This window comes from Pseudomonas sp. IT-P74, from assembly GCF_949768175.1.
Taxonomy (GTDB): domain Bacteria; phylum Pseudomonadota; class Gammaproteobacteria; order Pseudomonadales; family Pseudomonadaceae; genus Aquipseudomonas.
In genome coordinates, this window is sequence record NZ_CATKQD010000010.1 from 1 (window position 1) to 57,671 (window position 57,671).

At 58.6% G+C, this 57,671-nt stretch carries 43 protein-coding genes and 3 pseudogenes (1 of these 46 running past the window's edge); 19 read left to right on the forward strand and 27 right to left on the reverse strand.

Going from position 1 to position 57,671, the window contains the following annotated elements; genetic code table 11:
• The first annotated feature begins 152 nt into the window (after nucleotides 1–152).
• Entirely contained in the window at nucleotides 153–2,045 is a 1,893-nt protein-coding gene (gene mrdA / locus ACM6J5_RS08295; protein ID WP_414928160.1) for a penicillin-binding protein 2, read from the forward strand.
• Between the two features lie 2 nt (nucleotides 2,046–2,047).
• Here mrdA and ACM6J5_RS08300 read toward each other — a convergent pair.
• The 9 genes and pseudogenes from ACM6J5_RS08300 to ACM6J5_RS08340 form a co-directional block, all read right to left on the reverse strand.
• Nucleotides 2,048–2,167 (reverse strand): annotated as a pseudogene (locus ACM6J5_RS08300) (LysR family transcriptional regulator); the annotation flags it as partial.
• 29 nt (nucleotides 2,168–2,196) lie between these two features.
• Complete coding sequence (locus ACM6J5_RS08305; RefSeq protein ID WP_095942492.1) at nucleotides 2,197–3,327, reverse strand: glycosyltransferase family 4 protein; 1,131 nt, start codon at nucleotides 3,325–3,327, stop codon at nucleotides 2,197–2,199.
• Entirely contained in the window at nucleotides 3,328–4,458 is a 1,131-nt protein-coding gene (locus tag ACM6J5_RS08310; protein WP_095942493.1) for a glycosyltransferase family 4 protein, read from the reverse strand. It lies immediately after the preceding gene.
• Complete coding sequence (locus ACM6J5_RS08315; protein ID WP_414928161.1) at nucleotides 4,442–5,809, reverse strand: glycosyltransferase family 4 protein; 1,368 nt, start codon at nucleotides 5,807–5,809, stop codon at nucleotides 4,442–4,444. The genes ACM6J5_RS08310 and ACM6J5_RS08315 overlap by 17 nt, the downstream gene beginning before the upstream one ends.
• Nucleotides 5,806–7,059, reverse strand: a complete 1,254-nt coding sequence (locus tag ACM6J5_RS08320) for an ABC transporter ATP-binding protein (RefSeq protein ID WP_095942494.1) — start codon at nucleotides 7,057–7,059, stop codon at nucleotides 5,806–5,808. Before ACM6J5_RS08320 ends, ACM6J5_RS08315 begins: the two co-directional genes overlap by 4 nt.
• The gene (locus ACM6J5_RS08325) at nucleotides 7,059–7,856 is read right to left on the reverse strand and encodes an ABC transporter permease (RefSeq protein WP_095942495.1); all 798 of its coding nucleotides are present in this window, start codon (nucleotides 7,854–7,856) and stop codon (nucleotides 7,059–7,061) included. The genes ACM6J5_RS08320 and ACM6J5_RS08325 overlap by 1 nt, the downstream gene beginning before the upstream one ends.
• Entirely contained in the window at nucleotides 7,857–9,299 is a 1,443-nt protein-coding gene (locus tag ACM6J5_RS08330) for a mannose-1-phosphate guanylyltransferase/mannose-6-phosphate isomerase (protein WP_414928162.1), read from the reverse strand.
• 3 nt (nucleotides 9,300–9,302) lie between these two features.
• Nucleotides 9,303–10,274 carry a GDP-mannose 4,6-dehydratase gene (gene gmd, locus ACM6J5_RS08335; protein WP_414928163.1) on the reverse strand — a complete coding sequence of 324 codons (972 nt, stop codon included), beginning with the start codon at nucleotides 10,272–10,274 and terminating at the stop codon, nucleotides 9,303–9,305.
• A 90-nt stretch (nucleotides 10,275–10,364) separates the two neighbouring features.
• Nucleotides 10,365–10,709, reverse strand: a pseudogene (locus ACM6J5_RS08340) (NAD-dependent epimerase/dehydratase family protein); the annotation flags it as partial.
• A 424-nt stretch (nucleotides 10,710–11,133) separates the two neighbouring features.
• On the opposite strand from ACM6J5_RS08340, the gene ACM6J5_RS08345 reads away from it, so the two are divergent.
• From ACM6J5_RS08345 to ACM6J5_RS08365, 5 genes are read left to right on the forward strand one after another with little or no spacing between them, the layout of a single operon-like run.
• Nucleotides 11,134–12,711 (forward strand): glycosyltransferase, encoded by a 1,578-nt coding sequence (locus tag ACM6J5_RS08345; protein ID WP_414928164.1) that lies wholly within the window; start codon nucleotides 11,134–11,136, stop codon nucleotides 12,709–12,711.
• Nucleotides 12,705–14,000 carry a glycosyltransferase gene (locus tag ACM6J5_RS08350; protein WP_414928165.1) on the forward strand — a complete coding sequence of 432 codons (1,296 nt, stop codon included), beginning with the start codon at nucleotides 12,705–12,707 and terminating at the stop codon, nucleotides 13,998–14,000. Before ACM6J5_RS08345 ends, ACM6J5_RS08350 begins: the two co-directional genes overlap by 7 nt.
• The gene (locus ACM6J5_RS08355) at nucleotides 13,997–14,881 is read left to right on the forward strand and encodes a class I SAM-dependent methyltransferase (RefSeq protein WP_150674042.1); all 885 of its coding nucleotides are present in this window, start codon (nucleotides 13,997–13,999) and stop codon (nucleotides 14,879–14,881) included. The genes ACM6J5_RS08350 and ACM6J5_RS08355 overlap by 4 nt, the downstream gene beginning before the upstream one ends.
• A complete protein-coding gene (locus ACM6J5_RS08360; protein WP_095942500.1) occupies nucleotides 14,878–16,035 on the forward strand; it encodes an acyltransferase family protein in 1,158 nt (385 codons plus the stop codon). The genes ACM6J5_RS08355 and ACM6J5_RS08360 overlap by 4 nt, the downstream gene beginning before the upstream one ends.
• Complete coding sequence (locus ACM6J5_RS08365; RefSeq protein ID WP_095942501.1) at nucleotides 16,029–16,862, forward strand: class I SAM-dependent methyltransferase; 834 nt, start codon at nucleotides 16,029–16,031, stop codon at nucleotides 16,860–16,862. The genes ACM6J5_RS08360 and ACM6J5_RS08365 overlap by 7 nt, the downstream gene beginning before the upstream one ends.
• 24 nt (nucleotides 16,863–16,886) lie before the next feature.
• Here ACM6J5_RS08365 and ACM6J5_RS08370 read toward each other — a convergent pair whose 3' ends face one another.
• From ACM6J5_RS08370 to ACM6J5_RS08390, 5 genes are all read right to left on the reverse strand, one after another.
• Nucleotides 16,887–18,434 (reverse strand): amino acid ABC transporter permease/ATP-binding protein, encoded by a 1,548-nt coding sequence (locus tag ACM6J5_RS08370; RefSeq protein ID WP_414928166.1) that lies wholly within the window; start codon nucleotides 18,432–18,434, stop codon nucleotides 16,887–16,889.
• Nucleotides 18,435–18,498: 64 nt separating this feature from the next.
• On the reverse strand, nucleotides 18,499–19,293 hold the full coding sequence (locus ACM6J5_RS08375; RefSeq protein ID WP_414928167.1) for an ABC transporter substrate-binding protein: 795 nt from the start codon (nucleotides 19,291–19,293) through the stop codon (nucleotides 18,499–18,501).
• Between the two features lie 46 nt (nucleotides 19,294–19,339).
• Nucleotides 19,340–20,410, reverse strand: a complete 1,071-nt coding sequence (locus ACM6J5_RS08380) for an isopenicillin N synthase family dioxygenase (RefSeq protein WP_414928168.1) — start codon at nucleotides 20,408–20,410, stop codon at nucleotides 19,340–19,342.
• A 14-nt stretch (nucleotides 20,411–20,424) separates the two neighbouring features.
• Nucleotides 20,425–21,276, reverse strand: coding sequence for a sugar phosphate isomerase/epimerase family protein (locus tag ACM6J5_RS08385; protein ID WP_414928169.1), 852 nt, complete (start codon nucleotides 21,274–21,276; stop codon nucleotides 20,425–20,427).
• 294 nt (nucleotides 21,277–21,570) lie between these two features.
• On the reverse strand, nucleotides 21,571–21,840 hold the full coding sequence (locus tag ACM6J5_RS08390) for a hypothetical protein (RefSeq protein ID WP_095942506.1): 270 nt from the start codon (nucleotides 21,838–21,840) through the stop codon (nucleotides 21,571–21,573).
• Between the two features lie 180 nt (nucleotides 21,841–22,020).
• Here ACM6J5_RS08390 and ACM6J5_RS08395 point away from each other — a divergent pair, with 180 nt between their 5' ends.
• The 5 genes from ACM6J5_RS08395 (at nucleotide 22,021) to ACM6J5_RS08415 (ending at nucleotide 28,778) form a co-directional block, all read left to right on the forward strand.
• Nucleotides 22,021–22,794, forward strand: a complete 774-nt coding sequence (locus tag ACM6J5_RS08395) for a ParA family protein (RefSeq protein WP_095942507.1) — start codon at nucleotides 22,021–22,023, stop codon at nucleotides 22,792–22,794.
• A 402-nt stretch (nucleotides 22,795–23,196) separates the two neighbouring features.
• The gene (locus ACM6J5_RS08400) at nucleotides 23,197–25,101 is read left to right on the forward strand and encodes a sigma-54-dependent Fis family transcriptional regulator (RefSeq protein WP_095942509.1); all 1,905 of its coding nucleotides are present in this window, start codon (nucleotides 23,197–23,199) and stop codon (nucleotides 25,099–25,101) included.
• Nucleotides 25,101–26,819, forward strand: a complete 1,719-nt coding sequence (locus ACM6J5_RS08405; RefSeq protein WP_414928170.1) for an ABC transporter ATP-binding protein — start codon at nucleotides 25,101–25,103, stop codon at nucleotides 26,817–26,819. Before ACM6J5_RS08400 ends, ACM6J5_RS08405 begins: the two co-directional genes overlap by 1 nt.
• Complete coding sequence (locus tag ACM6J5_RS08410) at nucleotides 26,809–27,486, forward strand: S8 family serine peptidase (RefSeq protein ID WP_414928171.1); 678 nt, start codon at nucleotides 26,809–26,811, stop codon at nucleotides 27,484–27,486. The genes ACM6J5_RS08405 and ACM6J5_RS08410 overlap by 11 nt, the downstream gene beginning before the upstream one ends.
• Complete coding sequence (locus ACM6J5_RS08415; protein WP_414928172.1) at nucleotides 27,483–28,778, forward strand: NAD(P)/FAD-dependent oxidoreductase; 1,296 nt, start codon at nucleotides 27,483–27,485, stop codon at nucleotides 28,776–28,778. The genes ACM6J5_RS08410 and ACM6J5_RS08415 overlap by 4 nt, the downstream gene beginning before the upstream one ends.
• A 124-nt stretch (nucleotides 28,779–28,902) precedes the next feature.
• Here the strand turns inward: ACM6J5_RS08415 and ACM6J5_RS08420 are convergent, their stop codons facing one another.
• Nucleotides 28,903–30,393, reverse strand: coding sequence for an aldehyde dehydrogenase family protein (locus ACM6J5_RS08420; RefSeq protein WP_150674035.1), 1,491 nt, complete (start codon nucleotides 30,391–30,393; stop codon nucleotides 28,903–28,905).
• Nucleotides 30,394–30,918: 525 nt separating this feature from the next.
• Between ACM6J5_RS08420 and peaA the strand changes: the two genes are divergently transcribed.
• The 4 genes from peaA (at nucleotide 30,919) to peaD (ending at nucleotide 35,476) form a co-directional block, all read left to right on the forward strand.
• On the forward strand, nucleotides 30,919–32,499 hold the full coding sequence (peaA, locus tag ACM6J5_RS08425; protein ID WP_414928173.1) for a quinohemoprotein amine dehydrogenase subunit alpha: 1,581 nt from the start codon (nucleotides 30,919–30,921) through the stop codon (nucleotides 32,497–32,499).
• Nucleotides 32,500–32,580: 81 nt separating this feature from the next.
• Nucleotides 32,581–34,011, forward strand: a complete 1,431-nt coding sequence (gene peaB / locus ACM6J5_RS08430) for a quinohemoprotein amine dehydrogenase maturation protein (RefSeq protein WP_008056152.1) — start codon at nucleotides 32,581–32,583, stop codon at nucleotides 34,009–34,011.
• Nucleotide 34,012: 1 nt separating this feature from the next.
• On the forward strand, nucleotides 34,013–34,336 hold the full coding sequence (gene qhpC / locus ACM6J5_RS08435) for a quinohemoprotein amine dehydrogenase subunit gamma (protein WP_008016081.1): 324 nt from the start codon (nucleotides 34,013–34,015) through the stop codon (nucleotides 34,334–34,336).
• 21 nt (nucleotides 34,337–34,357) lie between these two features.
• Nucleotides 34,358–35,476: a quinohemoprotein amine dehydrogenase subunit beta gene (gene peaD, locus ACM6J5_RS08440; RefSeq protein ID WP_150674033.1), complete on the forward strand. Its 1,119-nt coding sequence runs from the start codon at nucleotides 34,358–34,360 to the stop codon at nucleotides 35,474–35,476.
• Between the two features lie 131 nt (nucleotides 35,477–35,607).
• Here peaD and ACM6J5_RS08445 read toward each other — a convergent pair whose 3' ends face one another.
• Nucleotides 35,608–36,009, reverse strand: coding sequence for a lysozyme inhibitor LprI family protein (locus ACM6J5_RS08445; protein WP_414928174.1), 402 nt, complete (start codon nucleotides 36,007–36,009; stop codon nucleotides 35,608–35,610).
• 278 nt (nucleotides 36,010–36,287) lie between these two features.
• On the opposite strand from ACM6J5_RS08445, the gene ACM6J5_RS08450 reads away from it, so the two are divergent.
• A complete protein-coding gene (locus ACM6J5_RS08450) occupies nucleotides 36,288–36,776 on the forward strand; it encodes an SRPBCC family protein (RefSeq protein WP_095942517.1) in 489 nt (162 codons plus the stop codon).
• Between the two features lie 285 nt (nucleotides 36,777–37,061).
• Here the strand turns inward: ACM6J5_RS08450 and inhA are convergent, their stop codons facing one another.
• On the reverse strand, nucleotides 37,062–37,748 hold the full coding sequence (inhA, locus tag ACM6J5_RS08455; RefSeq protein WP_150674031.1) for an isonitrile hydratase: 687 nt from the start codon (nucleotides 37,746–37,748) through the stop codon (nucleotides 37,062–37,064).
• 89 nt (nucleotides 37,749–37,837) lie between these two features.
• Between inhA and ACM6J5_RS08460 the strand changes: the two genes are divergently transcribed.
• Nucleotides 37,838–38,821, forward strand: a complete 984-nt coding sequence (locus ACM6J5_RS08460) for a GlxA family transcriptional regulator (protein WP_414928175.1) — start codon at nucleotides 37,838–37,840, stop codon at nucleotides 38,819–38,821.
• Here ACM6J5_RS08460 and ACM6J5_RS08465 read toward each other — a convergent pair.
• The 10 genes and pseudogenes from ACM6J5_RS08465 to ACM6J5_RS08510 form a co-directional block, all read right to left on the reverse strand.
• Nucleotides 38,790–39,692 carry an alpha/beta fold hydrolase gene (locus ACM6J5_RS08465; protein ID WP_414928176.1) on the reverse strand — a complete coding sequence of 301 codons (903 nt, stop codon included), beginning with the start codon at nucleotides 39,690–39,692 and terminating at the stop codon, nucleotides 38,790–38,792. The two genes, ACM6J5_RS08460 and ACM6J5_RS08465, sit on opposite strands and share 32 nt — an antisense overlap.
• 24 nt (nucleotides 39,693–39,716) lie before the next feature.
• Nucleotides 39,717–40,349, reverse strand: a complete 633-nt coding sequence (locus ACM6J5_RS08470) for a BRCT domain-containing protein (RefSeq protein WP_414928177.1) — start codon at nucleotides 40,347–40,349, stop codon at nucleotides 39,717–39,719.
• Between the two features lie 2 nt (nucleotides 40,350–40,351).
• On the reverse strand, nucleotides 40,352–40,750 hold the full coding sequence (locus ACM6J5_RS08475) for a hypothetical protein (protein ID WP_414928178.1): 399 nt from the start codon (nucleotides 40,748–40,750) through the stop codon (nucleotides 40,352–40,354).
• A 256-nt stretch (nucleotides 40,751–41,006) separates the two neighbouring features.
• On the reverse strand, nucleotides 41,007–42,728 hold the full coding sequence (locus ACM6J5_RS08480) for an ATP-binding cassette domain-containing protein (protein ID WP_414928179.1): 1,722 nt from the start codon (nucleotides 42,726–42,728) through the stop codon (nucleotides 41,007–41,009).
• Nucleotides 42,728–43,198: a GNAT family N-acetyltransferase gene (locus tag ACM6J5_RS08485; protein WP_414928180.1), complete on the reverse strand. Its 471-nt coding sequence runs from the start codon at nucleotides 43,196–43,198 to the stop codon at nucleotides 42,728–42,730. Before ACM6J5_RS08485 ends, ACM6J5_RS08480 begins: the two co-directional genes overlap by 1 nt.
• A pseudogene (locus tag ACM6J5_RS08490) lies at nucleotides 43,186–43,968 on the reverse strand (phosphotransferase family protein); the annotation flags it as partial. The pseudogene ACM6J5_RS08490 and the gene ACM6J5_RS08485, both read right to left, overlap by 13 nt.
• 180 nt (nucleotides 43,969–44,148) lie before the next feature.
• A complete protein-coding gene (locus ACM6J5_RS08495) occupies nucleotides 44,149–45,459 on the reverse strand; it encodes an asparagine synthase-related protein (RefSeq protein WP_414928181.1) in 1,311 nt (436 codons plus the stop codon).
• Nucleotides 45,460–45,812: 353 nt separating this feature from the next.
• The gene (locus ACM6J5_RS08500; protein WP_414928182.1) at nucleotides 45,813–45,956 is read right to left on the reverse strand and encodes a hypothetical protein; all 144 of its coding nucleotides are present in this window, start codon (nucleotides 45,954–45,956) and stop codon (nucleotides 45,813–45,815) included.
• Nucleotides 45,957–46,101: 145 nt separating this feature from the next.
• On the reverse strand, nucleotides 46,102–46,983 hold the full coding sequence (locus tag ACM6J5_RS08505; protein ID WP_414928183.1) for a LysR family transcriptional regulator: 882 nt from the start codon (nucleotides 46,981–46,983) through the stop codon (nucleotides 46,102–46,104).
• Between the two features lie 237 nt (nucleotides 46,984–47,220).
• Nucleotides 47,221–49,044, reverse strand: a complete 1,824-nt coding sequence (locus tag ACM6J5_RS08510) for a glycoside hydrolase family 15 protein (protein ID WP_414928184.1) — start codon at nucleotides 49,042–49,044, stop codon at nucleotides 47,221–47,223.
• Between the two features lie 304 nt (nucleotides 49,045–49,348).
• On the opposite strand from ACM6J5_RS08510, the gene ACM6J5_RS08515 reads away from it, so the two are divergent.
• Nucleotides 49,349–50,083, forward strand: coding sequence for a thioesterase II family protein (locus tag ACM6J5_RS08515; RefSeq protein WP_095942523.1), 735 nt, complete (start codon nucleotides 49,349–49,351; stop codon nucleotides 50,081–50,083).
• A gap of 242 nt (nucleotides 50,084–50,325) precedes the next feature.
• Nucleotides 50,326–57,671, forward strand: partial view of an amino acid adenylation domain-containing protein gene (locus tag ACM6J5_RS08520; protein WP_414928185.1) — the 5' portion only. Its footprint extends 1,891 nt past the window's final position; the window shows 7,346 of its 9,237 coding nt (coding positions 1–7,346); it begins with the start codon at nucleotides 50,326–50,328; the stop codon falls past the right edge of the window.

Sequence of the window (57,671 nt, forward strand, 5' to 3'; positions counted from 1 at the left end):
GCGCTCGAAAAACAAGGCCGGCCCACCTAAGGTCAATTATAAAAAAAATCACACAAACCAGGTTCCACGCTTTTGGTATGGTGCAGCTCATTTTTAATGGACTGAATTTGCGCCCACGGATCGGCATTCTTTTTCAAAGAGTTGCTGCATAAGTGCCCGAACCGATACCGATCAAGGACCACGAAAAAGAGACATGCCTGGTCAACAAGAGACTCATGGCCTGCGCCTTGTTCGTTGCGGCTGTCACCTGTGCACTGGTAGTGCGCATGTATGTCCTGCAGGTAGTCGAGTTCGACTATCACTCGACCATCTCCGAAAACAATCGCGTACATGTCCTGCCGATTACACCGCCCCGCGGGTTGATCTATGACCGCAACGGCGTACTCCTCGCAGACAACCGCCCCAGCTTCAACCTGACCATCACCCGCGAACGTGCATCCAATGTCAACGAAGAGCTGGACGAGGTCGTCAATCTCCTGCACTTGCCCGCTGAAGATCGCACGCTGTTCGACAAGGCGATGAAGCAGGCACGTCACCCCTTCGTACCCGTGACACTGTTCTATGAGCTGAGCGAAGAACAGATTGCCGTACTCGCCGTCAACGAGTTCCGTCTGCCGGGCCTCGATGTCGAGCCGCAGTTCGTTCGGCACTATCCATTGGGCGAGCACTTCGCCCATTCAGTCGGCTACGTCGGACGTATCAACGAGAAAGAGTCAAAGGCTTTGGATAACGTCGAGTACCGAGGTACCCAATCCATCGGCAAGACCGGGATCGAAAAATTCTACGAGTCGCAACTGCACGGCCATGTCGGTTATGAGGAAGTCGAAACCAATGCCCAGGGTCGCGTGCTGCGGGTGCTCAAGCACACTGACCCGGTGCCCGGCGAAAACATTGTCCTGAGCCTCGACATCAAGCTTCAGGAAGCCGCCGAACAAGCCCTGGGGGATCGCCGTGGTTCGGTGGTCGCGCTGGATCCGTCGACCGGTGAAGTGCTGGCCATGGTCAGCAACCCGAGTTTCGATCCGAACCTGTTCGTCACCGGTATCAGCTCCAGGGAATACTCCACACTCCGGGACTCCATCGACCGACCGCTGTTCAACCGTGTGCTGCGCGGTCTCTATGCGCCGGGTTCGACCATCAAGCCGGAAGTGGCAATCGCCGGCCTCGATGCCGGTGTCGTCACACCACAGACCCGTGTGTTCGACCCCGGTTATTACCAACTGCCGGATTTCGATCACAAGTACCGCAACTGGAACCACAGCGGCGACGGCTGGGTGGATATGGATGCGGCGATCATGCGTTCCAACGACACCTATTTCTACGACCTTGCTCACAAACTGGGGATTGATCGTCTGCACGATTACATGGCGATGTTCGGACTGGGTGAGAAAGTCTCCCTGGACATGAATGAAGAGTCTCCCGGCCTGATGCCATCCCAAGCCTGGAAACGCGCCACCCGTCGTCAGGCCTGGTTCCCGGGCGAGACGGTGATTCTCGGTATCGGCCAGGGCTATATGCAGGTCACGCCACTGCAGTTGGCCCAGGCCACCGCGCTGATTGCCAACAAAGGCGTGTGGAATCGCCCGCACCTGGCCAAAACCGTGGACGGTGTCGCGCCGGTGGATGAGCATCCGATGCCGAATATTCTGCTCAAGGATCCACGCGGCTGGGAGCAGGTCAACCATGGCATGCAGATGGTGATGCATGATGCCCGCGGGATTGCCCGGGCCGCAGCGGCGGGCGCGCAGTACCGTATTGCCGGTAAGAGCGGTACCGCACAGGTGGTGGCAATCAAGCAGGGCGAGCGTTACAACCGGGAGAAAACCCGCGAGCGTAACCGCGACAATGCCTTGTTCGTCGGTTTCGCCCCGGCCGAGCACCCGAAGATCGTGATTTCGGTGATGATCGAAAACGGCGAGGCCGGTGGTCGCGTTGCCGGTCCCGTGGTGCGGGAGATCATGGACGCCTGGCTACTCGACCAGGATGGCCATCTCAAGCCGCAGTACGTAGCGCCGAGCAAGGCTGCGGGCGATCCTCACGTCTGAATTTAGTCTGTCAGCCGTTGTTGCAGGCTTTCGAGAAAGATCGTCTCGGCACGGCTCATGCGCTGTTCGCGGTTCCACAGCCAATGAATGTCCACATCGGCAATCCCTTCGTGGGGCAGCAGCAGGGGGAACTCGGATCTGCAGGAAGGCCTCACGCGTAGGCGAGGGTTTTTTCTTCCAGCAACTCCTCATACAAATTTGCCCATTTGCGACCCATTTCGTCCGCCGTGAACAGATTTTGATAACGGGCCTGTGCCTTCTCGCCCATTTGCGCCGCCAGCACCGGGTTTTCCCAAAGCGTGCGCATCGCCTCGCGAAACGCCAATGGATTACTCGGTGGCACCACCAGCCCGGTCTCGTTATGGATGTTGATGTAACTGGTGCCAGTGCCAATCTCACTGGAGATCATCGGTTTGCCATACATCGCGCCTTCCAGCAGTGAAATGCCAAAGGCTTCGGAGCGCAGGTGCGACGGGAACACGATGGCATAGCTCAGTTGCAGCAACGCTACCTTGTCCTCGTCTCCCAGACGCCCGAGGAAGTGAATATTGCGTAAACCCAAGGCGGCCGCCTGGGCATGCAGCTCTTGTTCCAGCGGGCCGGCACCGACAATTACTGTCGGGTAATCCAGGTCCTTCAGGGCGTCGAGCAGGATGTGCAACCCTTTGTAGTAGCGCATCACACCCACAAACAGAAAGAACTTATCGCCAAGCTTTTGCCGCCAGTGAGCCGTTCGATCGCTGTCCGGCTGTGGGTAACCCGTCTTGTTCAATCCATAGGGGATCACTCGGGTCTTGTGCTGAAACTGTTGCAACACATCACTGGTGTGCAGGTAATTAGGCGATGCAACGATGATCCGGTCGGCGCTGTGCAGAAAGCGATTCATCAGCGGTCGGTAAAGTTTGAGCAGCTGTTTCTGGCGGATAATGTCCGAGTGGTACGTCACCACGCTGGGTTTGTTCAGACTGCTTGCGAAATGCACCAGGTCCATGAACGGCCATGGAAAGTGGTAATTGACTACGTCGGCCTCCGCTGCCAGCTCGCAAAACTGTTTGAAGACGCTCCAGGAAAAACCCGTGGAGGCGAACTGAATGTCGAGCCGGGCTCGATGGACTTCATGATGCGCGACCTGCATCACCGGCGGTGTCGGATCGGCACTGAGTGTCAGCACCTTGCCTTCAACGCCGTGCAGGGCGCCGCTTTCGCACAACTGGAAAATCACTTGTTCGATCCCGCCGACCGAGTCAGGCAGGTACGTCTTGAAAAAATGAAGAACTCGCATTCAACCTCCCAGAGCCTGGCGGTAAGCGCTGGCCGTGACTTGCGCGCAGCGCTCCCAGGTAAAAAGCCTTGCCTGTAGCAATCCGGCTTCTCGGCATGCCTGCCAATGCGCTAGATCCTCGATCAGACGACTCATTGCATCGCGCAAGCCGTCGGTTTCATCCGGTTCAACATAGTTACCCGCAGAGCCTGCGACTTCGGGCATGGCCGAACGTCGGGTCAGAATGACCGGCGTTCCGCAAGCCATGGCTTCCAGCACCGGCAGGCCAAAACCTTCGTAAAGCGACGGAAAAATCAATGCCCGGGCGCCGGCCAACAGCTGCGCAACGTGCTCGTCAGGCAGATAGCCCAGCAAACAGACACAACCGCGGGCCAGGGCCTGGTGCAATTCTTCGCTGAACTGCTCGCGCTGCCAGCCGGCCATGCCGACGATCAGCAATGGAAAACGCTGACGGACCGATTCCGGCAATCGGGCGTGGGCGCGCAGGGCGAGGGACAGATTCTTGCGCGGCTCCAGGGTACCGACACAGAGGAAGTATTCCCGCGCTTCAACGCCATGGTTCTTGAGTACAGCGTCGATAGCCTCGGGGGATCGCGGGTGAAAACGCGTGGCTACACCCAGCGGTGCGACGACAAATCGCTCGACCGGTAACCCGAAATGCGCCTGGGCTTCGTCAGCAATGAACTGCGAGTCGGTAAGAATCAGGCTTGCCTGTCGCACGCCATCGGTCACGCGCCGTTCGATTTCTCGCAAGCGCGCCGGTGGCTGCGTTTCGGGATAGTGCAGGTGAGTCAGGTCATGCAGGGTGATGACTGTCGGGCCGTCGAATGACAGCGGCCACAAACTCGGTTCGTGGTAGAGGTCGATGGCTTGCGCGCGGCCTTGATCGAAGCGTTTCTGCTCCAGCCACCGCCGGGCTTGATAGGCCCCCGGAATCTGCCGCAGCAATGGCGTCAGTCGGGAATAGCCGGGCATGGCCGCCTCAGGCAGCACATCACTCCAGCCCCAGCCATGAAACAGCGCCAGTTCAATATCCGGTTCACACGCCAGGGCGTTCGCCAGTTCGACGACGTAGTGGCCGATGCCGGTGCGCGGCGCCTGGAGAATCCGGGCGTTAAGGGCAATGCGCATGTTGCCTCTCTTGTGCGAGCGGCACGTCCGAGAGATTGCGCAGAGTGCGTTCGGCCAATTGCGCACTGGCTTCACGCCAACCGATCCAGCGCCAGTGCGCGACATCACGAGTGGCCGGGAATTGACCGCTGCTCTCGAAACGAATGACCAGGTCAGCCAGGCTTTGTGGTTCGGCCAGATCGAAGTACGCCATGAACTCGCCACCGATTTCGCGAAAAACCGCAATGTCGCTGCCCATGGCCGGCAGTCCACGCTGCATGGCTTCTACCAGTGGCAGGCCGAAGCCTTCCACAAAAGACGGAAACACCAGTGAGCTGGCGTGGGTGTAGGCATGTTCGAGGCTGGTGTCGTTCAGGTCGTTGAACATGAACAGTCGTTGGTTCAACTGCGGGTGATTACGGACCCGGGCCAGCAGTGCATCGCATTTCCAGCCGACTCGCCCGGCAATGCACAGACGGGCATTGGAGCCTGCCGCCCAGGCCCGTTCGAAGGCATCCAGCAGGTAGTCGTGGTTCTTGCGCGGCTCGATGGTACTGACCATCAAAAACACTGGTTCCGGCGTTCTGAAAATATGCGTCAGGCGCGGCTCGACGGCGGCCGTGACTTCGCTCAGGTCCAGTTCGGAGCCGAGGTGGAAATAGTCGAACCACAATTCACTGGCCTTGGCAGGACCCAGGCGGCGCTGCAGTTCATCACGCACCTGATCGCGCACCGTGGCGGAAATGGCCACATAGCCATCGGCGGTTTGGATGATCCAGTCGAACCATTCATTGAAAACCTGCACCAACCGCGTGTCGTAAAACTGCGGATGCGTCACGGGAATCAGGTCGTAAATCACCGAAACGATGCCCACGCCTTCACGTTTGAGTTGTTCGGCAAACGGGAAGAAATCGGTGTGCCAGGACGAGTCCAGCAGCACCAGTTGATCCCCCGGTTGGTGCTGCAGCGGCGTGCAACGTTTGGGCAGTTGATACTGATTGAGTTGGTCGATCAGACGCAGCGGCACGCTGAAGCAGGTCAGCGCTGTCAGTCGATAAGCCACGTATACCAAGCGCCGGGCGAAACGCGATGTCAGGCGTTTATCGAGCCGCTGATGCCATTGCCAGAAACGATGTGCCAGTCGGCCAAGTTGCCCGCCGAACATCATCAACTGATCGAAAAACGGAATGTTCAGCGCACCGAGTTTCAGCACCCGATAGAGTTTGCCCTTGAGCATCACAACCGGGATGCATTCAACACCGTCGACCGATTCCGGTAACTGGTTGACGACGTTGCGCACCACCCGCTGAATGCCCGAATTGACCTTGGGGTGCTGGAAAACGTGCGTACATTCCACCAAAAGACGCGTCATGGCGTGCCCCCCGAGGTCACCGGCGCGCTCGAACGCGTGACGGTGGTCTTCGCGGCCAACCACGAGCAGCCGACAAAGTCTTCCTGGCGGTTGTTGATCACATGGAACACCAACCCGTAATCGCGCCACTCGAAGTTGCGGTCCAGGTGTGAATCCAGGCGTGACAGGCTCAAGGCCACGGAATAGTTCCCCTTGCCCAGCCCCATGACGAAAGCAAAGCGATAGGTCACGCGCTCGCCAGCCTGCAAGTCGGTCAGCGCCTGATCCTGGCGATGGGTGTTGATGCCGTACATGGCCTGGCCCAGGCGATCCTTGATCATGAAGCCCAGTACCAGCCGTTCGATGTCCTGGCAAACCTCGACATTCACTTCCAGCACGACCGGCTGGCCGACTTCGGCGGCGTCGATGGAGCGTTCATGTTGGTCGAGCAAGCGCACGGTCAGGATCCGGGCTTCACCCGTTCCCGAAATGGTACTGACCTGGCCGCCGGCGAGGGCTTCCTGGCGCACGGTCTGTCCTTCACGCTCGGCGAGCAGGGCGTTGTAGTAATCCATCACGGATTCGGGTGTGTCGTGCATGGCCATGTGGCCGTTTTCCAGGAGGATCGCCGAGTCGCAGATCGACTGAATCGCCCCACGGTCATGGGAGACGATCAACAGCGTGGTACCGGCTTTGCGAAAACTGCGGATGCGGTCGAAACTTTTGTGCTGGAAGTAGGCATCGCCCACCGACAGTGCTTCATCGACGATCAAAATGTCCGGGCGCCGCGCGGTAGCCACACTGAACGCCAGACGCATTTGCATACCGCTGGAATAAGTGCGCACCGGGTGGTCGATGGCGTCGCCAATTTCCGCGAAGCGTTCGATTTCCGGCATCAACGCTTCTATTTCTTCGACCTGCATGCCCAGCAGTTGCCCGGCCATGACCGCATTCTGCCGGCCGGTAAAGTCCGCATGAAAACCCATGCCCAATTCCAGCAGGGCGGCGACGCGGCCTTCGAGCTCAATGGTGCCGCGGGTGGGTTGGGTGGTGCCGGTGATCATCTTCAACAAGGTGCTTTTGCCGGCGCCGTTGACCCCGACGATACCCACCGATTCTCCGGGGGCAATCTGGAAGGTCACGTCCTGCAGCACCCAATGCTGGCGATGACGGATCGGCGAGAACGGGACCAGCCATTCAACCAGTCGACTCCAGCGGGAAGGGTATTGTTTATAGGCCTTGCCCAGGCCGGTGACGCGTATGTGCCCCATCAGAGTTCATCCACCATTTCACCGACCCTCTGCCGAAACAGCCGAAGCCCGATGACGAGAAACAAAACGCTGGCGACCAGGATCGGCAGCAGCGAACTCCAGACGGGCCATTGGCCATACAGGAAGATGTTCTGGTAGCTGGTGATCAGGTTGGTCAGGGGGTTGAGTTGCAGCAAGCGCTGCACCCAATCGGGCAGGATGCTCAGCGGGTAAACGATTGGCGTCAGCCAGAACCAGAATTGCAGACAGATGGCGAAAAATTGCCCGACATCGCGAAAAAAAACATTCAATACGCCAAGAATAATCCCCAACCCGGCACAGAACATCACCTGTAACGCCAGCAGAGGAATGAGCGCCAACAGCGCCAGGCCCGGTAGTCGACCGGTGATCAACAGAAAGCCGAGGAACAAGCCGATGATGATTGCGAAGTTGATACCGGCATTCAACAGTACGATCACCGGCAGGCAGATCCGTGGAAAGCTGATTTTTTTCAGCAGGTTGGCGTTATCCAGAAACATGTTCTGGCTGCGCACGGTGATTTCCGCGAACAAGCCCCAGGTCAGCAACCCGGCGCAGAGGTAGATGCTGTAGGCCATACCGTCATCTACCCCCGGTAAACGCGCGCGCATGATCTGGGAAAAAATAACGGTGTAGACAATGATCATCGACAGCGGATTGAGCACGGTCCACAGGGCACCGAACAACGAATTGCGATAACGCGCCTGAAACTCTCGCTGGACGCTACCGAGGATGAACCCTCGATAGCTGCTCAGCGTGCGGTAAAGGGAAAGCAGCATTCAAACCGTCCTGCCGTATTGATCTTCGAAGCGGACGATGTCGTCCTCTCCCAGGTATTCGCCGCTTTGCACTTCGATGATCACAAGGTCGATCACGCCCGGATTTTCCAGGCGATGCTTGTGACCCGCGGCAATGAAGGTCGATTCGTTCTTGGCCACCAGGCGAGTGCCGGTGCCATTGTTGGTGACCCTGGCCATGCCTTCGACCACCACCCAGTGTTCATTGCGATGGTGGTGCATCTGCAGTGACAACTTGGCGCCGGGCTTGACCACGATGCGTTTGATCTTGAAGCGCGGGCCTTCCTCGAGCACGGTGTAGGTGCCCCATGGCCGGCTGACGGTACGGTGCAGGCGATAGGCTTCGTGCTCTTTATCCTTGAGTTGCCTGGCCACCCGGCGCACATCCTGGGCGCGGTCGGCGTGGGCCACCAGCACCGCGTCGGCGGTGTCGACGATGATCAGGTTGTCCACGCCCACGGTCGCGACCAGACGGTCTTCGCTGTGGACGAAGTTGTCGTGGCTGTCGATGAAAATCGACTCGCCGACGGCGCGGTTGTTTTGTGCATCCGCCGGTACCAGCGCGGCCACCGCACCCCAGGATCCGATGTCGCTCCAGTCGAAACGGGCCGGCACGACAACCACCTTGTCGGAGCGCTCCATCAACGCGTAGTCGATGGAAATGTCCATGATCTCGCCAAACAGGGCCGGCGACAGTTCCTGTTGCAGGCAACCCGCGTTTTCCACCGCAGCGCTGGCGGCCATGCAGGTTTGCGTCTGCTCCAGCAAGTCGGGCGCATGGGTTTGCAGTTCGGCCAGTACGCTGGCGACCGAGAAGCAGAACATCCCGGAGTTCCACAGGAAGTTGCCGCTTTCCAGGTAATGAGTCGCGGTTTGCAGGTCAGGTTTTTCGACGAAGCGTCGCACGCTGGCAGCGCCCTTGTCGTCCAGCGAAGTGCCGGCTTCAATGTAGCCAAAACCGGTTTCCGGCGCCGTCGGCACCACACCAAAGGTCACCAGGTGACCGCGCCTGGCCAGCGTCACGGCATGCTCGACCGCGTCCTTCAGTGCGTCGACATTGACGATCAGATGGTCGGCGGGCATGACCAGCATGATCGCGTCGTCGCCATGCAGGGCCTGGAGGGAGAGGGCGGCGGCGGCAATGGCCGGCGCCGTGTTGCGACCCGTCGGCTCCAGCAGGAAGTGCCCGCGATGACGGCCCAGGTGCGCGTCCCGAAAGTGATCCTTGCTCTGGAAGTAGTACTCGCGGTTGGTCACCGTGACGATATCGCCCCAGCCGGCGATCAGCTGCGCGGCACGCCGATAGGTCTTGCCCAGCAGCGACTGGCCGTCGGGCAATACCATGAAGGGTTTGGGATGGTCCTCACGCGACACCGGCCACAACCTTGTCCCGGCACCACCGGAGAGAATCACGGGAATCAGCATGGCCTACTCCTTGGCGACGCGTTTCATGTCCGCATCCATCATCATGCGGATCAAGGCATCCAGATCGGTTTTTGGTTTCCAGCCCAGCACACGCTGGGCCTTGGCCGGGTTGCCGAGCAGCACTTCGACTTCGGCCGGGCGGAAGAACGCCGGGTCGATCTTCACGTAGTCGCGGTAGTTCAGGCCCACATGATCGAAGGCAATCCGGCACATCTCGCGCACGGTGGTGGTCACACCGGTGGCCACCACGAAGTCGTCGGGCTTGTCCTGTTGCAGCATCAGCCACATGGCTTCGACGTAGTCCCCGGCAAAACCCCAGTCGCGCTTGGCGTCGATGTTGCCCAGGCGCAGTTCCTGCTGCTTGCCCTGCTTGATTCGGGCAGCGGCATCGGTGACTTTGCGCGTCACGAACTCGATGCCGCGCAGCGGTGATTCATGGTTGAACAGAATGCCGCTGCTGGCGTGCAGGTTGAAGCTCTCGCGGTAGTTCACGGTGATCCAGTGGCCGTACAACTTGGCTACGCCATACGGGCTGCGCGGATAGAATGGCGTGTTCTCGTCCTGCTGTTCGGCCTGGATCAGGCCGAACATTTCGCTGGTGGACGCCTGGTAAAAACGCGTGTGCGGGCTGAACTGACGGATCGCTTCGAGCAGGTGGGTAACGCCCAGACCGTCGACGATGCCGGTGGTCACCGGTTGATCCCAGGAGGCCGCGACAAAGCTTTGCGCGGCGAGGTTATAGACCTCGTCCGGCGCCGACTTGATCACTGCGCGCTGCACTGAACAGGCATCGGCCATGTCGCCGTCCAGGTAGACGATGTCCGCCTCGATGCCCATCTCGCGCAGGCGCCAGCGCGAGTCGCTGCTGCGACGCGCCACCAGGCCGTGGACTTTGTAGCCCTTGTCGAGCAGCAGTTTGGCCAGATACGCGCCATCCTGGCCGGTGATACCTGTGATCAATGCACTTTTAGTCATTCTTGTCGTACTCGCTTCTCCCAGTCGGACAGGATCGCCCGCAGGGATTGTTGTGTTGTGATTTCAGATTTCCATCCGGTGGTTTCGATCAGGCTGCGAATGCTCTGCTCGCGCCCCGAGCAAGCTGACGTACAGGAACGTGCCGGTGAAGCCGCATGCCTTGAAGGCTCGCAGCAGGTTCAGGGTGCCCAGCAGATTGATGTTCAGGGTGCGCGCCGGATCACGAAAGGCGTCCGGGACGAAAGTCTGGCCAGCCAGGTGAATTACCGCATCGGGCAATTCCGGCCACAAGCCTTCGAGGCTGTCCGGCGCGGCGAGATCGTAGCGGCAAGGAACAGGCAGAAGTTCCCATTCCGAGGCATCGGCCTGCAAACGCGATTGGGTGTGCTGTCCTGTGAATCCAGTCAGGCCCGTGACAAACAGACGTTTTTTCAACCGCGACCCCCCGGTCATGCATTTCATCCATTCCTGATTGGCTTGATGGAAGGGTCTTACGAACCAACAGGATCGCTCGCAAAGACAGATGAAATGTTTGTTGTAGTTGTTTGCTGGTCAATCTGTGCCATTTGCTCGGCAATTTCAACAGGTCCAATCGTGACCGGTCAGTTCTCGTCAGCGTAGCCTGATTTATTCTCGTCGGGCGGTTCACGAATCCTCAACGGATGTGGTTAGAATGCCCTTCGTCACGATTATCCGGGGTTCGGCAGCGTCGCTTCGAAACTGCGAGAAACTGACCACTAAAACAAGAACGAAGACGGGCAGCAAGACGATGGACGAGCGCCAGTAAACACTGACTCGAACCGTGTTCTCCCCGTCATGGCGTGAGGCTGCCGGGATGGCGGTGTCACCGTGGGATACCATGAATTTTATTCTTTACTCCGACGTCAACGACAGCTCCATCAGCCAGAGTCTCGGCCGTCCCGAGTACAGTTACTACTTCGTGCTCAAGGCGTATCGCCCTGTACTCGAAAGCCTTGGGCGAGTGCATGTGGTGTCCTCCACCGCCGAGGTCGATCCGCTCTACAAACAATTATTGGCCGCCGGCGAAGACAGTCTGTTCCTGTCGTTTACGCCGCCGCAGAAAACCCCGAACGACCTTGAGTGCCCGACGATCTGCGTGGTGGCCTGGGAGTTTGATTCGATTCCCGATGAACAATGGGATAACGACCCGCGCCAGGACTGGACGCAAATGCTGGCGCGGCAGGGCCGGGTGATTACACTCTCCAGCCATACCGCCCGGGCGATTCGTCGGGCCATGGGCGAAGACTTTCCGGTGTTGGTGTTGCCGACGCCGTTGTGGGAAAACTTCGCCGACATTCGTAGTCGCCACACCAGCGTCCCGATCAGCACCGGCTCGACCCTGGACATCAAGGGTTGCATCTTCGATACGCGTACCCTCGGGCTGAGCGCCGATGCACTGATTCCCGTCGTGCCGAGCGCCGAGGAACTGGCGGCGCTCGAGGCCGAGCTGGAGGCATTGAAGCCACCGCCGCTGACGCTCAAGCGCCGCTTGGTGATTGCTCGCCATTACCTGCATATGTGGCGCCTGGACAAAGGTAAATCGCTGCCGATCCCGGTGCATCGCACGCATTTTCTAAGCCAGTGGTACTGGGAAGGGATTCGCGACTTGTTGTCGCAAACCGCCCATGAACGTCTCGCTGACTGGTTGCCGGCCATCGCCGGCCCGCAGACGATTGCAGTACCCGAGCCAGAACCGCGACAGTGGCCGGACACTACCGCCCAGGTCGAAACACAGGTTGACGGTGTGGTGTACGTCACCGTGTTCAACCCGCGTGACGGTCGCAAAAACTGGCATCAGCTGATCACCGCATTCTGCTGGGCGTTCCGTGAAACGTCTGACGCGACACTGGTGCTGAAGATTACCCAAAGCGATCTGTCGTCCTACCACGACGAACTGATGACGTTGCTCGCGCAGCTTTCGCCGTTCGCCTGTCGGGTGGTGGTCATGCACGGCTACCTGGACGACCCGCAATACGCCCGTCTGTACGAAGCCGCCAGTTACTACGTCAATGCCTCGCGCTGCGAAGGGCTGTGCCTGCCGCTGATGGAGTTCATGGCCAGCGGCAAACCGGTGATTGCCCCGGATCACACGGCCATGGAGGACTACATCGATGAGCGTGTGGCGTTTGTGGTCACGTCCAGCGAAGAGCTGACCATCTGGCCACAGGACACTCGCATCATCTACCGCACCCTGCGTTACCGGCCGGATTGGGGTTCGCTGAAAACCGCTTACGAAAACAGCTACCGTCTGGCCAAGGAACAACCGCTGGAGTATCAGCGCATGTCCCTGGCCGCCGTCGAACGCATGCGTGATTACTGCGCATTCGCCCCGGTGCACAAACGCATGGCGGATTTTTTCGGGCTGGCGCCACAGGCTTTGCCGACAGCAACCGTGACGGATACCGCCTCATGCTGATCATCATTCATTCGGAAACCAACCAGCACACCATTGCCCAGAACCTTGGCCGCTCGGAGTACAGCTATTACTTCGTGCTCAAGGAGTACCGACCCGTGCTGGAGCGGCTGGGGCGAGTGGTAGAAGTCAGCGACCCGCAGACCGAAGTCGATGCCTTGTACCTGGACTGTTTATCCCGTGGCGAAGCGTGCGTGTTCCTGTCGTTTTCACCACCTCATCGCACGCCGGTCAATTTCACCTGCCCGACGCTGCCGGTGTTCGCGTGGGAATTCAGCACTATCCCCAACGAACCCTTTGCCGGTGATCCGCTCAATGACTGGCGCACGGTATTGCAGGCAGCGGGTGCGGCGATTACACATTCCAGCTACACCGTGAATGCGGTGCGCGAGGCGATGGGCGCCGACTATCCGGTCATCGCGGTACCGGCCCCGGTATGGGACCGGTTTTCCGAGCGCGGCGCCCACTTGCAACGCCAGCCCCTGGCCAGTCAGGTGCGGTTGACGCTCAAGGGGTTGCTGGCCGACAGCCGCGAACTCGACTTGCGTGCCTTCGGCCCCGTGGCCACTCGCGAAGGTGCGGGTATTGATTTCGAGGCCCCGCCGAGTGAGCACGAGTTGGTCCTCGACGGCGTGATTTATACCTCGGTGTTCAACCCCGGTGACGGGCGCAAGAACTGGGAAGACATGCTCAGTGCCTTTTGCGTGACGTTTCGCGAGGTGGACGACGCAACGCTGGTGCTCAAGTTGACGCACCACGATGCCGAGCAAGCGCTGACCGACATCCTTCACCACTTGTACAAAAACCAGTCTTACCGCTGCCGGGTCGTATTGATTTACGGCTATCTGGCTGACGCAGACTATGAGCAGCTGGTGCAAGCCACAAGTTATGTGGTCAACACATCCTATGGCGAAGGCCAATGTCTTCCGCTGATGGAGTTCATGTCCTGTGGCAAACCGGCGGTGGCGCCACGGACCACGGCGATGATCGATTATCTGGATGCCGATAATGCATTCCTGATTGACTCCACCGATGAGCTGACGGCCTGGCCACATGACCCGCGCAGGGCGTTTCGTACCTTGCGCTACGTCACCAATTGGGCGTCGTTGTGCAGGGCTTACCAATCAAGCTATGACGTGGCCAAGGGTGATCCCGGGCGTTATGCACAGATGTCCGTGCACGCAGTGGCCAGCCTCAGGAAGTTCTGCAGCCAGGCCACAGCCGAGCAGCGGCTTGGCGTATTTTTTGAGCGCTTGTTCGAAAACCGTGTCGTGGAAACCCCTGAGGCATGATTCGCGCATTGGTCAGACGTTTTTTTCCAGAGACGAAACCCGAGCCCCGGCCCGCGCCGTCGCCGGTCGAGCAATCCCGTGTGTCGCCAAGAGACGTGGGCTTGCACGATGCAATACATGACGGCTGGTTTTGCGGAGACAGCGGCGAATTGCTCAAGGGGTTTGCCATTACCGCCGACGACACCTTGCTGGATGTCGGCTGCGGCGAAGGGGTGGCGACCTTGTTCGCGGTCCGCCAGGGCGCTTCGGTGATTTTCACCGACAGTGAACACGACAAGGTCCGCGAGCTTGCCCGGCAAGTGGCGGCGCAATCGGACAAACCGAACCTGGGGCTGGTCAGCAACAGTTTGCCGCTGCCATTGGCCGACGGGTGCGCCAGCAAAGTCGTGTGCATGGAAGTGCTGGAACACATCGATCAGCCAGAGCCCTTCATGGCCGAACTGGTGCGCATGGGCCGCCCCGGCGCGCTGTACCTGCTGAGCGTGCCGTCCCCGGTGGGCGAGCATCTGCAGAAAGGCATCGCCCCGGCCAGCTATTTTCAATCGCCCAATCACGTGCAGATTTTCAGCCCCGAGCGATTCGCCGCGCTGGTGGAAGACGCGGGCCTGGTAATCGAGCATCGCCAGGCCACCGGGTTTTTCTGGGTCATGGGCATGATTTTTTTCTGGGCCAGCGAGCGGGCTGCCGGGCGTGAATTGGGTGGCGCGGTTCGCGACCGGATTCAGGCGCCGTATCCGCCGCTGATGGAGAGCTGGGCGAAAACCTGGCAGGACTTGCTGGCCCAGCCTGACGGGTTGGCGATCAAGCAGATGCTGGACCGGTTCATGCCCAAGAGCCAGGTGATCATTGCCCGCAAACCCCATGTCCAGGAGGGCGCATGAGCAACGAAAAACGGATCATGGACATCGAGTTGCTGCGCGGCATTGCGGTGCTTGGCGTGCTGTTTCATCACCTGCAGGACAGCCTGTTCGCGGCGGCCGTGCCGTTGCTGCAGGCCATCACGCTGTACAGCCAGCCGTGGTGGGGCGTGGATCTGTTTTTCGCGATCTCGGGTTTCGTCATTGCCCGCAGCCTGATCCCGGCCTTGCGCCGCTGCACAACTCGCCAGGAATACTGGCAACAGACGCGCAATTTCTGGTTGCGCCGGGCCTTTCGTTTGCTGCCGTCGGCCTGGCTGTGGCTGGCGCTGATGTTGTTGGCGTGTCTTTTTCTCAACCGCTCCGGCGCGTTCGGCACCCTGCACGCGAACCTTCAGGCGACACTGGCCGGCGTTGCGCAGTACGCCAATTTCCGCTTTGCCGACAGTTTTTATCATTACGAATATGGCACCAGTTTCGTGTACTGGAGCCTGTCGCTGGAGGAGCAGTTCTACCTGCTGTTCCCGCTGATGATCGTGCTGTTTCGCAAGCACCTGGTGTGGGCGTTGCTGGCGCTGGTGGCGGTGCAATTGTTCACCTTGCGCACGCCGATCCTGATGGTGGTGCGTACCGACGCGCTGGCCCTTGGCGTGCTGTTGGCGATGTGGAGTACGCAACCGTCGTACCTGCGCTGGGAGCCAAAATTCCTGCGTCGTCCATGGGCGGGTGTTGCCGCACTGATCGCGGTATCGCTGCTGCTCAGCTTCATGGCAACGGATCGTTTCACCTTCACGTCTTACCGGATCGGCGTGATTGCGCTGTTGTGTGCGCTGCTGGTCTGGATCGCTTCTTACAACCGAGATTACCTGTTGCCGCGCGGAGTGTTCAAAAACCTGATGACCTGGGTCGGCAGCCGTTCCTACGGGATTTACCTGATCCACATCCCCGCCTACTTGCTGGTTCGTGAGTTCATTTTCCGTTTACAGGCTGCCGGGCTGCCCAGTCCGGCTGGCCATCCGATACTGATGTTGCTGATGGCTGGCGGCCTGATCGTGCTGCTGAGCGAACTCAACTATCGCTTCATTGAAATGCCCCTGCGCAACCGCGGCGCCTCGCTGGTCAAACGCCTGGGCACCTCCCGAACAGCCATCCCATCCTCTGGAGCCACCTCATGCTGAGCCTTTTGAAGAAACTCACGGCGGGCACGCCCGCGCCTGTGCAGGCAGAGACACCGCCCGCGGCGCCAGTGGCGGAGAAAGTCGACCCCTACATGCTCGGTCTGCACGACGCGATGCTCAGCGGCTGGTTCAATCAGCAGACCGGCGAACTGTTCACCGGCTTCCCGGTGACCCCCGAGGACACGCTGCTGGATGTCGGCTGCGGCGACGGCGGCAACGTGCATTTCTGCGGGATGCGCGGGGCGAAGATCATCATCGCCGATATCGACGCGGCCAAGGTCGAGGCGACACGCCAGCGCCTGGGCGATACACCGGCCCGCGACGTCGAATGCCATGTCACCGACTGCAACCCGCTGCCGATTGCCGATGGGACGGCCACCCGGGTGGTGTCGACCGAAGTCATCGAGCACGTGGACGATCCGGCCCAATTCCTCGCTGAACTGGTGCGTGTGGGCAAACCGGGCGCGTTGTATCTGTTGAGCGTCCCGCACCCCAGCTCCGAAGACCTGCAGAAAGATATCGCGGCGGCCGAGTATTTCCAGAAGCCCAACCACATCCGCATCATCAGCGAAGAACAGTTCAAGGCCATGGTCAGCGATGCGGGCCTGGAAGTGATCAGCCACAGCCAGTACGGATTCTACTGGTCGATGTGGATGCTGTTGTTCTGGGAAGCCAAGGTCGATTTCAGCAACCCGGACCATCCGTTGCTCAACCACTGGGCGGACACCTGGCAGGCGATCCTGGCTTCGCCACGGGGTACGCAGATCAAGCAGGCGCTGGATGCGGTGGTGGCGAAAAGCCAGGTGATCATTGCGCGTAAGCCCTGATCGGCATTAGGGCTACCCACATGCTCATGCATGATCCAGCGTCGCAGACAGGTTCGGCGATCGGGTACTGATGCCCATGAAGCGCCGCACGCGTTCCCCTTCGGCATCGCATCGTATGGTTTGCGGTGCGGCATCCAATTGGATGTTACCGTTTTCCATGAATACGACCCGGTCGGATATCGACATGGCAAAGTCCATTTCGTGGGTCACGATCAGCATGGTCATGCCTTCTTTGGCCAGGTCGCGGATCACGTTCAGCACGTCGTTTACCAGTTCCGGGTCGAGGGCCGAGGTTGGCTCATCGAACAGCATGATCTGCGGCTCCATCGCCAGGGCTCGAGCGATCGCCACGCGTTGTTGCTGCCCGCCGGAGAGCTGGTGCGGGTACTTGTGGGCATGGGCCAGCAAGCCGACCTTGTCCAGTAGCGCGTAGGCACGATGTTCACTCAGCTCGCCCGGCTGACCGTGGTAACGGGGCGCCAGGGTGACGTTGTCGAGAATGGTGCGGTGCGGGAACAGGTTGAAGCTCTGGAACACCATGCCGATGTGCCGCACGCCTTTGCGCAGGCGGGCGCCGTTGGGTTTGTCCGACGCTTCGATGAATTTTTCGCCGAACAACAGAATGTCGCCGGTATCGATGGTTTCCAGGCCGTTGACCGTGCGGATCAGAGACGTTTTGCCGGAGCCGGATGGCCCGATGATCGAGACCACCTGGCCGTATTCGACATTCAGGTCGATACCCATCAGTACCTGGTGGGTGCCATAGCTCTTCTGGATGTTCTTCAGTTGCAGGATGGGCGTCGCGTTGTTGCCAGCGGCTTTGCGCGCAATGTCGGGCAAGGCTTCGGCGCTGGCCTTGAAACTGGCGATGGTGGCCGCGTCGAGTGTGTGCGGCTTGCGGAAGTTCAGGTCCAGGTAGCGCTCCAGGCGCTGCAGGAAATAGCCGAACACGGTGACGATCAACACGTAATAGACGCCTACCGCGGCCAGGGTTTCCATGACCAGGAAGTTGGTGGCATAGAGGCGTTGGCCGACGGTGAGGATTTCGGTCAGGGAGATGACCGAGACCAGCGAGGTCAGCTTGACCACCGTGATGTATTCATTAATCAGCGTGGGCAGCGAAATACGGAAGGCCTGGGGGATCACGATCAGGCGTTGCATGCCGAACAGGCCGACACCCAGAGCGCGCCCGGCTTCCTTCTGGCCCTTGGCCACGGAGATCAGGCCGCCACGATGGATTTCCGCCATGTACGCCGCTTCCGTAACCACCAGGGCCAGCAACCCTGCGTAGAAGGGGTTGGACAGAATCGGTCCGCTACCGGGAAACAATTGCGGCAGGTTGTAGACGAAGACCACCAGCACCAGCAACGGGATGCTGCGGAAGAACCAGATGTAGACCGCTGCGGGAATGCGCAGCAAGAGCGATTGGGACAGCTTGGCCGAGGCCAGGACAAAACCCAGCAGCATGCCGATGAACCAGGCCAAAGCACTGAGCTGGACCACCGTGACGCAGGCCTTCCAGAAGTCCGGCAGGGAGAACAGGGATAAGAAATACGACCAATCGAATTGCATGGGGCACCTCGATCTGCCGCCCCGGTGCAGGGGAGGCAGATGACCAGACTACAAGGACAGGTTCTTAGTTGGCAGTCGGTTCTTCCAGGCCATATTTCTGGAGAATTGCCGCGTATTCACCGCTCTTTTTGCTCTCCTCGAAGGCCTTTTGCACGGCCTGGAAAGTTTCGTCGTTACCTTTCTTGACGAAGATGCCCAGGGTTTGCTGATAAATCGGATGCTCAGTGGTGATCACGACCCGGCCGTTGGTCTTTTCCGCGATCATTTTTGCCGCGCCAGCGATTTCGACCTGGGCCTGGATGTTTTTGGACAGCAGGGCCTGCGTCACTTCGGGCGCCGAAGGGTACTCGCTGACGGTGATCGCGCCTTTGTTGTTCGGCACGCAGTAATCATCGGAGAGCTTCTTGAATTCCTTGACCCAGGTGGTGCCCTGTTCCAGGCCAAGTTTCAGACCGCACAGGTCTTCAGGCTTTTTCGCATTGATCTCGCTGCCCTTGGGCACCATGACCGCGGCGCCGGTATTGGCATAGGCGATGGTCTGGGCCTGGGTCTGGCGCTCCGGTGTGATGTACATGCCGGAAATGATCGCGTCGTACTTGCCGGAGTTCAGGCCCAGGATCAGGCTCGGGAACTTGGTATCGACGAACTCCACCTTGGCGTTCATGTGTTTGGCCAGTGACGTTGCCAGCTCGGGGTCCGAACCCACTACGTTTTTGTCCTTGTCATAGGACTCGAAGGGCGGGTAGGTGATCTCCATGCCGACCTTTAACGTGTCTGCCGCGGCCATGCTCACCGAGGCACCGAACATACCGGCTGCCAATACAGCCAGGCTCAAAAGGTTTTTCTTGTTGTTTTTCATGATGTGCTGACTCCGGCGTAGGTAGGGGTTTAGCTGAAAACTTCAATCAGGACGGTTGAGCCTGATTTTTCAAATGTCCGAAACTGGCGGGCTTGCGTGCCTTGCCTGGCAGTTGAACGTCCCCGTTGGCCACCCTCTGGCGCAGATACTGATAAGTCTGCAGCGCTTGGCCATACATGTGTTCGCCGATGGTGATTTCTTCGTAGTCGTTGCCTGCCTGGGCGAACCCGGGCAGCGGCTTGATCTGGGTGTGGTAGTCGCAGGCATAAAACAGCGGGAAGGAGTAACGCTCCTCCTTCACGCTGCGCACCCGGTGCGCGGTGGCAACGAAAGCGCCTGCCGTCATCACTTCCAGCATGTCGCCGATGTTGACGACAAAGGCATCGGCCATCGGTGGTGCATCGATCCATTGGCCACGATCGTTCATCACCTCAAGGCCCGGTTTGTCGGCCAAAAGGATGGTGAAGCACTCGTAGTCAGTATGGGCACCAAGACCCGGTGCGTCATGGGCTGCACCGTCGAAGGGATAGTGGATCAGACGCAGCTTGGACGGCGGACGGGTCACCAGGCTGTCGAAATAGTTTTCTTCCAGGCCCAGGGTCAGGGCGAAGCCGCCGAACAGGCGCCGGCCCAAGGCGAAGATGGCTTCATAGTAGGCCTGCACCGAGGCCTTGAAACCTTGCAGCTGCGGCCAGTCGTTGGGCCCCAGCAACGGGGTGTTGGCCAGCACCAGCGGGTCATCGGCCGGGACTTCGAAGCCGACGTCGAAGGCTTCCTTGTGATCCGGCTTGCCCTTGGAATAGACCTCTTCGCCTTCGGGTACAAAACCCTTGTGGGTTTGCGAGGTGCCGATGTAGTGGCGCATCTTGGTGTCGATGGGCTGGTCGAAAAAGTCTTTGGCAGCCTGGCGCAGGTTGGCGATCAGTTGCGGGTCGATGCCGTGATTGGTGATATAGAGGAACCCGACCTCGCTGGCGGCGCGCCCCAATTGTTCGGCCACGGCCAGGCGGTGTTCCAGTTCAAAGCTGAACAGACCGGCGATGTTGACCACCGGGATGCTATTGAAGTTGGCTTTGTGTGTGTCAGTGCTGGCGCTGTTGTTTTTGTTGTCAGGCATGACGCATCGGCTCCCTAAGGATGGCTTGAGTGGCTGAAACGCTCGAAGTGTTCACGCTCGGTCTGGCCCATCCACACGTTCAATGACCACAGGTCGGCGACCGGGACATTGGTGAAGGGCAAATGATGCAGGTAGCCGTCGGCGCCGAATTCCGGGGTCAGGGTGCTGACCTGGTAACCGCGGGTTTGCTGCGAGCGCCAGATGCTTTCCCAGTGCTGCTGATGGAAGGCCAGTTCCCTTGCATATTCCGGAGCCGCCGGGTGCGGAACCTGCGGTCCCTGGTCATAACCGACCCGGGCCTGGATATGGTGAACCCGCTCGATGAAAGCGCTCAGGTCATCGGCCGGGTCATTCAACAGGCGCTCGCAGGTCACGACCCAATGGCTGATGTCACTGGTGAACAACAGCTCGGGCAGTTGCCGGATCAACTCCAGGGTCACCCAGGGGTTGAACAGCGAACGTGAGCGGTGGGTTTCAAAGCTGCAGACCTGGCCGTGCTTGCGCGCCAGATCCAGCGCCTGGCCAAAAAACTCCACTTGCTGTGGCAAGGACCAGCGGTCATTGCCCGCCAGCACGTTGACGAAGCGTGGACCGAGTTCGGCAGCCCAGGCGAGTTTCTGGTCGAGGTCATCAAGGTGAGCGGCAGGCGTTGCCGACTGGTCCGGCAGCACGTCGTACGCGGTGAAGACCGTGCTGATATAGCCCAGGCGATTGGCCTGCAGAAAAGCGCCAAACTCGGCCCGTTCACGGGCGTCCAGTGGCAGGCGTGCTTCCATGCCATCGAAGCCCGCGTGCAGCAACTCCTCGAGCGCCTGAGCCTTGGTGGCGGTATAGCCCCACAGCGTGCGGAAAATTTCCAGCTTCATCGGTGATCCTCAAAAATCCCAGGGCCTGCTGCAAAAGCACTTCGACGGCGCCAGGCTGCCAAGCGCCTGGTTCGCTGTGGAGTCGATGTTAGGCACAGGCCGGGCACTGAAAGAATCTGAAAGTTCAAATGAATACTTCAGACTTTCGTTAACAAATAGCTTGCTATTTATAGTGCTGGCCAAGAGGGATTTTAAGGGCGAGAACGTGTCTGCGTTGGCTATTAGCGAGAGATGCCATTGTTACGGCATCATTTTGAAGAGTCCCAAGCGACACCGGGGCGACGAAGTTCCAGGCTACTTGTCATTCCTGGCATGCGCTACCTTCGCTCGAATGCCATCAAGATATTGGGACTTAAGCTCTGTCGTTAACGGACCAAGAATGGGGTTTGCCTTGAACCGGGCCAACAGATGCTCAATCACCCGATCCACCTTGGCGTAGGCAGCAGTGACGCTTGAAGGTACCAGCGGATCAAACTGAATCCCTTCCATCTCGATATCGAGTCGCTTCAACACGGGTTGTGCATCCAGGATCTGATGGCGTATTTCATCCACTGAACATTGCATTGTCGACCTCCTTGTAATGCCATAAGTACAGACACGCCTATCGTTAACTGCATCTCGGATGACGCAGTCAGGGTATGGCAGTTGCTGTCTTAAAAATGAAACAAAATTGTCGCGTAGAAATATTACTGAAATGTTTCAATCCTATGATCGAGGGAGATCTTTTTTCAGGTTACCTCCCACATGCGTCGAGTTGTGTTCAATCAAAAAGGAGGCGTTGGCAAATCAAGCATCGCTTGCAATCTCGCGGCTGTCAGTGCTGCCGAAGGCTACAGGACGCTGCTGGTGGATCTCGATCCTCAGGCTAACTCGACTCAATACCTGACAGGGCTGACAGGCGATGATATCCCCATGGGGATTGCCGATTTCTTCAAGCAAACCTTATCCAGCGGCCCGGCCAGCAAAAAGAATCGGGTGGCCATCACTGATACTCGCTACGACAATCTGCATCTGGTTACGGCCAGTCGGGAGCTTGCCGATCTGCAGTCAAAGCTTGAGTCAAAATTCAAGATCAATAAGCTGCGCCGCTTGTTGGTGGAGCTTTCCGAGGATTACGAGCGCATTTATATCGATACGCCACCGTCCCTGAATTTCTATACCTTCAGCGCACTGATCGCCGCCGACCGCGTGCTGATTCCATTTGATTGCGACAGCTTTTCCCGTCAGGCGCTTTATAACGTCATCGCGCAAGTGGCCGAGTTGCAGGCTGACCATCATGAGTCGTTGATCGTGGAAGGTGTGGTGATCAACCAGTTTGTGGCGCGTGCCAGCGTGCACCAGACGCTGATCGACGAGTTGTTGGCCGAAGGCTTGCCCGTGTTGCCGGATTATTTGAGTAGCACGGTCAAAATGCGTGAGTCCCATGAAGCGTCGGTGCCCATGATCCATCTGGCGCCACGCCATAAGCTTTCATTGGAATTCGTCAGCCTGTTTTCCGCTTTGGAAAGAGCCGGTTGATCCGTGCGCTGAACATAAAATTGCAATCGAAATGCCAGTACGATGACTTGCGCGCAATCGCTAGCTCCAGCTTCGAATCAACACCTGTTTTCCTGGCTGTCCTTGGGACGGCCATTTTTTTTGCCAGAGATTTTTGGACGCCGCATTTTCAGTTTTTGCATTTAGTCCTCGGCTTGTCGAAGTTCACAGGTGAATACTCCGCCCACAGTGACTGAGTTGAGTCGTAGATTTGTGGGCGACGCTGAACCTGTGGGAGCGAGCCTGCTCGCGAAGAACGATGACACGGTCCACCTGACGGAACACAAGCGCCCTACGGCACTTGCCATAGCCCTGACGTTAACGTAAAGATTGCTCCAGGGCGCCGACGTATCAAGGCGCAGGGCTGATGACCCGGAGCGCTTGATGACGCCAATAAAAACAAACTCCCCCAAACTGCATCGCGAAGCCCGGCTGGCCCGGGAGAAGCTGCACCTGGAAGGTGAAGTGCCGGATGGCGTCCTGCGAGCGGAAATCGATGCCTCGTGGCGGCGCAGCCTGAGCCATGGCGTGCATTTCAATGCCAAGCATGAGCTGGCGCTGGAATCGAGTGCCAGCCTCGACGTGTTGCTGGCCAGCAATCGCTTGCTGATCGACGCCGCGCTGCCGGCCATCGATTACCTGGCCGAGCGTCAGGGCAAGGAAGGGCTGATCATCCTCGCCAACTCCGACGCCACCATCCTCGCCGTCGAAGGTCGCGCCGACCGCCTCAAGGGTAGTGGTCTGCAGGACATCACCCTCGGTGCGTGCTGGAGCGAAGCGGTTCGCGGCACCAACGCCCTCGGCACGGCACTGGTGGAAGCCCGGCCGACCCTGATCGATTGCGGCGAACATTATCTGGATCGCCTCAGTGATTTTTCCTGCACGTCGGTGCCGATCCATTGCCCCCAAGGCGACATTCTTGGTGTCCTCGACCTGACCCGCGAAGGTCCCCTCGGCCGCGCCCACGACAGCACCGCGCTGCTGGCCATGGCCGTCAGCCAGATCGAAAGCCGGGTGTTCAACGCCAGCTATCCGGACGAAATCGTCCTGGCCTTCCACAGCCGCAGGCAATACCTGGAATCCCCGTGGCAAGGCTTGCTGGCGGTGAGCCTGGGCGGGCAGATCCTCGCAGTCAGCGCCCAGGCCTGCCAGTTGCTCCACGCCGAGCGTTCGGCCCTGGTCGGTCGACGCTGCGAAGAGTTTCTCGGCGTCGACGGCCTGCAGTTGTTGGCGCGTCTGCATCAGGGCGGGGCCGGCAGCCTGCAAACCGCCAAGGGTGAATTCTTCTACAAGACCCTGCGCGCGCCGCAACGCTCCATCAACGTCAGCAGCCCACCGCGCACAGCAGCGAAACCGGCCAAGGCGCAACCGGATCTGGAAGCGCTGGCCGGCAGCAATACGCGCTACGCCCGTGCCTTGCGCATGGCCCGTCAAGGCCTGGCCAATGAGTTGCCGGTCTTGCTGCTGGGTGAAACAGGCACCGGTAAGGAGGTCATCGCCCGCGCCCTGCACATGGCCGGAAGCCGCTGCGACAAACCCTTCGTGGCGGTGAACTGCGCGGCCATTCCCGAAGGCCTGATCGAGTCCGAACTGTTCGGCTACCGCGAGGGTGCATTCACCGGTTCACGCCGGGGCGGCATGGTCGGGCGCTTGCAGCAGGCCCATGGCGGCACACTGTTCCTCGATGAAATCGGCGACATGCCACTGGCCTTGCAGGCCCGACTCTTGCGGGTGTTGCAGGATCGCAAGGTCGCGCCCCTGGGCGCTGGCGAAGAGCAGGACATCGACGTCGCGCTGATCTGCGCCACCCACCGCGACCTCAAGCGTCTGGTGGAGGAAAAACACTTTCGCGAGGACCTGTTCTACCGGGTCAATGGCATCAGTGTGATGCTCCCGGCCCTGCGCGAACGCGAAGATTTCGGCGCGCTGGTGAGTCGCATGCTGACGATACTGGGCGCCCCCACCGTGGTCCTGCACGACGATTTCGATCGCTTGCTCAGTGGCTATCACTGGCCCGGCAACATCCGCCAACTGGAGATGGTCCTGCGCACCGCGCTGGCCATGCGCGAACCGGGTGACACCGTGCTGACCCTCGATCACTTGCCCGACAGCATGCTCGACGAGTTGACCGCCAGCGAACGGCCCCAGGCCGGCAGCATCCGGGAAAACGAACTGGAGCTGATCCGTCAGTCCCTGGACACGCATCAGGGCAATGTCTCGGCCGCCGCCGATGCTCTGGGTATCAGCCGCGCGACCCTGTATCGCAAGCTCAAACAGTTGCGTTCGTGATGCAGCGTTTTATCGTTCGGCTGATCGACAGCCAGAACCCCGAGGCCCTGCAAGCGTCACTGCGCTGGCTGTACGGCTTTGTGCGACCGCATCGACTGGCGATTGCCGGGCTGCTGGGCCTGTCGGTCTGCGCCTCGGCGCTGGTACTGGTGCAGCCGTGGCTGACCAAACTACTGATCGACGATGGCCTGTTGGCGCGCAACTTCCCGATGCTGGTGTTGATCGCCGGTCTGATGATCGTGGCCGGGTTACTGGGCACGGCGCTCTCGGGGATCAACCGCTACCTGCACACGCGACTGTCCGGGCGCATGCTGTTTGCCCTGCGCGATGACTTGTACCGGCATTTGCAAACCCTGTCGCCGGGCTTTTACGGCCAGCGGCGCATCGGCGACCTGATGTCGCGCCTTGATGGCGACGTCGCGGAAATCCAGCGGTTTGCCGTGGACTCGCTGTTCTCGGCCGTGTCGAGCGTGATCGGCCTGGTGGTTGCCATCGCGATGCTGTTGACGCTGTCATGGAAACTCTCGCTGCTGGCCCTGGTGCTGATTCCCCTTGATGTCCTCTGGCTGCGCTGGATGCGGCGTAAGGTCGAGCGCGATGTGCGGCAGTTGCGCGAGCGTTCGGCGGACATGTCGTCGTTCATGGTAGAAACATTGCCGGTGATGAAATTCATCCAGTCCGCTGGCCAGCAACAGCGCGAAGCGCGGCGCCTCGAGACGCTGGGGCAGGGCTACATGAGCCAGTTGCTGCGCCTGCAGGTCACCGAGTTTTTCACCCAGGCCGTGCCCGGCACGCTGACCTCGCTGTCCCGGGCCTGCGCATTCTTGATCGGCGGTTACTGGGTGGTGCAGGGCACCTGGCAGCTCGGCGCGCTGATTGCGTTTTCCACTTACCTGGGGATGGCCGTGGGGCCGGTGCAGAGCCTGCTCGGGCTGTACGTCGCCGTTCAGCGGATGACCGTCAGCCTCGGCCGGGTCATGGAGTTGCGCGGCGAACAACCGACCGTACTGACGCCCGTCACGCCACGTCCGATGCCCAATGGCGGCGATCTCTGGTTCGACAACGTGCACTTCGCCCATCCCGGCCGCCAATCGACCCTGCGCGGCATCGAGGCGCGGATCCCCTACGGTATGAAAGTGGCTCTCAGCGGCGGCTCGGGCGTGGGTAAATCCACCCTGATCGACCTGCTGCAACGTCATCACGATCCGCAGTCGGGCCGGGTACTGCTGGGCGATGTCGATCTGCGTGAACTGGATCTGTTCCAGCTGCGTCGACGCATCGCCATCGTCAGCCAGGACATCGTGCTGTTTCGCGGCAGCCTCGCCGACAACCTGGCCTACGCGGTGCCGGACGCCAGCCGCGAGGCGATTGGCGAAGTGGCGCGGCTGGCGCAACTCGACAGCCTGATCGAGTTGTTGCCCGAAGGCCTCGACAGCCCATTGGGCGAGCGGGGCCAGCAGTTGTCCGGCGGGCAGAAGCAACGCATCGCGATTGCCCGGGCGCTGTTGCAGGACCCATTGATTCTGGTGCTCGATGAAGCCACTTCTGCGGTGGATGAAGCCACCGAGCGCGAAGTCATCGACGCCATCGACCGCTTGTTCGCCGGGCGTACGCGCATCCTGATCAGCCATCGCCCTTCAACCCTGGCCGATGCCGATCTGCGCTTCGAACTGCTCGACGGCGTGCTGACTTCCAAAGCGGTGCTGCATGAAACCTGAGTTGCGCATGGGTGTGGTGGACAGCGGCCACTCGGCAGCACAACGGGTGCAGGTGATCGCGGGTCGGCGCTTTTCATTACTTGAAGACGGCCTGGCCGAGGGCGACTTGCGCGACGACCCGCTGGGGCATGGCAGCGCGGTGATCGAGGCGATCGGCCGGCGTGCACCTTCGGCGCTGTTTTGCGTGGCCCAGGTGTTCGGCCAGCGGGGTGTCACCAGCGCCTTGCAGATCGCTACGGCGATCGACTGGCTGCTGACGCAGAACGTGCGACTGATCAATCTGAGCCTTGGCCTGCGCCAGGATCGCAGCCTGCTGCGCGCGGCCTGCGCGGCGGCGGTGGCGCGGGGCGTGCTGCTGTGTGCGTCGAGTCCGGCCCAGGGGGAAGGGGTGTTTCCGGCGAACTATCCGCAGGTGTTGCGGGTGACCGGCGATGCGCGGTGCGCCGAGCAGGAATGGTCGTGGCTCAACAGCGCCCAGGCAGATTTCGCCGCCTGTGTGCACGGTACCTACCCGGGGCAATCCGGGGCGAGCCTCGGATGTGCCGCCTTGAGCGGGCACATCGCCGGGTTCCTCGCCGAACAGCCTGACGCCAGCAATGAGCAAGTCATCGAGTGGTTACGCGAGCATGCCCGTTATCGTGGCCCGGAACGGCGATTCGGGCCATGACCGACATCGTCATTCTTGGCGCCGGACCGGCCGGCGCCGCCGTCGCACTGGGACTAAGGCGACTGGGCCATGGCGTCACGCTGATCAGCGAATGGCGCCGGTTTGCCGCGCTCGAAGGGGTGTCGGTGCGGGTTCTGGAGGCCTTGCGCAGCGCGGGCCTGCATCAGGCGTTGACGGAGGCGGCGCTGCCTTCTCAGCGCCAGGTGAGCTGGAACGGCCAGCACCATGCGCAGAACATCGAATACTTGCTCGACCGTCCGGTGTTTGACCGAGGCCTGCGTGAGGATTTGCGTCTGGCGGGGGTCGAGCTGATCGAAGGCCGGGTGCTGACGGTTCAGTCATCGGCCAATGGTCATCGAATTGAAATCGACGGCCGCGGACCGTTGTTCACTCCGTTTCTGGTGGAAGCCCGCGGACGTCAGGCACCCGCTATCGGCAAAGGCTTGCGTGGGCCCGAGACGGTCAGCTTGCTCAATCGCTGGCAAGGTGGGCCTGGCGACACCGCCAGCGCCGTGGAAAGCCTTGAGGACGGCTGGGCATGGATGGCGCGGCGCGCCGACGGCCAGTGTTACTGGCAATGGACGGTGGACGTGACCAGCGCCGGGTTGCCGGGCAAGGCGCAATTGCTCGATTACTGCCGACAGCGCCGCCAGGGTTCGAAGCTGGCCGCCGAATTTTTTGCTGGTGAAGCGCAAGGTGATCTACAGCTGCACGCCCGCAGCAGTACGGCGATTCTGAGCCCGCAGGTGTGTGGCGAAAACTGGATTCGGGTCGGCGATGCGGCCATGGCGGTGGACCCGTTGTCGGGCAACGGCATCTTTCAGTCCTTGTCTTCGGCGTTGCAGGCGCCGGCGGTGATCAACACGCTGCTGTGCAAACCCGAACGGGCGGCTTTGGCCCAGCGTTTTCACCAGCAACGGGTGGAGCAATTGTTTTTGCGGTTTGCGCGGATCGGCCGGGATTTTTATGCCGATGAGCAACGCTGGCCGGATCAGCCGTTCTGGCAGGCACGACGGAACTGGCCGGACGCCGAGGTGGCCCATGCCGAGGCGGATTTCAATGCGCTGAGGATCGAGCGGGCGCCGGTGTTGCGTGATGGGCTGGTCGATGAGGCCGAGGTGGTGATCACGGCGGATCAGCCGTTGGGGATCTGGCATGTGCAGGGGGTTGAGGTGGCGGCGTTGGTGCGGCGGTTGCGCAGTGAACCGGCTGAGCAGGTGTTGGCCGGCTTAACCACTGAACAGGGAAGAATGGTCAGGAGTTGGTTATTGGCTCAGGGATTCAAACCCTGAGATTTGAGCTGTCTGGACCGGCCTCATCGCGAGCAAGCTCGCTCCTACAGTGGTTTTGTGTTGAATACAAATCCCCTGTAGGAGCGAGCCTGCTCGCGATGGTGCCCGTGAGGGCGCCGCCGAATCAGAGTTTGATCAACACCGACTTCAACTCAGTGTAATGTTCGATCGCCGCATACCCCATCTCACGCCCGACCCCGGACATCTTGTAGCCGCCGAACGGCAGCGCCGGGTCCAGGGCGCTGTGGCAGTTGACCCACACCGAGCCTGACTTGATGCGCGGAATCATCCGGTGTACCGCCGCCAGGTCATTGGACCAGATACTCGCGCCCAATCCATACGGACTGTCATTGGCCATGCGCAGCGCATCGGTCTCATCATCGAACGGAATCGCCACCAGCACCGGCCCGAAAATTTCTTCCTGCACCAGTGAATGCTTCTGATCGACATCGACAATCACCGTCGGCTTGACGAAGAACCCCGGGCCGAACTGTTCACCGCCGCAGGCGATGGTCGCGCCGCTTTCCCGGCCCTTTTCGATGTAGCCGTAGACGCGCTCTTGCTGGCGCGCCGAGATCAAGGGTCCCATGTCGACGCTCGGGTCCAGGCCGTTGCCCAGTTTCATGGCGTTGGCGATGTCGCTGATGTCCGCCACCACATTGTCGAAGTGCTTGCGCTGCACATACAACCGCGAGCCTGCGCAGCAGACCTGGCCCTGGTTGAAGAAAATCGCGCTGGCGGCCCCCACTGCGGCGGTTTTCAGGTCGGCGTCAGCCATGACGATGGTCGGCGATTTGCCGCCCAGCTCCAGGGTGACCCGGGTCATGGAATCCATGGCGATCTTGCCGATCTGTTTGCCCACGGCGGTGGAGCCGGTGAAGGTCAGCTTGTCCACCCGCGGGTTGTGGGTCAGGGCCGAGCCGGCGGTGATGCCGGTACCGGTGACCACGTTGAACACGCCTTCGGGATAACCGGCCTCCAGCACCAGTTCGGCGAGTTTCAGTGCGGTCAGCGGGGTTTCGTCGGCGGGTTTGAGCACCACGGTGCAACCGGTGGCCAGGGCCGGACCGAGTTTCCAGCAGGCCAGCAACAGCGGGAAGTTCCAGGCAACGATGGCGCCGACCACGCCCACCGCTTCGCGTCGGATGAAACTGTGGAACTGGTCGTTGGGCATCAGCGGTGCCGACACGTCAACCGTAGAACCTTCGATTTTGGTCGCCCAACCGGCCATGTAGCGCAGGAAATCGATGGCCAGTTGCACGTCCATCACCTGGGCGACCGCCGCGCTTTTACCGTTGTTCAGGCATTCCAGTTGCGCCAGCAGCTCGGCGTCGCGCTGCATCAGGTCGGCGAGTTTCCACAGCAGGTTCTGCCGCTCCCGGGGGCGGGTGCGGGTCCAGGCCGAATCGTCGAACGCCTGGCGGGCGGCGAGCACCGCGCGGTCGACATCCTCCGGCGTTGCCCGTGGCACCACGCACAGCTCTTCTCCAGTGGCCGGGTTGTGCAGGGGCATGGTCTGGCCGTCGGCGGCCTCGACCCAGTCACCGCCGATGAGCATGCGCGGGGCACGCTGGATGAATGCCGAAGTGGCGGGAAGCAGGTTTGGGAGCGACATTGGCGAGGCCTCTTGTTGTTCGTGAGAACCGGGCTTTCGCAATGGCTGTGCCAGTTATGTTTTTTCGGCCAAAAGGCCCGATCCTGTGGGGCGACAGATATTTTCCGGGTGACCGTGAGATCGATAAACGTCGCAATTTGCGACGACGTGAGACGTCCCGAACACAATACCCTGTAGGAGCGAGCCTGCTCGCGATGGACTAAAGAGCACTGCATTTAGCCGGTAAGCACGCGTAATCGTTAACGACCATCGCGAGCAGGCTCGCTCCTACAGAAAGCTATGCTTGTCTCAGGGTGAAACAGTTGTCGCGAAATTAAACGTGGAACACCGACGACACGATTGGCAAAACACCGGCCTCTATCGGCAAGTCATTGATTCATAGAATTATTCATAAGCTGGCACGCTCCGTGTATTGCTCATCTCAGACGTTTCTCTTGCCTCCGTCAGCGGATCAAAGCCGACGGCAGAAACCATAAAAACGATAAGCCACAACAATAAGAACGCACCGTGCGAGGTTCGACGTTGATGAAGAGAAAACTCCGATCGGGCATGAGCGCCAGCCTGCTGGCCGTAGCCGCTTGTATAGCGCTGCATTCGCCTCATAGCCTGGCAGCCCGCGACGCCCAGACCATCCTCAAGGAAACCTGTCAGGGTTGTCACACCCCCGAAGCCGATAATGCCCTCAGCCGCATCAGCCACCAGCGCAAAACGCCGGAAGGCTGGTTGATGAGCATCGCCCGCATGCAGACCATGCACGGTTTGCAGATCAGCGATGACGATCGTCGCACGCTGGTCAAGTACCTGGCCGACACCCAGGGCCTGGCGCCGAGCGAAACCGACGGCGTGCGCTATGCGCTGGAGCGCCGGCTCAATACCGTCGAGCAGTTCGACGACCCAACCAGTCAGATGTGCGGCCGTTGCCACTCCGGTGCGCGGGTCGCCCTGCAACGGCGTCCGGCCCAGGAGTGGGAGCGCCTGGTGAACTTCCACCTCGGCCAATGGCCGTCGCTGGAATACCAGGCGCTGTCCCGGGACCGCGACTGGTTCGATATGGCCCGCAAGGAGATGGTGCCGCTGCTGGCCAAGCGTTATCCGCTGGACAACCCGGCCTGGAAAAAATGGCAGAGCGCGGCGCCGAAAGCCGAGGCCCTGGTGGGCGACTGGAGCTTCAGCGGCCACCTGCCCGGCAAGGGTGAGCTGGCCGGTGTCATGACCGTGAGTGCCGATGGCAGCGACATCTTCAAGGTCAGCGTCAAAGGCCAGTACGCCGACGGCAACCCGTTCAATGGCGACGGCAGTGCGATTCTCTACACCGGCTACGAATGGCGCGGCAACGTGACCATCGATGGCGTGACCATGCGCCAGGTGTTCGCCGCCCAGGGCAATGCGATGCAGGGCCGGATGTTCGAGGCCGAGCACGACGAGCGCGGTCTGGACTTCGTCGCCGCCAAACAGGGTTCCCAGCGTTTGCTGGCAGTGCAGCCGGGTTACCTGAAGGCCGGCAGCGAAAGCGAAGTGACCCTGATCGGCAGTGGCCTGACTGGCAAGCCGGACTTTGGTAAAGGCGTGGAAGTGCTCGACGTGATCGAGCAGAGCCCTGAGCGGATCAAAGTCAAACTCAAGGCGGCAGCCAATGCTCAACCGGGCGTGCGCGCCGTCACCGTCGGTACGCTGAAAGGCCCGAGCCTGTCGGTGTACAGCAAGATCGCCTCGGTCAAGGTGGTGCCGGAATTCTCGGTGGCGCGGATCGGCGAGGGCGGTGGTTCGACGCCGAAAGTCCAGGGCCGTTTCGACGCGGAAGCCTGGGGCAAGGGCGCTGACGGCAAGCCATATCGCATCGGTGTGTTCCCGGCGCAGTGGAAAGTCGAAGCCTTCGACGACCGCGCCAGGGAAGACGAAGACGTCAAGTTCGCCGGCACCATGCAGGCCGACACCGGCGTGTTCACCCCGGGCGATGCCGGGCCGAACCCTGCACGCAAGATGTCCACCAACAATGCCGGCAACCTCAAGGTCATCGTCGCCGTCGACGACGCAGGGAAATCCCTGACCGGCGAAGGCCACATGATCGTGACCGTGCAACGCTGGAACAATCCACCCATTCCTTGATGTGCCTGGCGTTCAACGATTCAGATACTTTTCGGAATGACCGCAAGCCCCGCCAAGCGGGGCCTGCACAGGAGGTTGGCAATGGGCGCTATCTTGAATCTGGTCGAACGTAACCTGCACGAAGTGCAGGTCGATGCCGACCGCATGCTGTTTCACATCCCCAGCAGTTCGCTGTTCGCCAGCGATGAACTGACGGGTACCATCATCGATACCTTGCGCGGGCCCGGTTGTTCTTCGGACGACCTGATCCAGCGCCTCGCCGCGCGTTTCAATGGCGAGGAAATCACCGAGACCCTGCGCGAGCTGATGGCCCTGGAGCTGGTCAGCGACGGCTCGCCACTGACCCCGGACATCGCCACCAAGCGCGTCGAGCGCACGGCGATCAATACCGTGGTGCTCAACGTCAACACCGGCTGCAACCTGAGCTGCACGTATTGCTACAAGGAAGACCTCGACAAGCCGTCGGCGGGCAAGAAGATGGATGTCGAAACGGCGATCGCCTCGGTGGAAATGCTGCTGCGCGAATCCCCGGACGAAGAGCGTTTCACCGTGGTGTTCTTTGGTGGCGAACCGCTGAGCAACCGCAAGCTGATCGAGTACATGGTCGACTACTGTGAGAAGCGTTTTCGCGAGGCGGGCAAGTTCGTCGAATTCGTCATGACCACCAACGCCACGCTGCTCACCGAAGAAACCGTGGACTACCTCAATGCCCACCGTTTCGGTCTGTCAGTGAGTATCGACGGACCGAAGACCGTGCACGACCGCAACCGCATCACCGTGGGCGGGCAGGGCACCTACGACGTGGTGCGGCGCAAGGCCGAGATGCTGCTGTCGCGCTACAACAGCCGTCCGGTCGGTGCTCGCGTAACCCTCACCACCGGCGTGACCGACGTCGAAACCATCTGGGATCACCTGTTCAACGAACTGGGTTTTGCCGAAGTCGGCTTTGCCCCTGTGACCTCCGGCGACATCAGCAGCTTCAACCTCACCAGTGACGAACTGGTGCAGGTGTTCGCCAACATGAAGGCCCTCGGTCGTCGTTACCTGGAAGCGGCGCTGGAGCACCGCAACATCGGTTTCTCCAACCTGCACCAGCTCATCACCGACATCCACGAAGGCCACAAGAAAGCCCTGCCATGCGGCGCGGGCCTGAAGATGCTGGCAGTGGATCACAAGGGCGAGCTGAACCTGTGCCACCGCTTTACCGGTTCGAGCCTGCCGACCTTCGGCAACGTCCACAGCGGTGTGAAACAGGTGGAGTTGAACGACTTCCTGTCCCAGCGCCTGGATCGCACCAACACTGGCTGCGAGGACTGCCAGATCCGTAACCTGTGTTCCGGCGGCTGCTACCACGAGAGCTACGCCCGCTACGGCGACCCGACCCACCCGACCTATCACTACTGCGAACTGATGCGTGACTGGGTCGACTTCGGCATCGAGGTCTACACCCGGATCATGGCCAATAACCCTGCGTTCATCAGCAGTTACATCACTCCGCGCAAGGCTCACTGATATGAAACATCTCAAGGCAATCAATAACAAAGCGTTGAAGCTGGATCAGGCCGCGGACGAGAACCGCATTGAAGAAGTGGTGGCCATGAGCTCCGTGGCGGGCTGTGCCTCGACCACCGACCCGGGCTGGGAAATCGATGCGTTCGGCGGTGTGTCGTCGCTGTGCCAGCCGATGGAGGCCGACCTCTACGGTTGCTCCGACCCCTGCTGGTGGCCGGCCCAGGTGCCCGACATGATGAGCACCTACCCGGACTGGAACAAGGATGCCCAGGCGTCCAACGACAACTGGCGCAACCTCGGCACTGTCTTCCCCAAAGACAAGTGATCACAGAAGAAGGATTCCAGCATGCGTAACATCAAAGCCTGCGGCCTGGCCGCGTTCGCCGTCCTGAGCAGCTGTTCTGTCAGTGTTCTGGCCGATGAAAACACCGCGCTGCAAGTCGGTCACGAATACATGGTGACCACCAACTACCCGAACAACCTGCACGTGATCGACCTGGCCACCGACACCCTGTTCAAGACCTGCAAGATGCCCGACGCCTTCGGCCCCGGCACCGTGCAGCTGTCGCCGGACCGCAAGACCGCCTACGTGCTGAACAATCACTATGCGGATGTCTATGGAGTCGAACTGGACAACTGCAAGCAGGTGTTCCACGCCAGCATCACCCAGAAGCCGGGGGAAAAAGCCAAGTCGATGTTCGCCTTCACCCTCAGCCACGACGGCAAGGAGCTGTACACCGTCGCCAACCCGACGCTGATGATGAACGATCGCTACGAGGTGCAGCAGCCCCGGCTCGACGTGTACAAGACCGACGCCGGCATGGACGCCAAGCCTGTGCGCAGTTTTCCGGCACCGCGCCAGTTGACCATCATGCAGAGCGGTGATGACGGTACGCTGTACGTGGCCGGGGCCGATGTCTACAAGGTCAATGTGCAAACCGGCAAGTTCGACGTACTGATCCCCAGCCGTCACTGGAAGCGCCCGAACTACAGCGCGCCGGACGTGCTTTACGTGTGGAACCAGCAGACGTACCGGCATGACTTCTCGCTGCTGTACACCGCGGCGAAGTTCAAGGACAAGAAACAGGACCCGGCCACCGCCGAATACCTGTACGGCCTGTTCAGCGTCGACCTGAAAACCGGCAAGACCGAAACCACCGACTTCGGCCCTTTGACCGAAATCTACTTCAGCGGCATGCGCTCGCCCAAGGACCCGAACCTGATGTTTGGCGTGCTCAACCGCCTGGCCAAGTACGACATCAAACAGAAGAAAATGCTCCAGTCCGCCACGCTCGATCACTCGTATTACTGCATTTCCTTCAACAAGGACGGCAGCAAGATCTACCTGGCGGGGACCTTCAACGACGTGGCGATCTTTGATGCCGACAGCCTGAAGCAGACGGGCAGCATCAAGTTGCCGGGCGGGGACATGGCGATTACCACGGCGCAGATTTTTGTCCGGTAAATCGCAGCGTCTGAACTGACGCTATCGCGAGCAAGCTCGCTCCCACAGGTTTTGTGAACACCACAAATCCAATGTGGGAGCGAGCCTGCTCGCGATGGGGCCCTCAAAAACACCGCAAAAACAGCACAAAATCAAACCCCCGGCACCGGACAACTCAAATCCCCCTCCTGACACTTCAAGTACTGCTTGAAAGTCTGAACCCGCGCCTTGGTCAGCTCCGTGGTGCAGTTGCTGTAGATCAGCGGATACACACTCCCGCCTTCCACCCCGGACGCCGAGAACTTGCACTCGGCATCACGGAACGCAACCCACGCCCGCTGCGCGCCCACCAACTGTTTCTTGCTGTCCGGGTTGCTCTTGAGTCGCGAAGTGATCTGCTGGTACAGCGTATTCAATTCCTTGTCGGCGGCCGCATTCTGCTGGGCAGCGCACTGGTTCATCGTCGCCTGGTTGCTGGCGTTGTCGCAGTCCACGGCGAACGCCATGGAGGTGAATAACAGGGGCGTCAGCGCCAAGAGTAAGCGTGGTTTCATGCTGGAGTACTCGTTATGACCTAATGAGAGGTGCATCGTAGCGCCGAGGGGCATAGGCAACCGCCGCGCGGGCTTTTCATGGCGCTATCCTTTTCGATGCTGTTTCGAGGCCGAACGTTAGCAGTTTCGCCCCCTTGATTTTGCGAAAACCCCAGAACTTATCAGCGCAATTGCGACCGAATATCTCAGGCATGTTTGATTGCCAATCCCGATTGGTACTACTTTAGGGTTGGTCTTGTGGTCTTACTGACCTACTGTTCAAGTACAGGAGGTGACTTATGAACCCAGCATCTGATCGCATCGAAAGGAAAGTCCTGCTCAAGGCCAAGCGTTCGCAGGTCTGGCGTGTGCTGGCCAATGCCGAAATGTTCGGACAGTGGTTTGGCGTGGCGCTGGAGGGCAAGCGTTTTGTGGCAGGCGAATGGACCCAGGGGCAGGTTACCTATCCCGGTTATGAGCATTTGCGCTGGAATGTACTGGTAGAACGGGTCGAGCCGGAGCGGCTGTTTTCGTTTCGCTGGCACCCGTACGCCGTGAAGCCTGAAGTCGATTACTCCCAGGAACCCACCACACTGGTGAAATTCGAGCTCGAAGACATGGACAACGGCACGTTGCTCAAGGTCTCCGAATCCGGATTCGATCACATTCCCCAGGCCCGTCGCGAGAAGGCTTTCCGCATGGACAGTCGTGGCTGGGAAGAGCAAATGAACAATATCGAGCAGTTTTTGATCGAAAATGCCAAGTCCCACGAGCAACAGAGTGGCTGAAGCCGGCTCGAAACCTGAGGCGTCTAAGGGGTTTCGGAAGGTGGTTTATAGCGAATGTCTTACACGCGATGGTAGCGATATCGCCTGTTACAAATTGGATCCGAAGCGTATTCTGGCCTTACCCACTGAAGCACAGGATGTGCTCAGGATCATGGATGATCGACCATCTGCAAGGAACGCTACGACAAGGAGTCGTCATGGTCTTGGAAAAACCCGCTTCGGCGGGTTTTTTTTGCGCGCATGAAAAGTCGCGGCGGCAGGAACCGTGTTCCTGCCGCCGTTTTTTCACTGAAGGTCGAGTTTCGCCGCTGCGCGCTCGGTGATCTGCGCCCGCAGCTTCAACGAACCGGCAGCCCGCTGGCGAGCCTCTTCCAGCACACTGGCCGGGGCCGTCTCCGGGCTGCCCGCGGTAAACGGCGGGGCCGGGGCGTATTCCAGTTGCAGTTGCACCAGCTCGGCGGTGGCCTGGTCGAACAGCTCGGCGGCCAAGGTCAGGGCGAAGTCGATACCGGCGGTGATGCCGCCACCGGTCAGCAGATTGCCGTCGCGAACCACCCGGTCTTTCACCGCGATTGCGCCCAGCGGCTTGAGCAATTCGTGATACGCCCAGTGAGTGGTGGCGCGTTTGCCCTTGAGCAATCCCGCCGCGCCCAACACCAGCGCGCCGGTGCACACCGACGTGATGTAGCGGGCGTTGGCGGCCTGGGCCTTGAGAAAGTCCAGGGTCTGGTCATCCTCCATCAAGGGGCCGACGCCACTGCCACCGGGCACACAGATCACGTCCAGTGCCGGGCAATCGTCGAAGGTGGTGGTCGGTTTCAACAGCAGGCCGGTGCTGGCGGTGACCGGCATCAGGTCTTTCCAGATCAGATGCACTTTCACGTCCGGCAGCGAGGCCAGTACGTCATAAGGGCCGGTCAGGTCCAGTTGTTGAACCTGTGGAAACAACAGAAAACCGATCTGCAACGTCATGGTGTTTTTTCTCGTGAAGTGGGTGGACGGTTTGACTTTAGGCTCGTAGGCTTTGGCGCATACGCCAATATCCCCACGAATTACGCCAAATGTCGAAAACCATCCATGTGCTCGCTTTCGCCAACGTGCAATTGCTCGACGTCACCGGGCCGTTGCAGGTATTCGCGTCGGCCAACGACATTGCCTGCCAGCAGGGTCTGCCGCCACCCTACGCGCCAACGGTGATTGCCAGCAGCGGCGGGGCGGTGATGTCATCGGCGGGCTTGGCGCTATTGGCCGAACCGTTACCGGAGGAGGGCACCGACACCCTGATCATCGCCGGTGGCTGGGGTGTCTACGCAGCGGCGGAAGATGCGCCGTTGGTCGCCTGGGTGCGCGAACATGCCCGTGGCTGCCGACGGGTTTCCTCGGTGTGCACCGGCGCGTTCCTGCTGGCGGCCAGCGGCTGGCTCGACGGCCGGCGCGTGGTCACCCACTGGACCCGTTGCGAGCAACTGGCACGGCAGCATCCGCGACTGCACGTCGAGCCCAACCCGATCTTCATCAACGACGGCCCGGTCTGGACCTCGGCCGGGGTGACCGCCGGCATCGACCTGGCGCTGGCCATGGTCGAACAAGATCTGGGGCGCACCATGGCCCTGGAAGTCGCCCGGCAACTGGTGGTGTTTCTCAAACGACCGGGTGGCCAGTCGCAATTCAGCGTGACCCTGTCCCTGCAGCAGGAAGGCAACCGTTTCGACGAACTTCATGCCTGGATCAGCGAAAACCTGACCCACGACCTGGGCATCCCGACCCTGGCCTTGCAGGCCGGCATGAGCGAACGCAGCTTCGTGCGCCACTACCGCGCCGACACCGGCCAGACCCCGGCCCGGGCCATCGAACTGATCCGCGTCGAAACCGCGCGGCGTTTGCTCAGCGATACCGGCGTGCCGATCAAACGGGTGGCGGTGCAATGCGGCTTCGGCAGCGAAGAAACCCTGCGCCGCAGCTTCCTGCGGGCCATGGGCGTGACGCCACAGGCTTATCGGGAGCGGTTTTCGGTTAGTGTTGCAGCAGATCCAGTAGTGCCTTGAGTGTGGCGTCTGATGCTTCTTCGGGAATGTTGTGGCCAACGCCTGCCAGCACTCGACGCTCATAGGGGCCGGTGAAATACCTGATATCTTCGTCGATTTCTTCCGCAGGACCGACGCCATCATCGGCACCGCACAAGGAAATCGTCGGTACGCTGATGCTCGGTTGTTTGCTCAGGGCCTGCTCCATCCATTCCAGCGTCGGATCGCCAAGGGCATACATGAAACGGTGGCGGTAGGAGTGAATCACAACGTCGACGAAATCCGGGTTATCGAAGGCCGGGGCGCTCAACGGATAGCGTGCAGCGCTGTCGGCCCAGGTGGGTGACCACAGTTTCCAGAGCAATTCGCACAAAGCGCGGCGATTTTCTGTCAGTCCCGCGACGCCACGAGGCGTGTGGAAATAGTACTGATACCAATAGCGATGCTCGGCCTCGGGAGCCAGAGGCAGTGTCGAATGGGGGATGTCCTGAAGGTTATAGCCATCGCCCGTGACCAGGCAGCGCACCCGTTCCGGCCACAGTGCCGCCACAATGCACGCCGCCCGACCGCCCCAATCGTAGCCGCAGAGGGACGCCTGTTTAATGCAAAGGGCATCCATCAGGTCAAGCAAATCCTGGGCAAGGGCGGCTTGCTGGCCAGAGCGCGGTATATCGGCGTTGATGAAGCGCGTCGGGCCGTAACCCCGCAGATACGGGACGATCACGCGGTAACGGTTAGCGGCAAGAGCGGGGGCGATTTCGTCGTAGGCGCGTGGTGAATAGGGAAAGCCATGAAGCAGGATGACCGGATCGCCGGTAGCGGGGCCGTGTTCTTCGTAGGCAATGTCGAGTTGTGGCGTGCGGACGGTCTTTAGCGGTTGCTCAATCATCATCCCCTCTTGGTGCCGGTAGTTGTGTCACCCGAACAGCACCCTTTGCCAGTGTTCTTCACTGATGATCGCGATAGGAACACCGCTCTCTCTCAGTTCAACGGCTTTTTTGATCTTGGTGCCATAAGTGCTATGAAGCCATTGATCGTTTCCGATGCTGCCGACCACCAGATAGTTGATTTTTTTGCTGACCGAACCACCAATCAGACCGCCGCGTTCGACTATCAGCGATTCGCATTCTTTGCGCGGACCGTAAGCCATAACGCCGGTGAACAGGAAAACCCGATCAATCCAGTTGAGTGCGGGTGCAGGGTTATCGAGTGGAAGACTGCAAGGCGTTGTGAAAATCTGGTCAGAACCAACCGGCATACCTGCAAACTGGTGCAGCATGTCCAGTAACTCGGTCGACTCCTCGGAGTCCAACACGCCATCACTCAGCATGCTGGAGAGGCGTTTATAGAGGATGTTCACGACTGGATCATCCAGATGACACAAATGAACTTCGATCCAACTCTTGAGAAACTCGGCTTCCTGCTGGTTGATCTTGCCATCGGCAGCGAGTCCAGCCGCAATGCCTACCAGCGCGTCGGCTGAACGTCTATCAATGCGTGCTTCGTGGAAGAATCCACTGTTTTGAAATTCCTGATGCAAATCGACCATTGTCACTGCTCTTGGGATTCAACTTCCGCCAACTGATTGAAATACTTCGCCCGATCCGGCGTAAATGTCACCACCATGCCGGTTCGCGAGCAGGTCAGCGCCCGCTCTTCGCTCAAATCAACATCCAGATCCTCCCCGCGTAGTCCTTGCCACTGTGCGAGGTATTTGAGAGAGCCATATTTTTCGAGTTTCTTCAGGCTGCGGCTGACGCCGCCTTTCCAGCCCAGTACGGGCAGCTCGCCGGCGAGGCACTGTCGGGCGAGGTCGGGGAAACGGGCGGCGCGCTGGCGGCCGACTTCCCAGCATTTGATCAGGCCCTTGTCACCGGCCTCCCAGAGTTCTTCGCGGTTCAAACCGGTTCGGAGCGGGGAATCGATGCTGCGTTGGATGCGTTGGCTCATTCTGGTTCCTTGAATTCGGGGTGTGTTGGACAGCTCCGCTGTTCCCGTTCAGTAGGGATGTTAGGTGGGGATGTAACAACTGGCAACACGGCTTTTCAGTTTGTAGGGGAAGTTACCAAGTGGCACGGGAGTGTTTTGCTAATAAATTCAGAGCTTGAATAGATTATGCTATTTAAGCAATCTGGAGACGTCATTATTGAGTATATAAAGATCTTTGCGGTAAAAGTCGTAGTTCGGATTTCGTCAGTGTAGGGTGTTAGGAGGAGTATATTTTTTTGTAAGCAGAACATGAGCTCATCAAATCCACATGGTGGCCGAAAGCAATAATAGAACCGTGATCCATTAAAACTATTTTGTCAGATTTTTTCATTATTTCCGTTTCATGTGTAATGCAAATAACTAAATGGTCGGCGCTCAGTTCAATGAGACCGTTCAGAATGCTAGCGGAAGACTCTTTATCTAGGGCGGACGTAGGTTCATCGAGGATGAGGCACAAGTTATCCCTTAATAGTGCGCGAGCAAGACAGATTTTTTGTTTTTGTCCACCAGATAACTCTCGCCCATTATCGTTAATGAGGTACTCAAGCTTCTCAGGTAGAGACTCTATAAAAGGTAAAATTTTAACGAAATCCAATATGCGAAAAATTTTACCGTCGTCAATTGTGCGGCCGCAGCACAGGTTCTCTCGCAAAGTTCCAGGGAATATGTAGGCGTCTTGGTCTGTTACACTGATATGTTTTCTAAGTCCTCGGATATTAAGGTTGGAGACTTCACTGTCGTAGTAATAAATTTTACCTGATGAGTATCCGTATATTCCAAGAAGAGTATAAGCGAGTGACGACTTACCTGATCCGCTTTTGCCAGTAAGGGCTATTAGTCCAGAGTGGGGTAGTTTGATTGATATATTTGCAAGTGAAAGATTGCCATTGTTGTGCAGTGAGTGAATGTTGGATATCGTTATGGAGTTGTCAGTGCACTTCTTTAGTGTTGCTTTGCCTGATATGTTTTCTGCTGGAAGTTTGCTAAGTTGATCGAGATTTTTCAGTGCGCTTTTAGCCTCTTGGTATTTACTGACAAAATCACTGGTGGCTGATAGCAAAGAACTCAATCGACTGGTGAGGAGTTGGATTATCATGAACTCTCCAATCGAAATGTCATTTTTGCTGACTGAAATGCAACCAAAAATCAAAACATTAAAAGTTAGTATGCGAGAGGTCAAGGCTCCCCAAAGTTGGATTCTCGCGCTGGTTTTTAGGAGGTTGCGTAAAGAAGTAGATGCGGCTCTAGAGTGAATAAGCATTTTTCTATAAAAGTAGCTCTCAAGAGCGTGATATTTTACTTGCTTTAAAGATGTGGCTAGTGACGAGATTGTGTTTTGTTTTTGGTTTTCATATTTGTTGTATTCTTGGAGGTGAAAGGGTAGTTTGGATGATCGTATTTTGATTGGGAGTGCGCTAAAAAATAGCGTTACTAAAACTAGTATGGCAATTGTTCTGCTGAAGTAGGCTATAAGAGTGAAGGAAATTATCGCTCGGCCAAACTCTAGAGTTGTCTGTGGTGCAGTGTCTAAAATAAATTCTTTTATGTGCTTTATTCTGTTTGTTGTATTGAGTATTGTTCCAGGGGAAAGCTGTTGGTTAGTGTGTGTTCTAGAGAGGATTATTCTAGTAAGTTTTCCTGATAGTGCGAGTTCTAAATAGGCCCCGAGATTTATAGTTGTAGTCAAGCGCCAGGTGCTCAATGCGATTTCAATTGTGGCGGCGGCTATTGAGCAAGCAAGCATAAAGTAAAATTGTCGAATATCGTCAGCCAGAACTGCATCAATGCCTTTTTGCAATGTTAGCGGGTACGTGAGGCTGGTTGCATATATTGCTACGGTGCATGTGGCGATGGTTAAAAGTTTGATGCGCTTTGGTTTTAGTAATGTGAGTGCGGTGCTCCAGTCGCCTTTGTCTGCGGTATCTTTAATGTCGTTCATTAAGTGGCGCTCGAACTGGTGAGAAGATAGGTTTGATATTTGGTTGATGTAATGGATTTATTTAGTTTGAAACCGATTTTTTCGAACAAACTTATGCATCCTATGTTCTCGTGATGGATGTGTGCCAGGAAACTAAAAAATCCACTTTTTTGACACTGCGTGATTGAGTTTGTTATTAGGGAATATGCTATGCCTTGACGTCTTAAATCTACTTTAGTGGTGCACTCGATTTCATAGGCTTTGGAGGTGTGGCTGAATCGAGTAATAGATAGCGCCAATATGTCGCCGTCTTTGCAAGCTATCATAAAGTTAGTGGGAGGCAGGCGCTGAGTTGATGCCATATGATAGAGGATGGTTTCCTCAACTAACTTGTAAGGGGTGTTGGGGGATATTTCTTTAAGGTAAAACGCTACTATTTTTTCAAGATCTGAATGATCAGGGTGCCTGATTAAATATTCTATTTTTTCCATAAGGTTTCTAGTTGCTGCTTATTATTTAGAGGTTGGGTTAGCTTTTTTAAAAGGTCAAGTGTTTGATGTCGTGCGTGTTCAAGTATTTCATCGCTGATGATTATGTTGTTGTGTAAAAATACCAGGCTCCTCAGTTGATTGATTTTTATTAGTGTTGATAGTTTTCTATTAAGTAACTGGTTTATAGAATCACCATACCCTCGGGTGAAGCATTCCCAGGCCTTGAACTTTTCAGATTCTTTGTATTCGCTCCCCGAAAGCCACCAGATGAATGTAGCGATATCAAATGCTGGGTCAGAGATTCTTGTATGCTCAAAGTCGATCAATGTGCAAGTTTTCGAAAAATAAAGTGCATTTCCTGGCCAGGCATCTCCGTGGCAGATGCACTTTCTAACACTCTCGGTGTGGCTTTGGGTGGTTTCTTTTATATTCGTGTATAAGGTATCTATGATTTGTTTTAATTGAAAAACCTGCCAAGAGTGATTGCTCTTTTCAAGTTTTAATATTAGATGCTCGGAATTTGTAGTGTCGTATTTTGGATTTCTGAGGCTAGGAGGAGGAGAGTTGTGCAGTTTGAAAAGTATTTGGCCAAACAGGTAGTTATGTGTCTGGGTATTGTTTTTTGTAAAGTATAGGTCACCGGAGCACTCGCGAGTGAGAATGCCAAAGTAAAACTGATTCTCGAATTGGTAGATTTGTTCTTGAGGAGATGCAGGGGGGATAGGTTCAATTATATTGATTTGGTGGGAAAAAATATGAAGCATTACTTTTCTTTCGAAGGAGACTTTGTAATTTGAATAATCGTTTTTTTTTTAAAAGTTTTAGAATTAACGTGTCATTGTTTCTGGTTATACGAAGTATCTTGTTTATGGCGTTGTAAATTAGCTCTATGTGTTTTACTTCTAGGTCGTAAGTCTCGGAAATAGAGCGTTTTAGTCTGTCTAGGTCGTTCATAGGTAGGCTCCTAAGAAACGCTCAATAGCGAGGATATTTAAAAGGTAGTCAAATATATGTCTTGGTGTTTTGGTGTTTAATTGCTCAAGGTCTTGAATTAGAGTTTTTTTGTTTATTAGGTCAATGTCAACTACTTTGAAGTTCTTACATTTCGATATGAGCGCCTTTTTTTGTTTTAATAATGAAATTTCGTCAGCGTGCATGAATGTTTCTTTTGGGTAATTTGTGAATACGCTACTTTGCGTTTTTTTGTTGAGGAAATGTGTGAAGAGGGTTTTATTTAGTCTCAGGTTGACTGGGAGTGCACTGCAAAAATTTATTATTTCGTTATCTCTAAGCGGGTATACAGGTATTAAATTAAAGCTTAGAAGTAGGGGCGCTCTTCTGGCCATGGCTAATAGCATTCCAGTGTCTACCCTTTTATAAGGGGCGCGCAGTAGTAAATGAGAACACAAAACATCTTGTGCTCTTGGAGTGATACGGTTCATTAGGTGTTGGTTGTATAGCAGCCATGATCGGTCATCAATACTTCGCAGTCGATCGGTTGAAAAGTCTTCATCTGGAAATTGAGGAAAAAGTTCGTCGCCACCACAGCCATTAATTAAAATGCTTTGCCCATCGTTCGCTGCTTGGTTCCAGATGGATTCAAACGCACTTCCATATGCTTCTGAGTTTAAGTAGTATTTGTCTTTGGAAGGGGAGGATATAAGTGGTAGATGATCTTTGATGTTTATTTTGTGATCGTTTCCATTTATGCTTTCTATAATTGTATTTCTTCTGAATTGTTGGCTCTTGGCAAGTAAAGGGTCGCTTACAATTATTCCATAGGTGTTTAATTTTACTTTGGTGAAATGCTGTGCGCACGACATGGCAACGGTGGAGGAGTCAAGGCCGCCGCTTAGTTCAATCGCTATTTTGCACTCTTTTGTTAACTGTGAACTAAGTTTTTTCTGAAGTAATCCCGAAAAAAATTCAGCAGCTTCATCAGGGCATATATCTAGTATTTTGTGAGGAGATGGTTCTTCTGGCGCGGGATATTTATACTCGCCACACTCATCCGAAAATGTACATGATGAGCCTGCTGTTAGCATGGATATGCCCTGGAACGCAGTGCGGTGGGTGTAAGTCGGTTCAAATGTTGATTTTACAAGGTATTCAAAATCTAAGATTAGAGATTGTTTGGTTGATGCAATTTCCCTAAAGTCCCAGTTTAAATTCACTGTATTTCTAGTGTTGCAAAAATAAATTGGAATACTTCCTTCGTTAGTGGCGATGGCTCTTAATATGTTGCCATTTTGGCCAGTCACGAACTCTATAAGAAGGCCTTCGGATTTAATGGATGAGAATTCGTTGTAGATTTTACTAAGATCGGCGTGGCTAAGATTTTTGCATACGATGTGTTGGTTGGATTTTGTTGAGTGTGGGGTAGTGGAGACTATGCATATCCAACGCTCAATGCTGTGAAATAACATTGAAGTGATATTAGGGTTGTCTAGTATAGATAGGTGGCTTCCGTCTATCCATTTGTATGTGTTGTCACTAAAAATAGGTAGGCCATCGCAGGTTTTTAGGTTGAGTTTACAACTTATCATAAGAGTTATTTTCTCGCGTTGGTAATATGGCCTACCTGAATTATTACATTCCTGGTTAATCCGGAGGATTAGTAGCGAAGCCGATTGCTGTCACCTTGGACCAAGAACTTTGGAGCACGTTTTGGAAGCGATGGTGCATTAAGTACAGATATCTCCATTGGTTGTTCGATTGAGTTGGTTTTGCTGGTTTGGCTGGATTTTACTTTTTTCATGGTGTCGGATCTCCTTTGGTGCGGGCTAATCCCGCATCACTATGAATACATGTTTTTAACTAGGGAAAAAGTCCGTTTATGTCTTGGTCTTTTACATTTTAGGTCTAAGTGAGAATGCTTGAGCGGTGATGCGGCTTTTTTCTTCTTATGCCTTCTCGAGTAACTGTGCGCACTTGAGGACGATTTTTATTTGATCAAGGTGATGATTCAATGTGACTAGGTAGGAAGTAATGATTGGAGTATTTGGTTGTACTGGCTGTATACAGATGTCGGGGTGATTAAGTGTGGATAGTTGCGATTGTGTAGCGATTCCTATGCCAAGCTCGGAAGTTACCAGGAGTATCATCATCTCTAAGTTTGACACTTGCTCGAAAGTAATTGTTTCTCCTGTGGCATAGTCTGAGTTTTCTAGTAGCTCGCTAATTGCTTTGTAAGATATGGGTTTTAGTAATATTAGTTGATTTTTAAGTATGTCCTCAATTTTTATATGTTTTTTCTTTGCTGGATGATGTTTTATCGGTATCAAAATTGCTATTGAGTCAGTCCAGAGTGGATAAGAAATATAGCCGTTTTTGTCAGTTTTTTCTGGCGAGATTCCCGCATCTATATTGCCGATTTTAAGTGCTATTGCTAGTTCGCTTTCGGGGATTTCCGATACCAGCAGTTGTAGTGTTGGGGCTTCTTTACGGCACTGGGCGAATAGTTCTACGGCGTAAGATTGAGCAAAGTTGTCCGTGATGCCTATTCGAATAGACGTGTCGTGATCTCTATTTTTTCGGCTGACGATCAGGCGTGCTTTCTCAACTGCATTGATTATCTGTCTAGCCTCATGTAAAAATATTTCACCAGAGTTTGTAAGTTTTGTTGATCTTGTCGTGCGTTCAAATAAGACTACGCCTAAATCATTTTCAAGATCTTTTATCGAGCGTGAAAGTGGAGATTGCTCAATGTGTAGGCGGGTCGCGGCCCTTCCGAAGTGCAGTTCTTCGGCGACGCAAATAAAGTGCTTTAGGTGTCGTAGTTCCAAGTTGAGCTCTCCTTGCTGGCTAAAAGCTAATAAAACTTGAAATTTGTGATGGCGTAAAAAACGCATCAGAATGTGACGGCGGTTTTAATAGTACCCCCAGAAAAAGCTTTTATACGCCGATCTATTTGGATCTGATATTGCTGACAGCATTCTCGGAACAGTCCTACACCGGCTTATGTGCAGTAAGAATACAAAGCGTTTCCGGCTAACGCGTTTATTGGGTGGGACCATCAAACCTCACGGCTGCCAAACAACCTTCTCCCCACTCAACCTCCGATCCAGAAAACACGCCGCACTGATCAGCGCCAGATGCGTCAATGCCTGCGGCGTGTTGCCCATGTGCCGCCCATGGCTGTCGAACTCTTCGGCATACAACCCCAGCGGGTTGGCGTACCTGAGCAGTTGTTCGAACTCCAGGTGAGCCTTGTCGAGCTGGCCGGCGCGGGCCAGGCATTCGACGTACCAGAACGAGCACGCGGCGAAGGCGCCTTCGCTGCCGGGCAGGCCGTCGATCTGGCAGTCGTCGTTGCGGTAGCGGTAGATCATGCCGTCGCGCACCAGGCTCTTTTCGATGGCTTGCAGGGTCGATAGCCAGCGTGGGTCGCGGGCGCTGACGAAACGCACCAGTGGCATCAGCAGCATCGAACCGTCCAGGCCGGTGCCGCCGATGTGCTGGACGAAATGCCCTCGCTCTTCATTCCAGAAGTTGTCCCAGATGTCGGCGTAGATCGCCTGGCGGGTCTGGTCCCAACGCGCGAAGGGTGCCGGCAGCGAACGTTTTGAGGCGAGGCGGATGGCGCGGTCCAGGGCGACCCAGCACATCAGCCGTGAATGCAGGAAATGGTATTGCCCGCCGCGCATTTCCCAGATGCCGACATCCTTTTGTTCCCAGGTTTCACAGACTTGATCGACCACCTCCACCGTATGCTTCCAGCCTTCATGGGAGATGGCTTCGCCGTATTTGTTGACCAGGTAAATCGCGTCCATCAGCTCGCCAAAGATATCGAGCTGAATCTGTTCATAGGCCTGATTGCCGATGCGCACCGGTTGAGCGCCACCATGCCCGGACAGGTGCGCCAGCTCGATCTCCGGCAGCTCCTGGCGACCGTCGATGGCATACAGGATATTGAGTTTCATCGGCGTGCCCTGACAGTCGCTGATCCGCCCGCGCAACCAGCGCATGTAGGCGTTGGCTTCTTCGACGAAGCCCAGGCGCATGAATGCATAGACGGTGAACGAGGCGTCGCGGATCCAGGTGAAGCGATAGTCCCAGTTGCGTGCGCCACCCGGGCTTTCCGGCAGGCCGAAAGTGGCGGCGGCGAGAATGGCGCCGTGTTTGCGCGAGGTCAGCAGCTTCATCGCCAGGGCCGAGCGGTTGACCATTTCGCGCCAGCGGCCGCGGTAGTTAGACTGGCCGATCCAGTCGCGCCAGAACTTCAGGGTGCGCTCCAGGCACAATTGCGCCGCGCCTTCCTTGAAGCGCGGATCGTCGAGGGCGCCGAGCAGGAACTGACCGGTCTGGTCCTGTTCGAGGGTGAACTCGGCGACCGCCACATTTGCGTCGATGCGCAATGCCTGATCCGAAGAGAGCCGCAGAGTCGGTTGGCCGAAAGCCTCAAAAATCACATCCTGTTTATTCTGGCGTGCGCGAGTGGGGGCGCGGGCGTAGTCATGGCGCACGGCGCAACGCATGTGGAAGGTGGCGCGGCCGCTGACCACACGGATCCTCCGCATCAGCAGCGGCAGGTCATCCTCGGTGTCGCCGACGGGCAGCAGGTCGGTGACCTCGACCACGGCGCGGTCGCTGAGCCAGCGGGTCAGCAGTACATTGGTGTCGGGCAGGTAGATTTGCTCTCGGCGGGCGTCGGGCAAGTCCGGTGACAACTGGAAAGTCCCGGCCTCGGGGGTGTCCAGCAGCGAGCAGAAGATCGACGGGCTGTCGAACTCCGGCCAGCAGAAAAAATCCACGCTGCCCTTGTCGTTGACCAGCGCCGCGCTGCGCATGTCGCCGATGATGCCGTGGGCGTCGATGGGGCGTTGGCGTTCAGGGGGATCGACCATTGTCGCGATACTCCGGGAACCGGGGGCCTAAATAGCTGACTGGTTTGGGTGGGCGAGAGTTCATTCGGCGAGAGGTGTGAGTTGTCTGTTCTGGCCCCATCGCGAGCAGGCTCCCACAGTTGATCGGTGTACACAGTCCCTTGTGGGAGCGAGCCTGCTCGCGATAGCGGACTATCAGTCGACATCATTATTGCCTGACACACTGCTATCGCGAGCAGGCTCGCTCCTACAAGGGATCGCAATCCGGCTAATTCCGACTACACCTCATCCGTTCTCTTTACAGACAACTCTCGAGGAAATCCCGGTGACCCCGCTGACATTGCTGTGCCTGCCCTATTCGGGCGCGAGTGCCATGGTCTATAGCCGCTGGCGGCGCAAATTGCCGGAGTGGCTCAGGCTGCAACCGGTGGAACTGCCGGGGCGTGGCGCACGATATGGCGAGCCCTTGCACACCGACATGCGCCGCCTGGCGCTGCAATTGGCCCAGGAACAAAAAGCCACGCTGAAGGCGCCGTACGCGTTGTTCGGGCACAGCATGGGCGCGCTGCTGGCCTGCGAGATGGCCCATGCGTTTCGCTCGCTGGGTTGCCCGGAGCCGGTAGCGCTGTTCGCCTCGGGCACCGCCGCGCCTACGATGCGCGCCGAATACGACCGAGGCTTTGCCCAGCCTAAAAGCGACGCCGAACTGATCGAGCAACTGCGCACCCTCAACGGCACCAGCGAAGAGATCCTGGCCAACGAAGAGTTGATGAGCCTGACCCTGCCGGTGCTGCGTGCGGACTTCCTGCTCTGCGGGCGTTTCGAACCAGTGCAGCGCCCGTTACTCAAGTGCCCGGTGCACGTGCTCGGCGGCAAAACCGACCGCGCCACCGCCGAACAGTTGATCGGCTGGAGCCAGGAAACCCGTGGCAGCTTTTCGGTGGACATGCTGGCGGGTGGGCACTTCTTCATCCATGAGCAAGAAGCCAAGGTGCTGCGGGTGATCAAGGATCAGCTTGAGGTGCATCATCGACGGCATGGGTTGAAAGCAGTGGGCTGATCCGATTCATGCATCACCGCACACCTTGTAGGAGCGAGCCTGCTCGCGATGGCGGCATCACATTCAACTTGAATGTGTCTGACCCGCCGCTATCGCGAGCAGGCTCGCTCCTACAGGTTTTTTCATTGTTCTGTATTGCGCATTTCACCTCCCGCCTGATCCGCTAATTTTTCCCGCCTGCATTCGTTTTATAGGCACGACGCGCCTTTGCGCCTGCTGCCTACTGATGCGGATGCCGATAGATGAATGCTCAAGACTCCTTGAAACTTGCTCGCCGGTTTATCGGGTTGCCCCTGGAAAAGCGCCAGATGTTCCTTGCGGCCTTGCACAGGGAGGGCGTGGATTTCGCCCGTTTCCCGATTCCGGCCGGCATCGAGGCCGAGGATCGCCAAGCGCTGTCGTACGCCCAGCAACGCATGTGGTTTCTCTGGCAACTGGATCCCCACAGCGGTGCGTACAACCTGCCGGGCGCAGTACGGCTGACCGGGCGCCTGAACCTGTCGGCGCTGGAACAGGCATTCGCCAGCCTGGTGGCGCGGCATGAAACCCTGCGCACGGTGTTCGCCCGTCAGGCCGATGACAGCTTGCAGCAAGTGCCGGCCGCTGCGCCGCTGCGGATCGAACAGGTGGACTTCAGCGCATTGCCTGCCAATGAGCGCGAAGGTGCAGTGGCTGAAACCGCCGAACAGCAATCGGTACTGCCGTTCGATCTGTCGACCGGTCCGCTGCTGCGGGTGACCTTGCTCAAGCTCGCCGAGCAGGAACATGTCCTGCTGTTGACCCTGCACCACATAGTGTCCGACGGCTGGTCGATGAACGTGCTGATCGACGAATTCATCCGCTGCTACGACGCCTTCGATGCGGGCGCACAGCCGCAACTGCCAGCGTTGCCGATCCAGTACAGCGACTACGCCCTGTGGCAGCGCCGCTGGCTGGAGGCGGGCGAGCAGGCGCGGCAACTGGCGTACTGGCAGGCGCAATTGGGTGACGAACACCCGGTGCTGGAATTGCCCCTGGATCATTCGCGCCCGGCGATGCCGAGCTATCGCGGCACCCGCTACGAATTCGCGGTGGAGGCGCAACTGGCCGAGCAACTGCGCAGCACCGCGCAGAAACACAACATCACCCTGTTCATGCTGTTGCTCGGCGCCTTCAACACGTTGCTGCATCGCTACACCGGGCAAACCGACATCCGCGTCGGCGTGCCCATCGCCAACCGCAATCGCGCGGAAATCGAAGGCTTGATCGGCTTCTTCGTCAACACCCAGGTGCTGCGCACGCAACTGGACGGCCAGACCCGGGTTGATGACCTGCTGCGCACCATCAAGGAAACCGCCCTTGGCGCTCAGGCCCATCAAGACCTGCCGTTCGAGCGCCTGGTCGAAGCGCTGAAACTGGAACGCAGCCTCAGCCACACGCCTTTATTCCAGGCGATGTACAACCACCAGCCGCACGTGGCCGACATGGCGTCGGTCGGCACCGCGTCCGGCCTGGAGCTGGGCAGTATCGACTGGCAAAGCTGCACCACCCAGTTCGACCTGACCCTCGACACCTGGGAGAAGGGCGGCAAGCTGCACGCCGCGCTGACCTACGCCAGTGACCTGTTCGAGGCCGATACCATTGCACGCATGGCCGGGCACTGGACGCGCCTGTTGCAAGCGATAGTCGACGATTCGACGCAAAAAATCGGCGAGTTGCCGATGCTGACGGCAGCTGAGCAGCAAGTGCTGGTGCAAGACTGGAACCGCACCGCCGAGGTCTATCCGGTCGAACAGTGCATGCACCAGTTGATCCAGGCCCAGGCCCGCCGCACCCCCGGCGCGCCGGCGCTGGTGTTTGGCGAACGTCAGCTCAGCTACGCGCAACTCGACGCCCGCAGCAATCAACTGGCGCACTGCTTGCGCGAGCAGGGTGTTGGCCCGGATGTGCTGGTGGGCATCTGCGTCGAGCGTTCGCTGGAAATGGTCATTGGCCTGCTGGCGATTCACAAGGCCGGTGGTGCCTACGTACCGCTGGACCCTGAGTACCCGGCCGAACGCCTGGCCTACATGATCGAAGACAGCGCGATTGGCTTGCTGCTCAGCCAAAGCACCTTGATCGGCGCACTGCCTGCCGATGGCGTCAAGGTCATCGCCCTGGATCAGGAGCAGGATTGGCTCGACGGCTACAGCGAGACCTGCCCGCTGGTTGAAGTGCATCCGTTGAACCTGGCCTATGTGATCTACACCTCCGGCTCCACCGGCAAGCCGAAGGGCGCTGGCAACAGTCACGCGGCGCTGGTCAACCGCCTGTGCTGGATGCAGCAGGCTTACGGGCTGGATGGCAGCGACTCGGTACTGCAGAAAACCCCGTTCAGTTTCGATGTGTCGGTGTGGGAGTTTTTCTGGCCGCTGATGACCGGCGCGCGCCTGGTGGTGGCGCCGCCGGGGGCGCATCGTGAACCGGCGCAGTTGATCCGCCTCATCACTGACTACCGCATCAGCACGCTGCACTTTGTGCCGTCGATGCTCCAGGCGTTCATCCACGAGCCGGGTGTCGAGGCTTGTACCGGCCTCAAGCGCATCGTCTGCAGCGGTGAAGCCTTGCCGCTGGATGCCCAATTGCAGGTGTTCAAAAAACTGCCGGGCGCAGGCTTGTACAACCTGTATGGCCCGACCGAAGCGGCCATCGACGTCACCCACTGGACCTGCATCGACGAAGGCGCCGACAGCGTGCCCATCGGCCGGCCCATCGCCAACCTGCGCACCCATGTGCTGGATGCGCAATTGCTGCCGGTTCCGGCTGGCGTGGCGGGGGAGTTGTACCTCGGCGGTGCCGGTCTGGCGCGCAGTTATCACCGGCGTCCGGCGCTCAGCGCCGAGCGGTTCGTGCCGTGCCCCTTCCATGACGGCGCGCGCTTGTACCGCACCGGCGACCGCGTGCGCCAGCGTGCCGATGGGGTGATCGAATACCTCGGGCGCCTCGACCATCAAGTCAAATTGCGTGGCCTGCGCATCGAGCTGGGGGAGATCGAAACCCGCCTGATGCAGCATGCCCTGGTGCGCGAGGCCGTGGTGTTGGTGCAGGGTGGCAAGCAGCTGGTGGCGTATCTGGTGCTGGAAAATCCCGATGCCGATGAGCAGTGGCCACAAACCCTCAAGGCCTGGCTGCTCGGCGGCCTGCCGGAATACATGGTGCCCACCTACCTGATGCCGCTGGATGCCTTGCCGGTGACCGCCAACGGCAAGCTTGACCGCAAGGCCTTGCCGCCACCCGACGCCGTGCCGCAACAGGCATTCGTCGCACCGCAAGATGCAATGCAGACCGCGTTGGCGCAGATCTGGCAGGACGTTTTGGACCTGGAACGCGTGGGGCTTGAAGACAATTTCTTCGAGCTTGGCGGCGACTCGATCATTTCCATTCAGGTGGTCAGCCGCGCCCGTCAGGCTGGCATTCGCCTCAGCCCCCGCGACCTGTTCCAGTACCAGACCGTGCGCAGCCTGGCATTGGTCGCGGTGTTCGACAGCCGCAGCACTGTCGATCAAGGCCCGGTCAGCGGCGAAGTGAGCCTGACTCCGGCGCAGCATTACTTCTTCGAACAGGCCATCGCCCAGCGTCGGCACTGGAATCAGTCGCTGCTGCTGACGCCCCGGGAAGCGTTGAATCCTGAGACGTTGGAACAGGCGTTGGTTACCGTCATCAACCACCACGACGCCTTGCGCCTGCGCTTCGTCGAAGGTGCCGAAGGCTGGCAACAGCACCACGCAGCGCCAGTCGAATCAGCTGGATTGTGGCAGCGTCAGGCGTCTTCGACCGATGCCTTGACCGCCCTGTGCGATGAGGCGCAACGCAGTCTCGATCTGGCAAACGGGCCGCTGCTGCGTGCCTTGCTGGTCAGCCTCGACGATGGCAGTCACCGCCTGCTGCTGGTGGTCCATCACCTGGCAGTGGACGGGGTGTCGTGGCGGGTGTTGCTCGAAGATTTGCAACAGGCTTACCGGCAAGTGGCGCTGCCTGAGAAAACCAGCGCCTACCAAACCTGGGCCGCGCACCTGCAACAGTATGCTGGCACCGTGCCTGGGCAAATGCCGTACTGGCAGTCGCAACTGGCGGATGCCCGGGACCTGCCGTGTGACAACCCCCAGGGCAGCTTGCAGCAGCGCCACGGGCACAAGATCGAGTCGATATTGGACGCCGAGCTGACCCGCCTGTTGCTGCAACAGGCCCCGGCGGCCTATCGCACCCAGGTCAATGATCTGTTGCTCACGGCGCTGGCGCGGGTCATCTGCCGCTGGAGCGGGCAGGGCTCGACGTTGATCCAGCTGGAAGGCCACGGCCGCGAAGAGCTGGGCGACGACATCGACCTGAGCCGTACCGTCGGCTGGTTCACCAGCCTGTTTCCGTTGCGCCTGCAACCCGAAGCCGGGGCGGCGAATTCGATCAAGTCGATCAAGGAACAACTGCGCGCCATTCCCGGCAAAGGCCTGGGCTACGGCTTGCTGCGTTATCTCGGTGAACCGGCACAGCGTCAGGCCCTGCAAGACCTGCCGACGCCTCGGATCACCTTCAACTACCTGGGGCAGTTCGACCGTCAGTTCGACGACGCCGCGCTGTTGGTCCCGGCCCCGGAAAGCGGTGGCCAGGCCCAGGGCGACGATGCGCCGCTAGCCAACTGGCTGGCCGTGGAAGGCCAGGTGTATGGCGGGCAGCTCTCGCTGCAATGGGGTTTCAGCCGTGAAATGTTTGCCGAGTCCACCGTGCAACGACTGGCCGACGCCTACACCGAAGAACTCAAGATGCTGATCGAACATTGCTGCACGACAGCGGCAGGCCAGGTCACGCCGTCGGACTTCCCGCTGGCGCGCATCACCCAGGCACAACTCGATGCCTTGCCTGTTGCGGCGCCGGCCATCGAGGACGTTTACCCGCTGACGCCGATGCAGCAGGGCATGCTGTTCCACACCCTGTACGAACCCCAGGCCGAGGCCTACATCAATCAATTGCGCCTGGACATCCACGGCCTGGAACTGGCGGCGTTCGGCCGGGCCTGGCAGGCGGCGATCAACCGGCATGACATCCTGCGCAGCAGCTTCCACTGGCTGGGGCTTGAGTGCGCGCATCAGGTGATTCATCGCCAGATCGACCTGCAACTGCAAGTGATCGAAGCGGCCGACATCGACCTCGATGCACTGGCCGCCGAGGAGCGCAGCCGTGGCTTTGAACTCGGCACCGCGCCGTTGTTCCGCCTGCTGCTGGTGCGTCGGGGCAGTGAAGACTGGCACTTGATCCATACCAGCCACCACATCCTCATGGACGGCTGGAGCAACGCCCAGTTGCTCGGTGAAGTGATCCAGCACTATGCCGGCCAGACCTTGGCCAGGCCGTTGGGGCAATACCGCGACTACCTCGGCTGGATTCAACAGCAGCCGCTGCTGCCCGCCGAGCAGTTCTGGAAGCAGGCGCTGGCGCCGCTGGAAACGCCGACGCTGCTGGCGCAAGCCTTGCCGACGCCCGCCGATGGGCGCGGCATGGGCGAACATCAATTGACCCTTGAAAGCGCCGCGCTACAGCGCCTGAGCGATTTCGCCCGCCAGCAGAAAATCACCCTCAACACCTTGTTGCAAGGCGCCTGGGGCCTGCTGTTGCAGCGCTACACCGGCCAATCCTGCGTGGCCTTCGGCGCAACGATTGCCGGGCGTTCCGCGCCATTGCCTGGCATCGAGCAGCAGTTGGGGCTGTTCATCAACACCTTGCCGATCATCGCCGCGCCGCAGGCCGGGCAGTCGGTGGCCCAGTGGCTCAACGACCTGCAAGCCCTGAACCTGAGCCTGCGCGAGTTCGAGCATGTGCCGCTGTACGACATTCAGGGCTGGGCAGGGCAACAGGGGGCGCTGTTCGACAGCCTGCTGGTGTTCGAGAACTTCCCGGTGGCCGAAGCCCTCAAGCAGGGCGCACCGGCAGGCCTGACCTTCGGCACGCTGCGCAATCACGAAATCACCAGTTACCCGCTGACCCTGGGCATCGAAGTCGGCGTCAGCCTGCGTCTGGATTTCAGTTTCGACCGCACCCGGTTCAGTGCAGCGCAGATCAGTCAGTTGGGCGCCAGCCTGTTGCAGGTGCTGGAGCAGTTCGTCGCACAGCCCCAACAAGCACTGGGCGCGATCAGCCTGCTGGATCCTGAGGCCCAAGCAAACATACTGGCATTTTCCCGTCCGCCTGCGCCGTCAATCGATAGCCCGTTGCTGGCCCATCAGCGCTTCGAGCAACAAGCGGCCCGCACCCCCGATGCGCTGGCGGTGATGGTCGGTGACGAGCGCCTGACCTACGCCCAACTCAATGCGCAAGCCAACCAGCTCGCCCATCGCCTGCGCGCCCAGGGTGTGGCGCCGGGGCAGCGGGTTGGCCTGTCGGTGCGGCGCAATGCGCAGATGATCGTCAGCCTGATGGCGATCCTCAAGTCCGGCGCCGGGTATGTGCCGCTCGACCCGGATTACCCGGCCGAGCGCCTGGCCTACATGATCGAAGACAGCGGCATCGACCTGCTGCTGGCGCAACCGGGCCTGCTGGCCGATGTAGCGCTGCCGCAAGGTTTGCCACGCCTGGCGCTGGAGCCTGGCGCAGACGCGGGGTATTGCACCGACAACCCGGTCAACCTCGCCAGCGCCGAAGACCTCGCCTACCTGATCTACACCTCCGGCTCCACCGGACGGCCGAAAGGCGTGTGCCTGGCCCATGCCGCACTGCGCGAGTTTTGCGTGATTGCGTCGGACTATTCACAACTCACCGCGCAAGACCGCGTGTTGCAGTTCGCCACGTTCAGCTTCGACGGCTTTGTCGAGCAGTGCTACCCGCCATTGTGCGTGGGTGCGGCGCTGGTGATGCGCGGCGATGAGCTGTGGGACACCGACACCCTCTATCGCCAGATCATCGAACAGGGCGTGACCCTGGCGGATTTGCCGGCGGCGTACTGGTTCCTGCTGGCTCAGGAGTGGGCCGCGCAATCGCAGCGGGACAAGGGGCGTTTGCGCCAGGTCCACGTCGGCGGCGAAGCCATGTCGCTGGAAGGCCTGAAGCTGTGGCACGCCGCCGGTTTGGGCGATGTGCGCCTGCTCAACACCTACGGGCCGACCGAAGCCACGGTGGTGTCCAGTACCCACGCATGCACGCTGGCCGATACCCGCAACCACATCGGCGTACCCATCGGTAAAGCGCTGCCGGGTCGCGCACTGTATGTGCTGGACAGCGAGGGCCATCTGCTGCCGACCGGTTGCGTCGGCGAATTGTGCATCGGCGGCGACGCCGGCCTTGCCCAGCGCTATCACCAGCGACCGGGCTTGAGCGCCGAGCGCTTCATCGCCGATCCGTTTTCCGCCACACCGGGTGCGCGGCTGTACCGCAGTGGCGACCTGGCGCGTTATCGCGAAGACGGCGCGCTGGAATACCTGGGGCGCATCGATCACCAGGTGAAAATTCGCGGTTTCCGCGTCGAGCTGGGTGAGCTGGAAGCGCACCTGCAAGGCCTGCCGATGATCAGCGAAGCCGCAGTGCTGGTGCACGAAGGCGTTGGCGGCAAGCAATTGATCGGCTATGTGGTGCCGGCCGATGCCGA

Excerpts from the sequence above, each read along its gene's own strand:
- peaA (WP_414928173.1), top strand. The coding sequence starts at position 30,919 with ATGAAGAGAAAACTCCGATCGGGCATGAGCGCCAGCCTGCTGGCCGTA.
- ACM6J5_RS08485 (WP_414928180.1), bottom strand. The coding sequence starts at position 43,198 with ATGGAAAAAATAGAATATTTAATCAGGCACCCTGATCATTCAGATCTT.
- ACM6J5_RS08480 (WP_414928179.1), bottom strand. The coding sequence starts at position 42,728 with ATGAACGACATTAAAGATACCGCAGACAAAGGCGACTGGAGCACCGCA.
- ACM6J5_RS08470 (WP_414928177.1), bottom strand. The coding sequence starts at position 40,349 with ATGGTCGATTTGCATCAGGAATTTCAAAACAGTGGATTCTTCCACGAA.
- ACM6J5_RS08330 (WP_414928162.1), bottom strand. The coding sequence starts at position 9,299 with ATGCTGATTCCCGTGATTCTCTCCGGTGGTGCCGGGACAAGGTTGTGG.
- ACM6J5_RS08445 (WP_414928174.1), bottom strand. The coding sequence starts at position 36,009 with ATGAAACCACGCTTACTCTTGGCGCTGACGCCCCTGTTATTCACCTCC.
- ACM6J5_RS08465 (WP_414928176.1), bottom strand. The coding sequence starts at position 39,692 with ATGATGATTGAGCAACCGCTAAAGACCGTCCGCACGCCACAACTCGAC.
- ACM6J5_RS08500 (WP_414928182.1), bottom strand. The coding sequence starts at position 45,956 with ATGAAAAAAGTAAAATCCAGCCAAACCAGCAAAACCAACTCAATCGAA.
- ACM6J5_RS08415 (WP_414928172.1), top strand. The coding sequence starts at position 27,483 with ATGACCGACATCGTCATTCTTGGCGCCGGACCGGCCGGCGCCGCCGTC.
- ACM6J5_RS08355 (WP_150674042.1), top strand. The coding sequence starts at position 13,997 with ATGATTCGCGCATTGGTCAGACGTTTTTTTCCAGAGACGAAACCCGAG.
- ACM6J5_RS08380 (WP_414928168.1), bottom strand. The coding sequence starts at position 20,410 with ATGCCTGACAACAAAAACAACAGCGCCAGCACTGACACACACAAAGCC.
- ACM6J5_RS08390 (WP_095942506.1), bottom strand. The coding sequence starts at position 21,840 with ATGCAATGTTCAGTGGATGAAATACGCCATCAGATCCTGGATGCACAA.
- ACM6J5_RS08365 (WP_095942501.1), top strand. The coding sequence starts at position 16,029 with ATGCTGAGCCTTTTGAAGAAACTCACGGCGGGCACGCCCGCGCCTGTG.
- ACM6J5_RS08345 (WP_414928164.1), top strand. The coding sequence starts at position 11,134 with ATGAATTTTATTCTTTACTCCGACGTCAACGACAGCTCCATCAGCCAG.
- peaD (WP_150674033.1), top strand. The coding sequence starts at position 34,358 with ATGCGTAACATCAAAGCCTGCGGCCTGGCCGCGTTCGCCGTCCTGAGC.
- ACM6J5_RS08395 (WP_095942507.1), top strand. The coding sequence starts at position 22,021 with ATGCGTCGAGTTGTGTTCAATCAAAAAGGAGGCGTTGGCAAATCAAGC.
- ACM6J5_RS08315 (WP_414928161.1), bottom strand. The coding sequence starts at position 5,809 with ATGACGCGTCTTTTGGTGGAATGTACGCACGTTTTCCAGCACCCCAAG.
- ACM6J5_RS08420 (WP_150674035.1), bottom strand. The coding sequence starts at position 30,393 with ATGTCGCTCCCAAACCTGCTTCCCGCCACTTCGGCATTCATCCAGCGT.
- ACM6J5_RS08305 (WP_095942492.1), bottom strand. The coding sequence starts at position 3,327 with ATGCGAGTTCTTCATTTTTTCAAGACGTACCTGCCTGACTCGGTCGGC.
- ACM6J5_RS08400 (WP_095942509.1), top strand. The coding sequence starts at position 23,197 with ATGACGCCAATAAAAACAAACTCCCCCAAACTGCATCGCGAAGCCCGG.
- ACM6J5_RS08320 (WP_095942494.1), bottom strand. The coding sequence starts at position 7,059 with ATGGGGCACATACGCGTCACCGGCCTGGGCAAGGCCTATAAACAATAC.
- ACM6J5_RS08370 (WP_414928166.1), bottom strand. The coding sequence starts at position 18,434 with ATGCAATTCGATTGGTCGTATTTCTTATCCCTGTTCTCCCTGCCGGAC.
- ACM6J5_RS08325 (WP_095942495.1), bottom strand. The coding sequence starts at position 7,856 with ATGCTGCTTTCCCTTTACCGCACGCTGAGCAGCTATCGAGGGTTCATC.
- inhA (WP_150674031.1), bottom strand. The coding sequence starts at position 37,748 with ATGACGTTGCAGATCGGTTTTCTGTTGTTTCCACAGGTTCAACAACTG.
- gmd (WP_414928163.1), bottom strand. The coding sequence starts at position 10,274 with ATGACTAAAAGTGCATTGATCACAGGTATCACCGGCCAGGATGGCGCG.
- ACM6J5_RS08460 (WP_414928175.1), top strand. The coding sequence starts at position 37,838 with ATGTCGAAAACCATCCATGTGCTCGCTTTCGCCAACGTGCAATTGCTC.
- ACM6J5_RS08410 (WP_414928171.1), top strand. The coding sequence starts at position 26,809 with ATGAAACCTGAGTTGCGCATGGGTGTGGTGGACAGCGGCCACTCGGCA.
- ACM6J5_RS08360 (WP_095942500.1), top strand. The coding sequence starts at position 14,878 with ATGAGCAACGAAAAACGGATCATGGACATCGAGTTGCTGCGCGGCATT.
- peaB (WP_008056152.1), top strand. The coding sequence starts at position 32,581 with ATGGGCGCTATCTTGAATCTGGTCGAACGTAACCTGCACGAAGTGCAG.
- ACM6J5_RS08405 (WP_414928170.1), top strand. The coding sequence starts at position 25,101 with ATGCAGCGTTTTATCGTTCGGCTGATCGACAGCCAGAACCCCGAGGCC.
- ACM6J5_RS08475 (WP_414928178.1), bottom strand. The coding sequence starts at position 40,750 with ATGAGCCAACGCATCCAACGCAGCATCGATTCCCCGCTCCGAACCGGT.
- ACM6J5_RS08310 (WP_095942493.1), bottom strand. The coding sequence starts at position 4,458 with ATGCGCATTGCCCTTAACGCCCGGATTCTCCAGGCGCCGCGCACCGGC.
- ACM6J5_RS08450 (WP_095942517.1), top strand. The coding sequence starts at position 36,288 with ATGAACCCAGCATCTGATCGCATCGAAAGGAAAGTCCTGCTCAAGGCC.
- ACM6J5_RS08385 (WP_414928169.1), bottom strand. The coding sequence starts at position 21,276 with ATGAAGCTGGAAATTTTCCGCACGCTGTGGGGCTATACCGCCACCAAG.
- qhpC (WP_008016081.1), top strand. The coding sequence starts at position 34,013 with ATGAAACATCTCAAGGCAATCAATAACAAAGCGTTGAAGCTGGATCAG.
- ACM6J5_RS08510 (WP_414928184.1), bottom strand. The coding sequence starts at position 49,044 with ATGGTCGATCCCCCTGAACGCCAACGCCCCATCGACGCCCACGGCATC.
- ACM6J5_RS08375 (WP_414928167.1), bottom strand. The coding sequence starts at position 19,293 with ATGAAAAACAACAAGAAAAACCTTTTGAGCCTGGCTGTATTGGCAGCC.
- ACM6J5_RS08350 (WP_414928165.1), top strand. The coding sequence starts at position 12,705 with ATGCTGATCATCATTCATTCGGAAACCAACCAGCACACCATTGCCCAG.